This window comes from Glutamicibacter sp. NPDC090743 (genome assembly GCF_044769125.1).
Taxonomy (GTDB): Bacteria; Actinomycetota; Actinomycetes; order Actinomycetales; family Micrococcaceae; genus Glutamicibacter.
Window position 1 is genome coordinate 1 of sequence record NZ_JBIVXE010000003.1, and the last position, 56,475, is coordinate 56,475.

At 63.5% G+C, this 56,475-nt stretch carries 52 protein-coding genes (1 of these 52 only partly in view); 13 read left to right on the forward strand and 39 right to left on the reverse strand.

The window, feature by feature from the left end:
- Positions 1–428: 428 nt before the first annotated feature.
- The 5 genes from tyrS to argH all read right to left on the reverse strand — a co-directional run bounded on the left by tyrS (position 429) and on the right by argH (position 7,390).
- Entirely contained in the window at positions 429–1,748 is a 1,320-nt protein-coding gene (gene tyrS, locus ACIQTS_RS06455) for a tyrosine--tRNA ligase (RefSeq protein WP_402472729.1), read from the reverse strand.
- Between the two features lie 190 nt (positions 1,749–1,938).
- Entirely contained in the window at positions 1,939–4,221 is a 2,283-nt protein-coding gene (locus tag ACIQTS_RS06460) for a HelD family protein (protein ID WP_402472161.1), read from the reverse strand.
- 248 nt (positions 4,222–4,469) lie between these two features.
- Positions 4,470–5,009 (reverse strand): adenine phosphoribosyltransferase, encoded by a 540-nt coding sequence (locus tag ACIQTS_RS06465; RefSeq protein ID WP_105658124.1) that lies wholly within the window; start codon positions 5,007–5,009, stop codon positions 4,470–4,472.
- A gap of 105 nt (positions 5,010–5,114) precedes the next feature.
- A complete protein-coding gene (locus tag ACIQTS_RS06470) occupies positions 5,115–5,855 on the reverse strand; it encodes a maleylpyruvate isomerase family mycothiol-dependent enzyme (protein WP_402472164.1) in 741 nt (246 codons plus the stop codon).
- Between the two features lie 119 nt (positions 5,856–5,974).
- A complete protein-coding gene (gene argH / locus ACIQTS_RS06475) occupies positions 5,975–7,390 on the reverse strand; it encodes an argininosuccinate lyase (RefSeq protein ID WP_402472167.1) in 1,416 nt (471 codons plus the stop codon).
- A 252-nt stretch (positions 7,391–7,642) separates the two neighbouring features.
- Here argH and ACIQTS_RS06480 point away from each other — a divergent pair, with 252 nt between their 5' ends.
- Positions 7,643–8,194: a macro domain-containing protein gene (locus ACIQTS_RS06480; RefSeq protein WP_402472170.1), complete on the forward strand. Its 552-nt coding sequence runs from the start codon at positions 7,643–7,645 to the stop codon at positions 8,192–8,194.
- 80 nt (positions 8,195–8,274) lie between these two features.
- Here the strand turns inward: ACIQTS_RS06480 and ACIQTS_RS06485 are convergent, their stop codons facing one another.
- From ACIQTS_RS06485 to argC, 7 genes are all read right to left on the reverse strand, one after another.
- Positions 8,275–10,128: an HNH endonuclease signature motif containing protein gene (locus ACIQTS_RS06485; RefSeq protein WP_402472173.1), complete on the reverse strand. Its 1,854-nt coding sequence runs from the start codon at positions 10,126–10,128 to the stop codon at positions 8,275–8,277.
- A gap of 99 nt (positions 10,129–10,227) precedes the next feature.
- Positions 10,228–10,731 carry an arginine repressor gene (locus ACIQTS_RS06490; protein WP_105658129.1) on the reverse strand — a complete coding sequence of 168 codons (504 nt, stop codon included), beginning with the start codon at positions 10,729–10,731 and terminating at the stop codon, positions 10,228–10,230.
- Between the two features lies 1 nt (position 10,732).
- On the reverse strand, positions 10,733–11,692 hold the full coding sequence (gene argF, locus ACIQTS_RS06495; protein WP_402472177.1) for an ornithine carbamoyltransferase: 960 nt from the start codon (positions 11,690–11,692) through the stop codon (positions 10,733–10,735).
- Positions 11,693–11,744: 52 nt separating this feature from the next.
- A complete protein-coding gene (locus ACIQTS_RS06500) occupies positions 11,745–13,004 on the reverse strand; it encodes an acetylornithine transaminase (protein ID WP_105658131.1) in 1,260 nt (419 codons plus the stop codon).
- Positions 13,001–13,936, reverse strand: coding sequence for an acetylglutamate kinase (gene argB, locus ACIQTS_RS06505; RefSeq protein ID WP_400290545.1), 936 nt, complete (start codon positions 13,934–13,936; stop codon positions 13,001–13,003). Before argB ends, ACIQTS_RS06500 begins: the two co-directional genes overlap by 4 nt.
- A gap of 21 nt (positions 13,937–13,957) precedes the next feature.
- Positions 13,958–15,172, reverse strand: coding sequence for a bifunctional glutamate N-acetyltransferase/amino-acid acetyltransferase ArgJ (argJ, locus tag ACIQTS_RS06510; protein ID WP_402472180.1), 1,215 nt, complete (start codon positions 15,170–15,172; stop codon positions 13,958–13,960).
- Positions 15,169–16,200 carry an N-acetyl-gamma-glutamyl-phosphate reductase gene (gene argC / locus ACIQTS_RS06515; protein ID WP_402472183.1) on the reverse strand — a complete coding sequence of 344 codons (1,032 nt, stop codon included), beginning with the start codon at positions 16,198–16,200 and terminating at the stop codon, positions 15,169–15,171. Before argC ends, argJ begins: the two co-directional genes overlap by 4 nt.
- A 184-nt stretch (positions 16,201–16,384) precedes the next feature.
- Between argC and ACIQTS_RS06520 the strand changes: the two genes are divergently transcribed.
- The 5 genes from ACIQTS_RS06520 to ppk2 all read left to right on the forward strand — a co-directional run bounded on the left by ACIQTS_RS06520 (position 16,385) and on the right by ppk2 (position 24,738).
- Entirely contained in the window at positions 16,385–17,353 is a 969-nt protein-coding gene (locus ACIQTS_RS06520; RefSeq protein WP_400290537.1) for a quinone oxidoreductase family protein, read from the forward strand.
- Between the two features lie 73 nt (positions 17,354–17,426).
- On the forward strand, positions 17,427–18,293 hold the full coding sequence (locus tag ACIQTS_RS06525) for an amidohydrolase family protein (RefSeq protein WP_402472185.1): 867 nt from the start codon (positions 17,427–17,429) through the stop codon (positions 18,291–18,293).
- A gap of 166 nt (positions 18,294–18,459) precedes the next feature.
- The gene (locus tag ACIQTS_RS06530) at positions 18,460–22,395 is read left to right on the forward strand and encodes a Pls/PosA family non-ribosomal peptide synthetase (protein WP_402472188.1); all 3,936 of its coding nucleotides are present in this window, start codon (positions 18,460–18,462) and stop codon (positions 22,393–22,395) included.
- Positions 22,396–22,408: 13 nt separating this feature from the next.
- The gene (locus ACIQTS_RS06535) at positions 22,409–23,710 is read left to right on the forward strand and encodes a M1 family metallopeptidase (protein WP_400290528.1); all 1,302 of its coding nucleotides are present in this window, start codon (positions 22,409–22,411) and stop codon (positions 23,708–23,710) included.
- A 131-nt stretch (positions 23,711–23,841) separates the two neighbouring features.
- Positions 23,842–24,738 (forward strand): polyphosphate kinase 2, encoded by an 897-nt coding sequence (gene ppk2 / locus ACIQTS_RS06540; RefSeq protein WP_400290525.1) that lies wholly within the window; start codon positions 23,842–23,844, stop codon positions 24,736–24,738.
- A gap of 22 nt (positions 24,739–24,760) precedes the next feature.
- On the opposite strand, the gene ACIQTS_RS06545 is transcribed toward ppk2, so the two are convergent.
- Together ACIQTS_RS06545 and ACIQTS_RS06550 are read right to left on the reverse strand one after the other, a co-directional pair.
- Positions 24,761–25,393 (reverse strand): 4'-phosphopantetheinyl transferase, encoded by a 633-nt coding sequence (locus ACIQTS_RS06545; RefSeq protein ID WP_402472192.1) that lies wholly within the window; start codon positions 25,391–25,393, stop codon positions 24,761–24,763.
- Between the two features lie 47 nt (positions 25,394–25,440).
- Positions 25,441–26,955 (reverse strand): DUF5129 domain-containing protein, encoded by a 1,515-nt coding sequence (locus ACIQTS_RS06550; RefSeq protein WP_400290519.1) that lies wholly within the window; start codon positions 26,953–26,955, stop codon positions 25,441–25,443.
- 294 nt (positions 26,956–27,249) lie between these two features.
- Between ACIQTS_RS06550 and ACIQTS_RS06555 the strand changes: the two genes are divergently transcribed.
- Positions 27,250–27,771, forward strand: coding sequence for a phosphoribosyltransferase (locus ACIQTS_RS06555; protein WP_105658140.1), 522 nt, complete (start codon positions 27,250–27,252; stop codon positions 27,769–27,771).
- Positions 27,772–27,978: 207 nt separating this feature from the next.
- Positions 27,979–28,461 (forward strand): GNAT family N-acetyltransferase, encoded by a 483-nt coding sequence (locus tag ACIQTS_RS06560; RefSeq protein ID WP_402472195.1) that lies wholly within the window; start codon positions 27,979–27,981, stop codon positions 28,459–28,461.
- On the opposite strand, the gene ACIQTS_RS06565 is transcribed toward ACIQTS_RS06560, so the two are convergent.
- The 9 genes from ACIQTS_RS06565 to infC form a co-directional block, all read right to left on the reverse strand.
- A complete protein-coding gene (locus ACIQTS_RS06565; protein ID WP_400290513.1) occupies positions 28,458–28,667 on the reverse strand; it encodes a hypothetical protein in 210 nt (69 codons plus the stop codon). The two genes, ACIQTS_RS06560 and ACIQTS_RS06565, sit on opposite strands and share 4 nt — an antisense overlap.
- Positions 28,668–28,820: 153 nt before the next feature.
- Positions 28,821–31,364, reverse strand: coding sequence for a phenylalanine--tRNA ligase subunit beta (pheT, locus tag ACIQTS_RS06570; protein WP_400290511.1), 2,544 nt, complete (start codon positions 31,362–31,364; stop codon positions 28,821–28,823).
- A 3-nt stretch (positions 31,365–31,367) separates the two neighbouring features.
- Positions 31,368–32,447 (reverse strand): phenylalanine--tRNA ligase subunit alpha, encoded by a 1,080-nt coding sequence (gene pheS, locus ACIQTS_RS06575; protein WP_105661889.1) that lies wholly within the window; start codon positions 32,445–32,447, stop codon positions 31,368–31,370.
- A 142-nt stretch (positions 32,448–32,589) separates the two neighbouring features.
- On the reverse strand, positions 32,590–33,231 hold the full coding sequence (locus tag ACIQTS_RS06580) for an LppM family (lipo)protein (RefSeq protein WP_388023849.1): 642 nt from the start codon (positions 33,229–33,231) through the stop codon (positions 32,590–32,592).
- Positions 33,232–33,303: 72 nt separating this feature from the next.
- On the reverse strand, positions 33,304–33,744 hold the full coding sequence (locus ACIQTS_RS06585) for a (deoxy)nucleoside triphosphate pyrophosphohydrolase (protein ID WP_400290507.1): 441 nt from the start codon (positions 33,742–33,744) through the stop codon (positions 33,304–33,306).
- Positions 33,734–34,648, reverse strand: a complete 915-nt coding sequence (locus ACIQTS_RS06590; RefSeq protein WP_105658147.1) for an RNA methyltransferase — start codon at positions 34,646–34,648, stop codon at positions 33,734–33,736. Before ACIQTS_RS06590 ends, ACIQTS_RS06585 begins: the two co-directional genes overlap by 11 nt.
- A gap of 111 nt (positions 34,649–34,759) precedes the next feature.
- Entirely contained in the window at positions 34,760–35,410 is a 651-nt protein-coding gene (rplT, locus tag ACIQTS_RS06595; RefSeq protein WP_105658148.1) for a 50S ribosomal protein L20, read from the reverse strand.
- 104 nt (positions 35,411–35,514) lie between these two features.
- Positions 35,515–35,709 carry a 50S ribosomal protein L35 gene (gene rpmI / locus ACIQTS_RS06600; RefSeq protein WP_013348480.1) on the reverse strand — a complete coding sequence of 65 codons (195 nt, stop codon included), beginning with the start codon at positions 35,707–35,709 and terminating at the stop codon, positions 35,515–35,517.
- A gap of 165 nt (positions 35,710–35,874) precedes the next feature.
- Positions 35,875–36,525 carry a translation initiation factor IF-3 gene (gene infC / locus ACIQTS_RS06605; RefSeq protein ID WP_388023856.1) on the reverse strand — a complete coding sequence of 217 codons (651 nt, stop codon included), beginning with the start codon at positions 36,523–36,525 and terminating at the stop codon, positions 35,875–35,877.
- Between the two features lie 329 nt (positions 36,526–36,854).
- On the opposite strand from infC, the gene ACIQTS_RS06610 reads away from it, so the two are divergent.
- Together ACIQTS_RS06610 and ACIQTS_RS06615 are read left to right on the forward strand one after the other, a co-directional pair.
- Complete coding sequence (locus tag ACIQTS_RS06610) at positions 36,855–37,220, forward strand: DUF1844 domain-containing protein (RefSeq protein WP_013348478.1); 366 nt, start codon at positions 36,855–36,857, stop codon at positions 37,218–37,220.
- Positions 37,221–37,317: 97 nt separating this feature from the next.
- Positions 37,318–37,869 (forward strand): GNAT family N-acetyltransferase, encoded by a 552-nt coding sequence (locus ACIQTS_RS06615; RefSeq protein WP_402472203.1) that lies wholly within the window; start codon positions 37,318–37,320, stop codon positions 37,867–37,869.
- Here ACIQTS_RS06615 and ACIQTS_RS06620 read toward each other — a convergent pair.
- From ACIQTS_RS06620 to ACIQTS_RS06655, 8 genes are all read right to left on the reverse strand, one after another.
- A complete protein-coding gene (locus tag ACIQTS_RS06620) occupies positions 37,866–39,203 on the reverse strand; it encodes an MFS transporter (protein WP_105658151.1) in 1,338 nt (445 codons plus the stop codon). The genes ACIQTS_RS06615 and ACIQTS_RS06620 overlap by 4 nt on opposite strands.
- Positions 39,204–39,244: 41 nt before the next feature.
- Positions 39,245–40,126: an SseB family protein gene (locus ACIQTS_RS06625; protein ID WP_105658152.1), complete on the reverse strand. Its 882-nt coding sequence runs from the start codon at positions 40,124–40,126 to the stop codon at positions 39,245–39,247.
- 220 nt (positions 40,127–40,346) lie between these two features.
- Positions 40,347–41,084: a bifunctional 1-(5-phosphoribosyl)-5-((5-phosphoribosylamino)methylideneamino)imidazole-4-carboxamide isomerase/phosphoribosylanthranilate isomerase PriA gene (gene priA / locus ACIQTS_RS06630; protein WP_105658153.1), complete on the reverse strand. Its 738-nt coding sequence runs from the start codon at positions 41,082–41,084 to the stop codon at positions 40,347–40,349.
- Positions 41,085–41,111: 27 nt separating this feature from the next.
- On the reverse strand, positions 41,112–41,261 hold the full coding sequence (locus ACIQTS_RS06635) for a hypothetical protein (protein WP_166650645.1): 150 nt from the start codon (positions 41,259–41,261) through the stop codon (positions 41,112–41,114).
- A 2-nt stretch (positions 41,262–41,263) separates the two neighbouring features.
- Entirely contained in the window at positions 41,264–41,899 is a 636-nt protein-coding gene (gene hisH, locus ACIQTS_RS06640; protein ID WP_105658154.1) for an imidazole glycerol phosphate synthase subunit HisH, read from the reverse strand.
- On the reverse strand, positions 41,900–42,520 hold the full coding sequence (gene hisB / locus ACIQTS_RS06645) for an imidazoleglycerol-phosphate dehydratase HisB (RefSeq protein ID WP_402472208.1): 621 nt from the start codon (positions 42,518–42,520) through the stop codon (positions 41,900–41,902).
- A gap of 22 nt (positions 42,521–42,542) precedes the next feature.
- Entirely contained in the window at positions 42,543–43,649 is a 1,107-nt protein-coding gene (locus ACIQTS_RS06650) for a histidinol-phosphate transaminase (protein WP_105661883.1), read from the reverse strand.
- A gap of 81 nt (positions 43,650–43,730) precedes the next feature.
- A complete protein-coding gene (locus tag ACIQTS_RS06655; protein WP_402472210.1) occupies positions 43,731–44,084 on the reverse strand; it encodes a LysM peptidoglycan-binding domain-containing protein in 354 nt (117 codons plus the stop codon).
- A gap of 258 nt (positions 44,085–44,342) precedes the next feature.
- Here ACIQTS_RS06655 and lexA point away from each other — a divergent pair, with 258 nt between their 5' ends.
- Entirely contained in the window at positions 44,343–45,062 is a 720-nt protein-coding gene (gene lexA, locus ACIQTS_RS06660) for a transcriptional repressor LexA (RefSeq protein ID WP_105658157.1), read from the forward strand.
- Between the two features lie 56 nt (positions 45,063–45,118).
- Here lexA and ACIQTS_RS06665 read toward each other — a convergent pair whose 3' ends face one another.
- The 3 genes from ACIQTS_RS06665 to hflX all read right to left on the reverse strand — a co-directional run bounded on the left by ACIQTS_RS06665 (position 45,119) and on the right by hflX (position 49,955).
- Positions 45,119–46,198, reverse strand: a complete 1,080-nt coding sequence (locus ACIQTS_RS06665; RefSeq protein ID WP_402472213.1) for a glycoside hydrolase family 76 protein — start codon at positions 46,196–46,198, stop codon at positions 45,119–45,121.
- A 105-nt stretch (positions 46,199–46,303) separates the two neighbouring features.
- On the reverse strand, positions 46,304–48,301 hold the full coding sequence (locus ACIQTS_RS06670) for an ATP-dependent DNA helicase (RefSeq protein WP_105658159.1): 1,998 nt from the start codon (positions 48,299–48,301) through the stop codon (positions 46,304–46,306).
- Positions 48,294–49,955, reverse strand: coding sequence for a GTPase HflX (gene hflX, locus ACIQTS_RS06675; protein WP_388023879.1), 1,662 nt, complete (start codon positions 49,953–49,955; stop codon positions 48,294–48,296). Before hflX ends, ACIQTS_RS06670 begins: the two co-directional genes overlap by 8 nt.
- Positions 49,956–50,281: 326 nt before the next feature.
- Between hflX and ACIQTS_RS06680 the strand changes: the two genes are divergently transcribed.
- Entirely contained in the window at positions 50,282–50,887 is a 606-nt protein-coding gene (locus ACIQTS_RS06680) for a class I SAM-dependent methyltransferase (RefSeq protein ID WP_105658161.1), read from the forward strand.
- A 68-nt stretch (positions 50,888–50,955) separates the two neighbouring features.
- On the opposite strand, the gene dapF is transcribed toward ACIQTS_RS06680, so the two are convergent.
- Genes dapF through miaB form a run of 3 tightly spaced genes read right to left on the reverse strand, consistent with a single transcriptional unit; the run spans position 50,956 to position 54,360 of the window.
- Positions 50,956–51,891 carry a diaminopimelate epimerase gene (gene dapF, locus ACIQTS_RS06685; RefSeq protein ID WP_402472218.1) on the reverse strand — a complete coding sequence of 312 codons (936 nt, stop codon included), beginning with the start codon at positions 51,889–51,891 and terminating at the stop codon, positions 50,956–50,958.
- Between the two features lie 32 nt (positions 51,892–51,923).
- Complete coding sequence (miaA, locus tag ACIQTS_RS06690; RefSeq protein WP_402472220.1) at positions 51,924–52,826, reverse strand: tRNA (adenosine(37)-N6)-dimethylallyltransferase MiaA; 903 nt, start codon at positions 52,824–52,826, stop codon at positions 51,924–51,926.
- A 4-nt stretch (positions 52,827–52,830) separates the two neighbouring features.
- Entirely contained in the window at positions 52,831–54,360 is a 1,530-nt protein-coding gene (miaB, locus tag ACIQTS_RS06695; protein WP_402472222.1) for a tRNA (N6-isopentenyl adenosine(37)-C2)-methylthiotransferase MiaB, read from the reverse strand.
- A gap of 159 nt (positions 54,361–54,519) precedes the next feature.
- Here miaB and ACIQTS_RS06700 point away from each other — a divergent pair, with 159 nt between their 5' ends.
- Positions 54,520–54,843: a hypothetical protein gene (locus ACIQTS_RS06700; protein WP_402472225.1), complete on the forward strand. Its 324-nt coding sequence runs from the start codon at positions 54,520–54,522 to the stop codon at positions 54,841–54,843.
- Here the strand turns inward: ACIQTS_RS06700 and ACIQTS_RS06705 are convergent.
- Together ACIQTS_RS06705 and recA are read right to left on the reverse strand one after the other, a co-directional pair.
- Positions 54,837–55,625 carry a regulatory protein RecX gene (locus ACIQTS_RS06705; RefSeq protein ID WP_105658166.1) on the reverse strand — a complete coding sequence of 263 codons (789 nt, stop codon included), beginning with the start codon at positions 55,623–55,625 and terminating at the stop codon, positions 54,837–54,839. The two genes, ACIQTS_RS06700 and ACIQTS_RS06705, sit on opposite strands and share 7 nt — an antisense overlap.
- A gap of 98 nt (positions 55,626–55,723) precedes the next feature.
- Positions 55,724–56,475 carry the 3' portion of a recombinase RecA gene (gene recA, locus ACIQTS_RS06710; RefSeq protein ID WP_105658167.1) on the reverse strand. The gene runs 301 nt beyond the window's last position, so the window shows 752 of its 1,053 coding nt (coding positions 302–1,053); its start codon lies beyond the right edge, outside the window; its stop codon occupies positions 55,724–55,726.

The following is a 56,475-nucleotide window of genomic DNA, read 5'->3' on the forward strand; positions in this document are numbered from 1 at the left end:
TGCAATGCCTCAAGCAAATGTTATGTATTCACCAAATAAAAATATTCGGTATCAACAAACTTGGCACACTATTGAGTTCTCAAACAACAAACACTCTCGACACCACAACCACCAATCCTTCGATGACTGCTTCGCTCCGGAGCAACTTTACAAGCTTACCACCAAGTTGACCGTTGTCAACTCGACGTTTCAGTCTTGTTCACCCCGCCGTTTCCGTTTCGCCCTTTCAGGCTGTCCGGATCAGCGGCGCGAGATAAAACTCTACACGGGTTCAGCCACGACGCAAAATCGGCCTACGGGTCGAATTTCAGCCTCTAATCCGACCTTGACTAGGGATTATCATAATTAGGTACAACAAAACCGCCGGAAAAGTGTCTTGGTTCACAAGCTTTTCCGGCGGTTTAGTGTAGTGCGGTAGTTACTGGGCCCTACTTGGCCAGTTCAGCCACTGCCATGTTCTTCTTGCCGCGGCGCACGATCGCGTAGCGGCCATGCAGGAAGTCCGCCTCGGCCAGTTCAGTTTCGATGCCGCCAACCTTGCCGTTATTGACGTAGGCGCCACCTTCAGCGACCGTACGGCGTGCTTCGGACAATGACTTGCTCAGGCCCGAGGCAACCAGGACATTCAAAATGCCCAGATCGTCCGCAGCAACCTTCGCCGAAGGCAGCTCCGCGATAACCGATTCCAGGGTAGGAAGATCAATCGCGCCCAGATCGCCATTGCCGAAGACCGCAGCCGAAGCGGCGATCACCTGCTCGGTAGCCTGCACACCGTGAACCAGGGAAGTGACTTCCCAGGCCAAGGTGCGCTGGGCGACGCGCTTGAACGGGCGCTCTGCAACTTCGGTTGCCAGTTCCGCGATCTGCTCGCGGGTCAGGAAGGTGAATACCTTCAAGCGGTCGATCACATCCGCGTCGGAGGTGTTCAGCCAGAACTGGTAGAAGGTGTACGGGCTGCACATTTCGGCATCCAGCCAGATGGCGTTGCCCTCGGACTTGCCGAACTTGGTGCCGTCGGAGTTGGTGATCAGCGGGGTGCCGTAGGCGTGCACCGAGTTGCCCTGGACCTTGCGGATCAGGTCGGTGCCGCTGGTCAGGTTGCCCCACTGGTCCGAGCCGCCGGTCTGCAGGGTGCAGCCGTACTGGCGGTTCAGCTCCAGGAAGTCGTAGCCCTGCAGCACCTGGTAGGAGAACTCGGTGTAGCTGATGCCCTCGTCGGAGTTCAGTCGCGCGGCGACGATCTCCTTCTTGATCATCGTGCCCACACGGAAGTACTTGCCCACATCGCGCAAGAAGTCCAAGGCCGACAGCTGCTGCGTCCAGTCCAGGTTGTTGACCAGCTGCACCGCGTTCTCGCCCTCATCGGAGAGGAAGCGGGAAACCTGCGCCTGGAGCTTGGCGACCCACTCGGTCACCGTCTCCCTGGTGTTCAAGGTGCGCTCCGCAGTTTGGCGCGGGTCGCCGATCAGGCCGGTGGAACCGCCAACCAGGGCCAGCGGCTTGTGGCCGGCCAGCTGCAGGCGGCGCATATTCAGCAACTGCACCAGGTTGCCCAGATGCAGGGACGGCGCAGTGGGATCGAACCCGCAATAGTAGGTCACAGACTCTTCGGACAGGGCTCGTTCCAGCTCGGTTTCGTCGGTGGACACGTGCACCAGGCCGCGCCACTTGAGTTCCTGCCAGACGTTCTCGAAAGATGCGTCGTTGCTCTGTCCCGCAATCACGGGATTCTGCTTCGTATCAGACATGCTCACTGTGACCATTTTCTGTCTTCGTTCTGCCCCGAGTGCCCGCGTTGCTGCTTGCGTGCACCTGTGATCGCACCGGGAGTTGGGGTTGCCTTCCCGGCGCATGGGTTTAAGGTTATCGCTTGGTGGCAGGCTCGTGCCACTTCCCCGGCCCGCCCCTTGGTCACATAGCCGACCCCGCGGTGCGCTGCTAGCCTTCCAGGCCTTCAGGCAGTTCGCGGGTGTGGACCACGCGCAGGCGCTGGGTGGTACGGGTCATCGCCACATACAAATCGCCCACGCCGCCGTCCACCTCGTCGACCAGCTCGGCCGGTTCCAGGATCAGCACGCCGTCGAATTCCAGGCCCTTGGACTCGCGCGCGGTGATCACCACGATGTCCTGGCTCAATCCGCCCGAACCGGCGCCAACGCGGTCGCCATGCACGTCCTGGACCGCCGCGCGGATGCGGGCCAGATCCTGCTGCGGCACGATGATCGCCTGCAGTCCCCCGGCCGAGTACTCCAGCTCTTCGCCCAGCGCGGCCAGGACCGCATCCTGGACTTCGGCCTCGGTGGTTTTGGTCAGCACCGGTGGCCAGTCGCCTTCGCGGACCGCCTGCGGGGTGGTGATCCGCAGGCCGGCGGCCTGGGCCACGCGCACCGCCGCGTCGGCGATCTGCGCCGGGGTGCGGTAGTTGACGGTCAGCTCTTCGAGCTCGAAGCGCTCACCGAAGAACGGCTCCAGGGCCTGGGACCAGCTGCTGGCGCCCGAGGCGGCCGAGGTCTGGGCGATGTCGCCCACGATGGTGAAGGACTTCATCGGGCAGCGGCGAACCAGCAGGCGCCACTGCATCGGCGAAAGCTCCTGCGCCTCGTCGACCACGATGTGCCCGTAGGCCCAGGTGCGATCGGCGACGGCGCGTTCGGCGGCCGTGAGCCGGGCCGCAGTTTCCTGGTTCACCCCGGCCACCTGCTCCGCGGTGACCACACCGTCGATGCCGGCGTTTTCCAGCATGGTGTGCATATTGCGCAGCGCGGCCTTGGCATTTTCCACGTCGGCCTCGTACTGGGCGGTGTGCGTGCCGGCCAGCGGGTCGGCGAACTCGCCGAGCAGCCCGGATGCCTCATCGAGCAGCGGCACATCGGCCTCGGTGAACGGCGAGCCGGCCCGGCGGTACAGGGCGTCGCGGTCCGTTTCCTTCAGGTGCGGGGCCGCGGCGGCCAAAAGGTGCGGGGTGGCGAACAACTCGGCCACCAGCTGCTGCGGGGTCATCGGCATCCAGCACAGGTTCAGCGCCACGCGCACATCGTGCGATTCGCGCACTTCCTGGGGCAGGTAGGAACGGTCAGTGGTCGAGGACTGCCCGGCCGATTCCTCCAGCTTGCGGCGCAACTGCTCGGCCAGGTCCCCCACCAGCACCTTGACGAAGGTTTCGCGGGCCTCGTTGTAGGGCTTGTGGGTGTGGCGGGCGCGTTCTCGTGCGTTCTTGACCATCTTCGGGGTCAGGGTCAGGCGGGTTCCCTCCACGACCAGGGTGCGGGTTTCCGGAATCAGCCGCTGGCGATTGCGCACCGCAGTGGCGATCACCCTGGCCATGGACAGCTGGCCCTTGAGCCGGGCGACGGTGCGGCTGGTTTCCGGCACGGCGTGGATGCCGTGGTAGAGCTCGCCCACCGAGGACATGACCACGCCGGTCTCGCCCAGCGAGGGCAGTACGCGCTCGATGTAGCGCATGAAGGAAGTGGACGGGCCGACGATCAGCACCCCGGCGTTCTTCAGCCGTTCGCGGTACTCGTAGAGCAGGAACGCCGCGCGGTGCAGGGCGACGGCGGTCTTGCCGGTGCCCGGACCGCCCTGGACCACGACGGCGCCGGGCAGCTGCGCGCGGATGATCGCATCCTGCTCGGCCTGGATGGTGCCGACGATATCGCCCATGCGGCCGGTGCGCTTCTCGCGCAAAGCGGCCATCAGCGCGCCCTCGCCGTGGTGGGTGTGCCCCTCATCCAGCCAGGTCTCGTCGAGCACGTCGTCCTCGATGCCGGCCACGGTCCGGCCCTTGAGCATCAGGTGGCGGCGGCGGCGCACCCCGCGCGGATTCAGCGCGGTCGCCTGGTAGAAGGGGGCCGCTTCGCTGGCGCGCCAGTCGATCATCAGCCGGTTCAGGTCCTCGTCGGACAGGCCGATGCGGCCGATGTAGCGGGGGGCGCCGGAGGATGAGCCGTTGCCGGCTTCCTGCCCCTGGCCGTTGGCTGCCATATCCAGGCGGCCGAAGACCAGTCGGTCCTCGACGGCGTCGAGCTGGGCAATCCGGTCCTCGTAGAGGGTGGCGAAAGAGTCGCGTTCGGACATGTTCTGGAAGGTGCCCACCGCCCCCTGGGCCCGGGTGCGCTCAAGCTGCTCCACCTTTTCGGCGCGCAACTCGTCCAGCCGCGCGTACAGGCGGCCCACATAGTCGGATTCAGCTAATAGATCGGCCTCGATCGTATCGGTCAACCCAGTTTCCCCTCGCGCTCAAAATGTGCCCCTGCGCAAAGCACAGGGCCCTACGTAAAACGGTTCCCACGTAAAAACACAGGACAGATAATGATACGCGCCTTTGGCCCGGCGCAGGTAATCGCGCGCACCGGTGCCAAGCGCTGGCCGGGCCCGCTGCCGGGCTGTTCGCCAACGGCGTGGAAGCGTGGCGGTTTGTTACCTGCGCGCCGCTTCCCGGCTGCCGCTTCGGCACCGCGCTGCCCGGCTCAGGAGTGGACGACCTGCAAGGAGAGCACCTTGTGCCCCGGCAGCTTGGCCCGTCCTTCGAGGCCATCGAGTTCCAGCACGACGCCGACGCCGGCGATCCTGGCACCGGTCTGCTCCAGCAGGCGGACCGCTGAACCCACGGTGCCGCCGGTGGCCAGCACATCGTCGAGGATCAGCACGCGGGTGCCCGGGGCGATCTCGTCCTTGTGCACCTCCAGGCAGCTGGTGCCGTATTCCAAGGTGTACTCGTCGCGGTAGACCTCGCGCGGCAGCTTGCCGGCCTTGCGGATGGTCAGCATGCCCTTGCCCGAGGCGTAGGCGGCGGCCGCCGCCAGCACGAAACCGCGGGCTTCGAGGCCCGCGACGATGTCGAACTGCCCCTCAAAGGGGGCGATCAGCTCGTCGACCATGCGGCGCAGGCCGGTCGGGTCGGCGAAGACCGGGGTGAGGTCCTTGAAGGAGATCCCTGGCTGCGGGTAGTCGGGCACGATCTCGCACAGTCGATCCAGCAGGTCGCTAATGCTCTCAGAAGTAGTCACGCCTAGTAATTTTAGTCCCTTCGCGCGCCGCACGCCGCACGATCGTGCATAATCATGAGCACATTTTGGGCGGTGTCCATGCGGTACGGCGGTTAACCATCCAGGCTAGCGGTTCATCAAGCGATCGCTGGGCCAGGGCAGCAGCTGCGGGTCCGCGGCCCCGTCGGCGGCCGCGGTAACCTGCACCGGCCCGGCCGCCGGGCGGCCGGCCATCCATGCGGCCAAGTCGAAATCGGTGCCCGAGAGCACCCACGATTTCGCCCCGTCCCCGAGCACGATCCGGGGTTTGCCATGCGGCTGCAGCACCAGGCGGGTTCCTTCCGGAACGCGGGCTTCGAGCGCCCGGAACAGATGCGCGCTGAATGCCGGCGGCCAGCTGGCGGCCGGGCGCAGGAATTCGTCCAGGTCGGTGGCGTGGATCAGCATCTCTCGCCAGGTCGCGTACATCAGGTCCGCGGCCTTGGCCCCCGGGCGGTACCCCACCGGCTCCTCCCACGTGGCTTCGGCACCAGGCAGGGTGGCGCGCAACTGGGCCAACGCGTCGGCGGCCAAGGCGCGCAGGGACTCCGGGCGCATCAGCGCGGTCATGTTGATCGCCTCGATCCGGCCCTCGGCGCCCCCGTCGTACATCAGCGGCGGCCGCTGGGCTCCGGCGTACTCGAACTGGCACACGGCGGCCTTCGCGAAGGAGGCCAGATGCGCGATCAGCTGGGCGGTGCTCCAGCCCGGCAGCGAACTGGGCTTGCTGTACTGGGTGTCGGGAACCTCCCGCACCTGTACGGAAAGTTCATCCAATGCGGTGGTGACCTGCCCGATGAGTTCGGCAGGGGCCAGGAGTCGAGTCATGAATCACACTTTAGCGCGAATCGGGCGCAAATGCGCAAGGGCTCGAAGCCGTGGTTAAGGCGCAAGTGGCCGCCGGGCAGGATTCTTCCCGCGCGGCGGCCGCTTGGCCCTGCCTGGTGCTACTTGGCCCAGGCCTTGATCTGGTCGAGCTGACGCTCGAACTCGGCGAGCTGCGCTGCGACTGCGCTCGGGGCGGTGCCGCCCTGGCCGTTGCGGGCGTTCAGCGAACCCTCGGTGGAGAGCACCTCGCGCACCGCCGGGGTCAGGTGCTCGGAGATGCCGGCGTATTCCTCGTCGGTCAGGTCCCACAGTTCCACGCCGCGCGATTCGGCCAGCTGCACCGCAGCGCCGGAGAGTTCGTGGGCGTCGCGGAACGGCACGCCCTGGCGGACCAGCCATTCGGCGATGTCGGTCGCCAAGGCGAAGCCCTGCGGGGCCAGATCCGCCATGCGCTCGGTATTGAAGGTCAAGGTGCCCATCATTCCGGCGACCGCCGGCAGCAGGATTTCCAGGGTGTCCGCGGCGTCGAATACCGGTTCCTTGTCTTCCTGCAGGTCGCGGTTGTAGGCCAGGGGCAAGGCCTTGAGGGTAGCCAGCAGGCCGGTCAGGTCGCCGATCAGGCGCCCTGCCTTGCCGCGGGCCAGCTCGGCGATATCGGGGTTCTTCTTCTGCGGCATGATCGAGGAGCCGGTGGAGAAGGAATCGTGCAGCTTCACGAAGCTGAATTCCTTGGTGGCCCAGAGGATGACCTCCTCCGAGACGCGCGAGAGGTCAACGCCGATCATGGCCGCGATCCAGGAGAATTCGGCGAACACGTCGCGGGCGGCGGTGCCGTCGATCGAGTTATGCACGGCCGAGTCGAAGCCCAGCTCGGCGGCGACGAAGTTCGGATCCAGGCCCAGGGTCTGGCCGGCCAGCGCACCGGAACCATAGGGCGACACGGCGGCACGCTTGTCCCAGTCGACCAGGCGCTGCACATCACGCAGCAGCGGCCAGGAGTAGGCCAGCAGCAGGTGCGAGAGCAGGATCGGCTGGGCATGCTGCAGGTGGGTGCGCCCGGGCATCGGCGCATAGGGGTGCGCCTTGGCCTGCTCGACCATGGCGTCAAGGGTGTCGATCACGCCGCGGGCGATGATCCGCGCGTGGTCGCGCAGGAACATCCGGCCCAGGGTGGCGATCTGGTCATTGCGCGACCGGCCGGCGCGCAGCTTGCCGCCCAGGGCGGTGCCGGCGCGCTCCAGCAGGCCGCGTTCCAGCGAGCCGTGGACGTCTTCGTCGGTTGGCGCTGCGACATAGACCTCGGAGATGACGTCGGCTTCGAGCTGGTCCAGGGCGGCGATCATGTCTGCCAGCTCGGCATCGGTGAGCAGGCCCGCGCGGTTCAGCACCTTGGCATGGGCACGGGATCCGGCAATATCGTAGCTGGCCAGGCGCCAGTCGAAGTGGGTGGACTTGCTCAGCGCTGCCATTGCATCCGCTGGGCCGCCGGAGAAGCGACCGCCCCAGAGCGATCCTTCATTTGTTGACGAGGCCATGGCCCGTTCCTTTCTGCCGGAGAAAATTGACGTTGCACCCTACTCTAGCAAAGCTTTATGCAATGTAACTCATATTTATGCAACGGTGTGCCGATTCATGCATCACATGCTTATCGCTGCGGCCTGCTCTGCGGGGCCTGGCCAGGCTCCGGAACACGCAGGAAACCTTAGGTTTTGCCTCTTCCAGTACTCAGCGCCCGGGCGTATGGTGTGATCATAGAGCCGATACGGAACGTTCTTCGGAGGTACCCAATGGAAATCCAGCTGTACCGGGGTGATATCACCACCCTTCATGTTGATGCCATCGTCAATGCGGCCAATCCTTCGCTGCTCGGTGGAGGCGGCGTCGACGGCGCGATCCATGCAGCTGCTGGTCCCAGCCTGCTGGCCGCCTGCCGGGAAATTCGGGCCAATCGCTACCCCGACGGGATTCCTTCGGGCATTGCCGTCGTCACCAAGGCCGGCAACCTGCATGCCAAGTGGGTCGTCCACACCGCGGCCCCCAACTTGGCGCTGATCAAGCCGAACCCCAAGATCCTCGACGACTGCTTCGTGAACTCCCTGTATGTCGCGGCCCGCCACGAGGCCCACTCGGTCGCGTTCCCGGCGATTGGCGCAGGGGCGTTCGGGTGGGATCCTGATCAGGTTGCCAGCATCGCCCATGCAGCGATCAGCCGGTGGATCGAGACCAATAAGCATATTTCGCCGATCCACAAGATCATCCTGGTCGCGCATACCGATGAGGTCCAGGCCGCCTTCGAGCGGGCGTTCTCGCTGGATGCCGTGGAGGATATTGCCGCCTGACCGAATCCGAATGGCATTAACGCACGAACTCTGCCGCGCACTCCTAGTCGAGGGCGCGGCAGTTTTGCGAGGTCGGGCAGCTAGGTGCGGGCGAAATAGGTGTTGCGCCGCGGCAGCTGCTGCGGATCCAGATGCTTGGGCAGGATGACATGGGGCAGGCCCTTGATCTTGACCAGTTTCAGGTAGCCGCTGTGGACCATGGTGTGGTGCAGTGCGCAGAGCGGGCAGCAGTCCTGGAGTCGGGTATGGCCGCCCTTGGCCCACGGTTTGAAGTGGTGGAATTCGATCAGTGCCGGGTCTGCCGTGCAGCCTGGGACCAGGCAGCCGCCGTCCCGGTCGCGGGCGGCAAGTTTCATCCAGCGCGGGAAGAGCCGGGCGTCGCGTCCGATATCCATGATCACCCCGTCGGCGTTGTAGATCGGGCTGATCACCTTGGCTTCGCACAGCATGGTGCGCAACTGGGGCACGGAAATTTGCACGCCGTGCGCGCTGATGCCGGTGAGCGATGCGAGATCCTGGAGATCCTCAAAGCGCGCGTGCACCACGATTTCGGGGGTGATGCGCTTGCCCTGGCTGTCGGGGCCGATATTGCGCAGGATTGCGTTCAGCGCATTGAGCCGGCGTTCGGGCACCGAACAAGTTGCCGGCAAGCCCGGCAGTGGTGTGCCCGGCGGGTTCGGCGGGTCGGGATCTGGCGCGGCATCATCCGCAGGAGCTGGCAGGCCAACGCCCGCCCAGTCCGGAGCAGGTTGGTCGCTGTTCCAGAGGTGCTCCCCGGGTTCTTCCCACTCGGCCTTGCCACCAGGCGCTTGCTGGCCGCCGTCGGATTCCGGGTCGGGGTCGGGCTCCGGGCCGGGGTGTCCGCTGGAAGACGGCTCTGCGGTATCGCAGTGCTCATCGCCGGAAGGGCTGTCGCTGGCGGCGCCTGCGGCCTTGCGGGCGGCGGCGCCGGCCTTGGTGCGCTTGTTGTCGGCCTGCGTGATCAGCGATTCCCAGAGTTCCGCGTCGATCTCCCGGACACGGACGATGAATTCATGAACCCCATTGACCACCTTGCCGCGGAAGAGGCCCAGCTTCGGGGTCGTAGCCTGGTCGTGCGCGTCCTTGTACTCCTTGATCAAGCCATTGATGCGCTTCTGCCGGATGCGGATCTGGTCTTCCCTCAGGTGCGCGGCGGCATGCTCCTCGAGCAAGGTGCCGTCGGCGGCCTTGGCAGTGGCCGTGGTGGGCAGGCCGTCGAAGGTGGTGTCTTCGGGTTCGAACTTGTCCAGCGCGCGGGCGGTTTTCAGCACCTCGCGGGGATCCGGCGTGCTGTGCAGGCCAGGCAGGGCCCAGCCGGCAGGCGACAGCATGGCCTCCGTGGACGGATCTGCGACTGGCGTGCCTGGGGCGGGAGTGCCGGCAAAGTGTTCTGCGAGCAGGGTGAAACGCGGGGCGCAGGCAGCACCGGCGATATCCTTGCGGGCGTGGACCAGATGGGCGTCCCTGACGCGGCGGTCGGCCTCGAAATAATTCACATCCAGCATCTGGGACAGGACGGTGGCCGCATCGAGGTAGAGGGTGCGGCCGGGCGCGAATTGCGCAGGGGCGCTGAAATCGGTGGTGCCCGCGCGCAGGTGGTCGAATTCGGCGAGGTCCAGGGCGTGGGCAGCGCTGGTCTCCACCTGGCTTGCCGCCATCACGACGGTGCGGGCGGCTTGCCGGCTGAAGGCTTCGGCGAAGTGGGCGTGGGCTAGCGCGAGGCGCGGATCGGCGCAGCCCGAGGCCTGGGCGCAGAGGTTCTGGAACAGCAACAGGCACGCGGCTTCGGCGCGCAGCAAGCTGGCGGCGTCCAGCGGGGTGCCGCTGGCCAGCTGCTGCGCCACGGTCCCCAGGCTGGCGGCCAGTGCGGGTCCCGCGGTGCTCGTGGCGCTGGCGCTCTGAAGTGGTTCCATGCCCCGATCATCGGGCGCCATCTCGACCGGCATGGCAAAGCCGCCGCGGACTGTGGAGAAGTTCGCGGCGGCAAGCGCCCGATCACCTGGCGGCGCCGGTCAGCGCGGCTCGGCCAGCTGCAGGAAGCGGGCGGCCACTTCGGCGCCGCCGTCGGCCGCGCGGGTGGTGACCATGATGGTGTCATCCCCCGCGATGCAGCCCAGGATCGAGGGCATCTGCGAGTGGTCGATGGCCAGGGCCAGCAGGTTCGCCGCGCCCGGCGGGGTGCGCAGCACCACGATATTCCCGGAGGCCTCGGCGGTGACCAGCTGCTCGGCGCAGATCTTGGCCAGGCGCGCGTCGAGCACTTCCTGGGTGATCGCGGTCTTCGGGGAACGGTCCCCGCCTTCCTGGCGCACCGCGTAGATCAGCTGCCCGGAATTGTCGCGGATGCGCACCGCTCCGATTTCCACCAGGTCGCGCGAGAGCGTGGCCTGGGTGACTTCCAGCCCGTCGTCCTTGAGCAGGCCGAGCAGCTCGGCCTGGGACTTGACCGAGTTGTTGCCCAGGAACGCGCGGATGCGGGCCTGGCGGGCGGTTTTGGTGCTTGGCTGGGCGGACATCCTAGAGCTCCACTCGTGGATCTTCGGCCAGGCCGGAGGCGACCATCAGCCAGGCCATCACGGCCTTCTGCGCGTGCACGCGGTTCTCGGCCTCGTCGAACACGACCGACTGCGGGCCGTCGATGATCTCGGCGTCGATCTCGTAGCCGCGGTAGGCCGGCAGGCAATGCAGCACGATCGCGTCGTCCTTGGCCAGCTTCATGGCTTCGGCGGTCACCGAGTAGCCGGTGAACAGCTGCTGGCGTTCGGCCTTCTCGGCTTCCTGGCCCATGGACACCCAGGTGTCGGTGACGACCACGTCGGCGTCTTGCAGCGCGGCGGCGGCATCGGTGGTGATCGTGGCCGATCCCCCGGTCAGCGCGGCGCGCTGCTGCGCGGCCTCGATGATGCGGGCTTCGGGCAGGTAGCCCTCGGGGCCGGCGATGCGCACGTGCATGCCGGCGGTGACCCCGGCCAGCAGGTAGGAGTTGGCCATGTTGTTGGCCGCGTCGCCCAGGTAGGCCATGGTCAGCCCGGCGGTCTTGCCCTTGTGCTCGCGCACGGTGAGCAGGTCGGCGATCAGCTGGCAGGGGTGGTAGTCGTCCGATAGCGCGTTGATCACCGGAACCGAAGAGTTCGCGGCCATTTCCTCCAGGCCGGACTGGGCGAAGGTGCGCCACACGATGGTGGAAACCATGCGCTCGAGCACCTTGGCGGAGTCGGCGATGGACTCCTTGTGGCCCAGCTGCGAATCGGCGGAGTTGATGATCAGCGGCGAGCCGCCGAGTTCGGCGATGCCGGCGTGGAAGGACACGCGGGTGCGGGTGGAGGTCTTGTCGAAGAAGACCGCAACGCTCTGCGGGCCGGCGAACGGCTGGTAGCCGTACTTGTCGGCCTTCATCGCCGCGGCCAGGTCCAGCACCTTGGACTGCTCGTCGGGGGTGAAATCCAGGTCGGTCAGGAAGTGGCGGGTTGCGCTCATGGTGTTAGTCCTTTGCTGTCGCAGGGGGTGGTCGCGAAGTTGCTGCCGGCCGCTAGCTGGCGGCGCTGATCAGCTGCGGCAGGGCCGCGATCAGGGTGCCCAGCTGCTCGGTGGTGATTACCAGCGGCGGGGCCAGGCGGATGGTCTTCTCGTCGGTGGCGTTCACGATGAATCCGGCATCCAGCGCCGCGGCGACCAGCTTCGGCGCGTTGGCGGCGGCCAGTTCGAAGGCGGTGAGCAGCCCGGCGCCGCGCACGGCGGCAATGCCCTCGACGCCTGCCAGCTGCTCGCGCAGCCAATCGCCGGTGGCGCGCACATGGGCCAGCAGGTTCTGGGATTCGATGGTGTGGATGACGGCCAGGCCGGCGGCGCAGGCCACCGGGTTGCCGCCGAAGGTGGTGCCGTGGTCGCCCGGGGCCAGCCAGGCGGTGTTCTGCTCGCCGAACACGATCATCGCCCCGATCGGGAAGCCTCCGCCCAGGCCCTTGGCCAGGGTCATCACGTCCGGGATCACTGGGGCCGAGGCGAAGAACGCCCCGGTGCGGCCCATGCCGGTCTGCACCTCGTCGAAGACCAGCAGGGCGCCGGCTTCGCGGGTGATGTCGCGGGCGGCCTGCAGGTACTGCGCGGAGAGCATCTTCACGCCGGCTTCGCCCTGGATCGGCTCGATGAAGACCGCCGCGACGGTTTCGTCCACCGCGGCACGCAGCGCGTCGATGTCCCCGGCCGGGATCCAACTGACGTTTTCGGGCAGCGGGGCGAAGGGCGCGCGGTACTTTTCCTTGTAGGTCAGCGACAGCGCGCCCAAGGTGCGGCCGTGGAAGGAATGCTCCAGGGCGATCACCTTGGTGCGCGGGGCCTGCGGCGTGCCGGCGTTGCGCCGGGTCAGCTTCAGCGCGGCCTCATTGGCTTCGGTGCCGGAGTTGGCGAAGAAGACCTTGGAGCCGGCCGGGGCGGCGGAGATGTCCAGCAGCTTCTCGGCCAGCGCGATCTGGCTGGGGGAAGTGAAGAAGTTCGAGACATGGCCCAGGGTGGACAGCTGGCTGCTGATCACGGAAGCCAGCAGCGGGTGCCCGTGGCCCAGGGTGTTGACCGCGATGCCGCCGAGCAGATCCAGGTACTGGTGGCCATCGGCGTCCCAGACATGGCAGCCGGCCCCGCGCACCAGCACGCGCTGCGGGGTGCCGAAGACGCCGAGCAGGGAGCTGGAGTAGCGTTCGGCCAGGGCGGCCGAGGACAGCTGCGCCAGCCCGGCAGCTTCAGCGGTTCCGGCCAGGGCGGAGGAGGTGGTTTCAGCGGCGTGCTCGCTCACTTGGCGTCCTTCTTTTGTGCGGTGGCCGGGAGCACCTGGGTGCCCACGCCGGCGGTGGTGAAGATTTCCAGCAGCATCGAGTGCGGGGCGCGGCCATCGACGATGTGGGCCTGGCCCACGCCCCCGTCGACGGCTTTCAGGCAGGCGCCCATTTTCGGGATCATGCCCGATTCCAGCGACGGCAGCATGGAGCGCAGCTCGTCGTTGGTGATCGAGCTGATCAGCGAGGACTTGTCCGGCCAGGCGGCGTACAGGCCCTCCACGTCGGTGAGGATCACCAGCTTGGCGGCGCCGAGCGCGGTGGCCAGCGCGGCCGCGGCGGTATCCGCGTTGACGTTCAGCACCGCGCCGGTGGGCTCGCCGGATTCGTCGAACTCCGGGGCGACGGTGGAGATGACCGGGATCATCCCGGCATCCACCAGCGAGTCCACCTGGTCGGTGCGCACGGTGGTGACCTCGCCGACCAGCCCCAAGTCCACGGGCAGGCCGTCCACGACCGTGCCGGTGCGCACTGCCTGCAAGGTGGCGCCGTCCTCGCCGGACATGCCCACCGAGTAGGGTCCGTGCGAGTTGATCAGGCCGACCAGGTCGCGCTGTACCTGGCCGGTGAGCACCATCCGCACCACGTCCATGGCCTCTGGGGTGGTCACGCGCAGCCCGCCGCGGAATTCGGATTCGATCCCCAAGGTGTCGAGCATCTTGTTGATCTGCGGTCCCCCGCCGTGCACTACGACCGGGTTGACCCCGGCGTGGCGCAGGAACACGATGTCTTCGGCGAAGGCGCGGCGCAGATCGTCGTTGACCATCGCGTTGCCACCGTACTTGATGACCATCGTGGTCCCGGCGAAGCGCTGGATCCAGGGCAGCGCCTCGATGAGCGCTTCGGCCTTGGACTGGGCGATATCCAGGTTGGTGCGGGCGGTGTGGGCCATGGGAGTGTTCCTTGTTTCTGCCTAGCTGGAGTAGGCGGAGTTCTCGTGGACGTAGTCGTGGGTCAAATCGTTGGTCAGCACGGTGGCTTGCTCGGTGCCCGCGTTCAAATCGATCTCGATGGATACGTTGCGCTCATCGAGATTGACCAGGTTGCGGTCTTCGCCGACCCCGCCGTTCTTGCAGACCATGACGCCGTTGATCGACACGTTCAGCTCACCGGGTTCGAAAGCGGCTTTGGTGGTGCCGACCTCGGAGAGCACTCGGCCCCAGTTCGGGTCCTTGCCGAAGACCGCGGTCTTGACCAGGTTGGAGCGCGAGACGGCCTTGGAAACTTCCAGGGCGTCGGCTTCGGTGGCGGCGTTGTAGGTGCGGATCGCGATGGTGTGATCGGCGCCCTCGGCGTCCTCGATCAGCTTCGCGGCCAGCTCGCAGCAGGCATCGGTCAGCGCGGCGGTGAATTCTTCCATCACCGGGGCGGCTCCCGAAGCGCCGGAGACCAGCAGCAGCACGGTGTCGTTGGTGGACATGCAGCCATCGGAGTCCGCGCGGTCGAAGCTCATCGCGGTGGCCGCGCGCAGTGCGTCATCGGCCTGTTGACTGGTGAGCACCGCGTCGGTGGTGAGCACTACCAGCATGGTGGCCAGTGCCGGGGCGAGCATGCCCGCGCCCTTGGCCATGCCGCCGATGATGACCTGGCCGGAGCCCGGTGCCCCGACGATGCGGGAGACCAGCTTCGGCACGGTGTCGGTGGTCATGATGCCCGCGGCGGCCGCATCGGCCGCGTTCTGGTCGTCGGCCAGCGTATCGGCAGCGGCCTTCACGCCGGGAAGCAGCTTGTCCATGGGCAGCTGTTCGCCGATCAGGCCGGTGGAGGCCACGGCAACGTCACCTGCGGACACTTCGAGCAGCTGCGCGGCGTATTCGGCGGTCTTGTGGGTATTGGCGAAGCCTTCGACGCCGGTGCAGGCATTGGCTCCCCCGGAGTTGAGCACTACGGCGTCGATGCGGCCGTCGGCCAGCACCTGCTTGGACCAGTGCACCGGGGCGGCGGCCACGCGGTTGGAGGTGAAGACACCGGCGGCGGTGAATTCCGGTCCGTGGTTCTTGACCACGACGACGTCGTTCTTGCCGGTGGACTTCAGGCCCGCTGGCACGCCGGCGGCGCTGAAGCCTGCCGGGGCGGTGACGCCGGTGGCGGCGGCCGATGGGTGGGTGCTGGTGTGGGCAAGACTCACGGTGCAACTCCTTGCATGAGCAATCCGGTGTTTTCTTCCAGGCCCAGGGCGATGTTCATCGACTGGACGGCGGCACCTGCGGTGCCCTTGGTGAGGTTATCCAGTGCGGCGGTGACGATCACGCGGTTGGCGTGGGTGTCGAAGGCCAGCTGCAGCTGGACATGGTTGGAGGCCTGCACCGCTCCGGTGGTGGGCCACTGGCCTTCGGGCAGCAAGTGCACGAACAGCTCGCCGGCGTAGGCCTCGGTCCAGGCCTCGCGCAGCATCGCTTCGGTGACTCCCGCCTTGACCTTGGCGGTGGCGGTGGTCAGGATGCCGCGCGGCATCGGGGCCAGAGTCGGGGTGAAGGAGACGGTGACCGGCTCGCCGGCCAGCTTGGAGAAGCCCTGCTCCATTTCCGGGATGTGGCGGTGGGAGCCGCCCACGCCGTAGGTGCTCATCGAGCCCATGACTTCACTGCCCAGCAGGTTGGGCTTCAGCGACTTGCCCGCACCCGAGGTGCCCGAGGCCGAGACGATCACTACGTCGTCGGGCTCCAACAGTCCTGCTCCAAAGCCCGGGGCCAGGGCCAGCTGCGCGCCGGTCGGGTAGCAGCCGGGAACCGCAACGCGCTTGGTGCCGACCAGCTTTTCGCGCTGCCCGGGAAGTTCAGGCAAGCCATAGGGCCAGAAGCCGGCATGCTCGGAACCATAGAATTTCTTCCACGCAACGGCTGATTCCAGGCGGTGGTCCGCACCGGCGTCGATGACCAGGGTGGATTCGGGAAGGGCTGCGGCCACGGCGGCCGAGGCTCCGTGCGGCAGGGCCAGGAACACGACGTCGTGCCCGGCGAGGTTTTCCACGGTGGTGTCCACCAGTACGCGATCGGCGAGCGCATGCAGGTGCGGTGCGATCGAGCCGAGTCGCTGCCCGGCCTGTGAATGGGCGGTGATCGCGCCAATCTCTACGTCGGGGTGGGCCGCGAGGATGCGCAGCACCTCGCCACCGGCGTATCCGCTGGCGCCGGAAACAGCTACTGAAATCGTCATGACCAGATTCTACCGCGAAATATTCACCCGCGCTAATAAATATTCATAAAATTATTTGTCACGTAACCCGACATCCAACCCAGGCGGGCCCGCGCAACGACGCAAAGTCCTACACTTGCCGTAGAGACCAACCCGGGAACCGTTCCCCCGGATCCCCCCGCACGCACGCCAGGAGTACCGCGCCATGCAGCAGCAAGCCATTGTGGTTAATGAACCAGCAGATGCCAACGGATTGGAACTGGGCCAGGTGCCCGTTCCCGCCCCGGGACCCGGCCAGTTGCTGGTGAAGGTCGCCGCCACCGGAGTGAACTTCATCGAGACCTACCAGCGCAGCGGCGTCTACAAGGTGGATTACCCTTTCACCCCGGGCAGCGAATTCTCCGGCGTAGTGGAGCAGATCGGCGACGGGGTGCAGAACTACAAGATCGGCGACCGGGTGGCCACTGCCTCGGGCACCGCCGGCTACGCACAGTATGCGCTGGTTGAGGCCAAGCGTGCGGGCAAGGTCCCGAATGCGGTGGAGCTGCGCATTGCCGCTGCCCTGCCGCTGCAGGGCATGACCGCGCACTACCTGGTGCATTCGAGCTACATGGTGCACTCCGGAGATGTCGTGCTGACCTACGCCGGCGCCGGCGGGGTGGGGCTGATCCTCACCCAGCTGCTCAAGCTCAAGGGCGCCACGGTAATCACCACCGCCTCGACCCAGGAGAAAAAGGACCTGGCCAAGGCTGCCGGCGCCGACTACGTGGTGGACTACGACCAGGTCGCCGCCACCGTCGAGCAGGTCACCGGCGGGGCCGGCGTGCATGCGGTGTACGACGGCATCGGCAAGGACACCTTCGAAACCTCGCTGGCCGCCCTGCGCCGCCGCGGCACCCTGGTGCTCTTTGGCGGAGCCAGCGGCCAGGTCCCGGATTTCAACCTGCAGCGGCTGAACGCCGGCGGGTCGCTGAGCGTGACCCGTCCGAAGCTCGATGACTTCCTGGCGACCGAAGAAGAGATGCACTGGCGCTTCGGCGATATCTTCGGCTGGGTGGCCGCCGGGGACATCGATGTGCGCATCGGCGCCGAATTCCCGCTGGCCGAAGCCGCCGCGGCCCATGCCGCGCTGGAATCGCGCGCCACCACCGGCAAGGTCATCCTGGTTCCCTAGCGATGGCTCACCAGCAATGATCGAGCAGCAACTGAGCCAGCACGCCGGCATCCGCCCCGCCACCGACTAGGCGGTGCCGGCATACCTGCAGGCCCTAGGCATCCCGGGCCTGATCGACGTGCACGTGCACTTCATGCCGGAGAAAGTGCTGGCCAAGGTCTGGTCCTACTTCGATGGCGAAGCCCAGCGCGCCGGATACCCTTGGCCGATCGGCTACCGGCTGCCCGAGGCCCAGCGCGTTGCCGCGCTGAGGGAACTGGGCGTGATCGCCTACGGCACCTTGAACTATGCCCACCGCCCGGACATGGCCGCTTGGCTCAACGAATACTCGCGGCAGTTCGCCGACCGCCATCCCGAGGCGATCCGCTCGGGGACCTTCTACCCGGAGCCCGGGGCCACCGAATTGGTGCGCGCCGCGCTGGCCGAGGGGGTGCAGCTGTTCAAGGTGCATGTGCAGGTGGGCGGCTTCACCCCGCTCGATCCGCTGCTCGAAGGCGCCTGGGCGCTGCTGGCCGAGGCCCGGACGCCGGTGGTGATCCACTGCGGCCATGGGCCGCATGCCGGGCGGTTCACCGGGATCGGGCCGATCCGCGAACTTCTCGCCCGCCATCCGCAGCTGGTGCTGGTCATCGCCCATGCCGGCTTGCCCGACTATGCGCAGTTCGCGCAGCTGGCCGTGCAGCATCCGGGCGTCTACCTGGATACCACCATGGTGGGCACCGGATTCATGAACCGCATCGCCCCACTGCCGGCGGAGTATCCGCAGCTCGTGGCCGGGCTATCGCACAAGATCGTGTTCGGCTCCGACTTCCCGAACATCCCCTACTCCTACAGCCACCAGATCCAGGCGCTGGAATCCTGGGGGCTGGGCGCGGACTGGATGCGCGACGTGCTGCACCACACCCCGCGCAAATTGCTGCAGGCGGTGCGCAATAGTTGAGAGATGCATGACAGTTCAACCATATTCTTGGTGCGGGCCGCCCGCGGCACGCTTTAATGGTGACTGGAACCCTTGCGTTCCACCCCTCCAGGATCCACTTCACTTCCGGGACGCTCTCCCCCAGCGACCCATCTTGCACTCTTAGTGAAGGGCGGATCCGATCAGCATGGACAACGAACGAACTCCAGCGCCGGATGCACCAATCCATCCACCCCAGTTCCCCTCCGGAACCCTGGCGCCGGCTGCGCGCACCCTCATGGACATCCTGCAGGCCACCGCCCAGGCTCATCCCGATGCGCCGGCCATTGACGACGGCGAACGCGTAGAGAGCTACGCGGAGCTGCTCGAAGAGGTCAAGAACAAGGCCCGGCGGCTGCATGCCCAGGGCCTAGGCGCCGGCGACCGCATCGGCGTGCGCGTTGAATCGGGCACCCGGCACCTGTATGAATGGATCCTCGCGATCATGTGGGTTGGGGCCGCCTATGTCCCGGTCGATGCCGATGACCCCGACGAGCGCGCCAAGACCGTGTTCACCGAGGCCGAAGTCGCGGGCATCATCAAGGGACGCGATACCGTCGTGGCCGATAGCCAGCGCCCCAAGCCCTTTGCGAACCCGCGAATGCCTGGACTGGAAGATGACGCATGGATCATCTTCACTTCCGGTTCCACCGGCAAGCCCAAGGGCGTCGCGGTCACCCACCGTTCGGCAGCGGCCTTCGTGGATGCCGAAGCGAAGATGTTCCTGCCCGGCGATCCGCTGAACACCACCGACCGGGTACTCGCCGGACTGTCGGTCGCCTTCGATGCCTCCTGCGAGGAAATGTGGATCGCCTGGCGCAACGGCTCCTGCCTGGTCCCGGCCCCGCGCGCCCTGGTGCGCAGCGGCATGGACCTGGGCCCGTGGCTGATTTCCCGTTCCATTACCGCCGTTTCCACCGTGCCCACCTTGGCGGCGCTGTGGCCGGCGCAGGCCCTGGACTCGGTGCGCCTGCTGATTTTCGGCGGCGAGGCCTGCCCGCCGGAACTGGCCGGGCGGCTAGCCACCGAAGGCCGCGAAGTCTGGAACACCTACGGACCGACCGAAGCGACCGTGGTAGCCTGCGGCGCCACCATGGACGGCAGCGTGCCGGTACGCATCGGCCTGCCGCTGGACGGTTGGGATCTGGCGGTGGTTGATACCGAGGGGATCCCGGTCGCCGAAGGGGAATCCGGGGAGCTGATCATCGGCGGCGTGGGACTGGCCCGCTACCTGGATCCGGAAAAAGATGCCGAGAAGTACGCGCCGATGCCCACCTTGGGCTGGGAGCGCGCCTACCGCTCGGGCGATATGGTCATCAATGACCCGCTGGGGCTGATCTTCATCGGCCGCGTGGATGACCAGGTGAAGATCGGCGGACGGCGTATCGAGCTGGGCGAAATCGACGCCGCGCTCAACTCCCTTCCCGAAGTTTCTTCCGCGGCGGTAGCGGTACGCGAGACCGCCACCGGCAACAAGGTCCTGGTCGGCTACTTGCAGGCAGCGGAAAACTATGATCTGGGTGCAGCGCGCACCCGCTTGCTTGCCGACCTGCCGGCGCCGATGGTGCCGATCCTGGCGGTGATGGGCAGCCTGCCGATGAAGACCAGCGGCAAGGTGGACCGCAATGCGCTGCCGTGGCCGTTGCCGGGCGCCGAACTGGCTGCCGAGGGCTCCGGCCTGCCCGAACTCGATGAGACCGGGCAGTTTATTGCCGGAGCTTGGCGCGGCGCGCTGGGCGCTTCGGCCGCCGGCCTGGACGCCGATTTCTTCGCTTCCGGTGGCGGGTCGCTGGCCGCGGCCCAGCTGGTTTCGGCACTGCGTGCCCGCTACCCGGACCTGACCGTCGCGCAGCTCTACGACTACCCGCGTTTTGGTGCACTGCTCGAATACCTCGGCAGCCAGCAGCCATCCGCGACGCCGGCGCAGCCTCGCATGGTCAAGCGCACCCAGCGGGAAACCCAATGGGCGCAGTCCCTGGCCGCCGCGCCGCTGTTCATCCTCTCGGGCCTGCGCTGGTTCACCTACCTCATGCTCGGACACCTGTTGCTGGTGTTCCTCGGTGTTTTCGAGGCGCACCTGCCGACCCCGTGGTACGTGCTTGCCGGCCTCTGGCTGGTCTTCGTGACCCCGGTAGGGCGCATGGGCCTGTCCATCGCGGCCACGAAGCTCTTGCTCCGCGGCTTGAAGCCGGGGACCTACCCCCGCTCGGGTTCGGTGCACCTGCGCCTCTGGGTGGCCCAGCACATCGCCGACGTGGTCGATCCGGTGTCCTTGGCGTCCGCTCCGCTGCTGCCTTGGTATGCGCGGATGCTCGGTGCGCAGATCGACCGCACCGCGACCATGCACACCCTGCCACCGGTCACCGGCATGCTGCGAGTCGGCCCCGGAGCCTCCATCGAGCCCGAGGTGGATATCTCGGGCTACTGGATCGACGGGGACAAGCTGCACGTGGGCACCATTGAGATCGGCGCCCACGCCTCCATCGGCGCCCGCAGCACCCTGGCCCCCGGGGCAGCCATCGGTGCGCACACCATCGTTGAAGCCGGATCCGCGGTCTACGGCCAGGCCCGCAGCCATTCCCGCTATGCCGGTTCGCCGGCGCAGCGCGAAGGCAAGGCCAAGCCGAAGTGGCCAACGCAGGAACCGGAGCACAAGGCGCTGCCCCGTATTCTGGGCGGCATCGGTTCCATGGCGTTGAACCTCGCACAGTGGCTCCCGGTGATCGCCGCGTTGCTGGCCATAGCCCCGGTACTTGGCAGCGCGCAATCGCTGGCCGGGATCGGCTGGCGGTTCATTCCGGCCGTGCTGCTAGGCGCCACCGTGTGGTTCCTGGCCACCATGGTGCTGACCATCGTTATTGTCCGCCTGCTTTCCATCGGCCTGGCAGAGGGGTGGCATCCGGTCACTTCCCGCGTTGGCTGGCAGGCCTGGGCTACCGAACGCGTCTTGGATACCGCCCGCGACCTGCTCTTCCCGCTCTACGCCTCGCTCTTCACCCCGATCTGGCTGCGCCTGCTCGGTGCCAAGGTGGGCCGCGATGTGGAGATCTCCACGGTGCTGCTGATTCCGAAAATGACCACCATTTCCTCGGGTGCGTTCCTGGCCGATGACACCATGGTTGCTTCCTACGAGCTCGGCGGCGGCTGGATGCACATTGCCCCGGTTCGCGTGGGCAAGAAGGCCTTCCTGGGCAACTCCGGCATCCTGCATGCCGGGCGCCGGGTGCCCAAGCGCTCGCTGATCGCGGTGCTGTCGGCCACGCCGAAGAAGATGAAGGCCGGCACCTCGTGGATCGGCTCGCCCCCGCACAAGCTGCGCCGCACCACCGTGGAAGGCGAATCGGATCTGACCTACCGCCCAACCCTGAAGCTCAAGGCGATGCGGGCGGGGTGGGAGCTGACCCGTGGCCTCGCGGTGTTCACCACGGTCGGAATTGCCGGCGGCGTGCTTTGGGCGCTGTCCGCCTTGACCGCCTACTTCAACCCGCTGGTCGCGATCCTGCTTTCCGGCGCGGTGCTGGTCCTGGCCGGAGCAGTCGCCGCCCTGGTGGCGGTCGCCGCCAAGTGGCTGGTGGTTGGCGTGATTCGCCCGGGCGAGCACGCATTGTGGAGTTCCTTCATATGGCGCACCGAAATGGTGGATTCCTTCACCGAGCTGGTCTGCGCCCAATGGTTCGCCCGCTTGGCTTCGGGCACCCCGGCCTTGGTCTGGTTCCTGCGCGCGCAGGGGGCAAAGATCGGCCATGGCGTGTGGTGCGAGAGCTACTGGTTCCCGGAAGCGGACCTGGTGACATTGGAAGACCACGCCACGGTGAACCGCGGCAGTGTCCTGCAAACCCACCTGTTCCACGACCGGATCATGTCCATCGACGCGGTGTCCCTGGGCGCCGGGGCAACGCTCGGCCCGCACAGCGTCATCCTGCCCGCCGCGCGGATCTCCGAAGGCACCACCACCGGGCCAGCCAGCCTGGTGCTGCGCGGCGAGGTGCTTCCGGCAAATACCTACTGGCGCGGCAATCCGGCGGTACGCTGGAACATCGAACCCGAGACCAAAGCCGAGCAACCGGCTGACCAACAAGCCTGAGGATTCCCCGCCGATGCCCCACCGCATACTCGATGAGTACACCAAGCACCATGGGTCCCCGACGTACACGGTGGAGCACTATGACCTGTCGTTGGTCATCAAGCTCGCCAGCAACCTGCTCGATGGCCGGGCCATGCTGCGCATCCGCGCCTTGGAGGATATCAATGAGGTCGCGTTGAACCTCAGCGGATTGAAGATCATCAAGGCCACCTGCCAGGGGCGCAAGGTGCCGGTGGCCAAGAAGCACCACCGGATGGTTGTTTCCCTGCCAGCAGTGGTGAAAGCCGGCGAGCGCGTGGAGCTGAACCTGCGCTATGCCGGCAGCCCGCAGGCAGAAAACGGGCTGTGGGGCGAGCTTGGCTGGGAAGAGCTCACCGATGGCATCCTGGTCTCCGGCCAGCCAGTAGGCGCCTCGACCTGGTACCCGTGCAACGACCACCCCAGCCACAAGTCCAGCTACCGCTTCGAGATCTCAGCGGATGCCGGCTACCGCGTCGTGGCCAATGGCCAGCTGGTAGACCATCGCCGTTCGGCCAGCCGCGAGACGTGGGTCTACGAGCAGCGTGAGCCGATGGCCAGCTACCTCGCCACCGTGCAGATCGGCCGTTATAGCCAGATTCCTTTCGATGAAGGCGGCCACCTGGTGGCCTACTCGGTTCCGGGAACCGAGGTGCCGGTGCGCGGCGCGTTCGCGAAGCAGACGGCGATGGCCGAGCTGTTCGAGCGGAAATTCGGCCCGTACCCGTTCGAGAGCTACAAGATCGTCGTGGTCGATGACGAGCTGGAGATCCCGCTCGAAGCCCAGGGCCTGAGCATCTTCGGCAAGAACCACTTGTCGTTGCAGTGGGAAGCCCAGCGCCTGATCGCCCACGAGTTCGCGCACCAGTGGTTCGGCAACTCCCTGACTCCGGGGCGCTGGAAGGATATCTGGCTCAACGAGGGTTTCGCTTGCTTCAGCGAATGGGTGTACTCCGAAGAAGCCCAGGTGATGGCGTTGGACGAGCGTGCCCGCCACGCGTGGGCCCTGCTCGAAGGCTTGCCGCAGGACATCATGGTCGGGGACCCCGGGCCCCAGGACATGTTCGATGACCGGGTGTACAAGCGCGGAGCGCTGGCCCTGTATGCGCTGATGCGGCGGTTGGGCGAAACGGACTTCTACACGATGCTTCGCCAATGGACCGCCACGCATCAGCATTCGACGGTGAGCACGCAGAAGTTCGCTGACCTATTGGGCCACTACGCACCGGCGGAAGAGATCCAGGCCATCCTGGACGCATGGCTGTTTTCCGAGGCGCTTCCGCCCTTCCCTGCCTGATCGGCGCACGGCGCCATGATGTTCCGGCCAGGTCCGCAGGGCTGTTGTCCTTCATCACAAACAACCCTCTGGCTTGGTCTTGTTCAGCATTTGTTCACAAGCTGTTCACCGGATAGCTCTACGGTCATTGCATGACTGTAGAGATCCCCCTGCTCGATGAAGCCTTCCAGGGCTATTCCGTCCTCGATAACGACGATGACGATCCGGTGCTGGTCCGCGCCGATGGAAGCATCGTCGATACCTGGCGGGAGAACTACCCGTATTTCCAGAAACTGGATCGCGCCACCTACGAGGCTGAAAAGCGGGCACTGCAGATCGAACTGCTGAAACTGCAGAAATGGGCGAAAGCCCATGGCCGCCGGATTATGATCGTTTTCGAAGGCCGCGATGCGGCCGGCAAAGGCGGCACGATCAAGCGTTTCACCGAACACCTGAACCCGCGTGGCGCCCGCGTGGTGGCCTTGGAAAAGCCGAGCGAGCGCGAGTCCACCCAGTGGTACTACCAGCGCTATGTGCAGCACTTCCCGTCGGCTGGCGAGATCGTGCTCTTCGACCGCTCCTGGTATAACCGTGCCGGCGTCGAACGCGTGATGGGATTTTGCACCGAAACCCAGGTGGACCACTTCCTGGAGCAGACTCCCGCCTTCGAGAAGATGGTCGTCGACGAGGGCATCGACCTGGTGAAGTTCTGGTTCTCGGTGTCCGCCAGCGAGCAGCTGACCCGATTCACCATCCGCCGCATCGATCCGGTGCGCCAGTGGAAGCTCTCGCCCATGGATCTCGAGTCCTTGGATAAGTGGGAAAAGTACACCCAAGCCAAAAAGGAAATGTTCCTCAAGACCGATACGGAGCATGCCCCGTGGACCGTTGTGAAGTCCAACGACAAGAAGCGCGCCCGGTTGCAGGCGATGCGCCACGTGCTGAACCTTTTCGAGTACAAGGGCAAGGACCACCACTTGGTGGGCTCCCCCGATCCGAAAATCGTGGGCCGCGCGGCCAATGTGATTACCCACGGCGAAGAATTCTAGATCCGTTCCCGGTGCACCGCTGCTAGGGAACGATGACGCAGGTCCCCAGCAGCCCTTGGCCGCGCGGTCCTTCGGCGTTCCAGCGACCGCTCATCGATGCGAGAGCATGCCGCGCGGCAACCGGTCCCGTAGCCCGGATTCCTGCGTAGAAACGGCGGGACTGCGCATCGACGCGAATCTCGCATTCCAGGAAATCCAGCCACTGCCTGGTCAGCGGGAACCACGCCTTGAAGACGCTTTCCTTGGCGCTGAAAATCAGCCGGTCCCAGGCGATGCCCGGATGGTGCGCCGATAGCTCGGCGGCCATCACCTGCTCTTCGGGAAGCAAGATGATGTCGAGGATTTCTGCCGGCAGCGGAGCATGCAGTTCGGCGTCGATGCCAAGGCCGCGAATATCGTTGGCGGAGGCTACTGCCGCTGCACGGAAGCCAGCGCAATGGGTCATGCTCCCCACCACGCCAGCTGGCCAGATCGGTGCCCGTTTTTGATCTGGAACCAAGGCAACGCCCGCATGGCCCAGTTGTGCCAGCGCTCGGCGAGCGCAGACACGGACAGTACGGAATTCCTGCTGCCGCTCAGGCACCGCCTCGGCGATGTACCGTTCTTCTTCCCCATAGGATCGGCCGTCTTCCAGCTCGGTACGCGACTGGACCACATGTACCGAAGACGGCAGCAGCTCTGCGAAGATATCGTTGCCTTCTATCAGAAGCGCGAAGATCCGCCAGCGCCGGAGAAGCTTCCGCCCCCAGAGTATCCGCCGGAGACTCCGCCCGACGAGCTCGCTGCTTCACGCGACTCGGCCACTGCGCTGACGCCCGCGGAATATCCGTGGTGGTAGCCACCCACCCGCCAATACATCGATGCGGGATTCAAAACGTCCAGGATGGTGCCGGAACGGCCGTCATATGCCCCGGATTCGTAGCGGGATTTCTTCAATGCCGATTGCATGTCGGCCTTCTCTTCGGCACTTTCCGCATACACTTCGATTTGAGCTTGGCCGAAGACATCCAGCTTTTCGGTCAATTCGGCACGCAACTCCGATAATCCATCGAGCGCTTGATCCACCGTGATCGATTCTTCCTTCAGCTGCGCTGACAGTTCGCCGAGCTGCGTGGTTGCCATTTCCCGGTAGGAAGCCAAGGCGGCCGCGCTGCCCATCAATTCCGGCTCTACGTCGTTGAGCAACTCCCTGATCTCGTCCAGGTCCTCTTCTAGCGGCTCGGTCTGTGCATGCCACGCCTCTTCCCAGGATGCTGAACGGGTATAAAGCGCCGCCGCGGCGATGATGGCGTCATCGGTCAGGTCCAGGGACTGCGCTGTTTCGCGGAACTCCTTGGCGAAGCGAACGCCTTCGGAGCCGGAGCGCTCCTTCTTGCCCGAGTCTTCCAGTGCCTGCTGCGCTTCAAAACAAGCACGGTATTTGGCCATGAACTTGGTGAAGCGCTGCTCCAGCTCGGCTGCATGCCCTGAAGCCGACGGCAGCGTACGAGCCGCCAATTCGGTTTCTTCCAGATCCATCGTGACGTTGGTCAGGTGCAAGGTCCCCTGATGCAGTTCTTCCGCGAAGGTTTTCCGCCGCGTTGACCGAGTGTGCAGTGCGACGCCGCCGATAATGGCAGCCACGAGGCCTCCGACGCCCGTGGATATCCACAAGGCCGGGTGCTGGTACCAGGGCCGATTCATGATCACGGCCGCCTGATCGGCTACCGCAATGACGCCGTCGGTCCACCGGGATAGATTGAAGTCGTCGTAGCCGGCTTCGTGGATGCTCTCCATGGAGCTCTCTGAGACCTTGCGGTCTTCGCCGAAGTACGTGCCGATCTGTCCATCTCCTTCTCCTTCGATGGACAAGGTGATGATGAACAGGCCGTCGGCCCAGTAGTCGCCATAGTCTTCGGGCTTCCCTGATATCCATTCCGGATGGGATGACTTGGCGTATTCCAGCGTCTTGGTGTTGATGTCATCGGAGTATTCTCCGTTGCGGGCGTAGATTGCCACGTCCGTGGGCTCGTTGAAATCGAGCTCGTCCAGTGCATCACGCAGCCGCTGCTCATTGAGCTTGCCGGTGGAATCCTCGATGGTGACTGATTCCAGGTTCTGCCCGGCCACGACCTGCACACCGGTGGCAGCTTGCGCGGCAGGCAGGGCGCCAGCCAGGCCCAAGGAAAGTGCCGCTGCGGTAACGGCTATTCGAATGCTTCGGGTTCGTGGGCCCACGATGCGTCTCCTTCTTTCGAGTTCCGGGTTATCTCCGGCTGATGGCCTTTCTCCTATCCTAGCGAGCCGGGGTGTGGCATCGATCATCCTTAAGACGGCTTTCGGCGCATTGGGGCCGCAACGCGCTTGTTCCAACCGGGATTCGCCGAAAAGTGATGGATTCCTCAAGCAGGTGCATTGCATGCCTATTCATGCCTGATCAACGGATGGGAATCCTCCGGGCATGGGAGGAAAAAATGATCGATTGGTTTGAACTGGACAGCACCGCACCAAATTCGGGGCTAAAATTGCAGAATGACTAGCATTGACGATTCCGGGGCATCCGTCCTTTCAGAACCAGAGCGCGAGATCCTCACTTGGGACACCTTCGGTGAAGCTTCCCGCGAACTGGCACAGACCATTGTCGACGACGGCTTCGAGCCGGACATCGTTCTGGCAGTAGCACGAGGCGGCCTGCTGCTGGCCGGCTCGATTTCCTACGCTCTGGGCGTCAAGGCCTGCGGTGCGCTGAACGTGGAGTTCTACACCGGCATCGGCACCGTCCTGCCGGAGCCAGTGGTTCTTCCTCCAATGCTGGACGATGGCCACCTGCGCGACAAGAAGATCCTGATCGTTGACGATGTCTCCGACTCCGGCCGCACCCTTGAAAAGGTTGTCGATCTGGTGTCTGCCTGGGGCGCCGAGGTCAAGACCGTCTGCCTGTACACCAAGCCGCGCACCATCATGGTCCCGGATTACGAATGGCGCCGCACCGACAAGTGGATTACCTTCCCATGGTCGGATCTGCCACCAGTTACCGCTGGCGCAGCCAAGTAAAGTATTTGAATTTCAGCAGGGAACGGCGAACTTTCGCCGTTCCCTGCTTTTGTTTCGAAGCTACTGCCGCGGGCGCAAGTCCAGGCTGAATCCGGGGCATTGCGGAAAGTCCCCGGTGAAATCGGCTTCCATCCCGAAGGACTCGTAGAAGAACTACGGCCAATGAAACAAGTTTGCGCGCGCTTCGTTCCCGCATAGGCTGAACCCATGGGTCCTTCACTGCTGCTAATGCCAATGACCGAGGCGGATGCAGATTTCGTTGCGCGCCTGGCTGCAGACGAACGCGTCATGGCCCATATCGGCGACGGAAGCACATGGAGCCTGGAGTACACCGCGCAACGCGTGGATCATGCCCTGAGCAGTCCGGAGATCTCCTGGTTTATCGCGCGCCGCCAGAATTCTCCGGTTGGACTTTTCACCGCTACCGAACGCAGGCATGCCACCGAAATCGGCTATTGGATCGCCCCGGAATGCTGGGGCCAAGGCTTGGCGAAGGAAATAGTCAGCGAGGGGCTCGCGCAATTGCAGGAAACCGGTCGAAGCGCATTTATCGCTCGTGCCGATGCCTCGAATATCGCCTCGCTGAAAGTGCTTGCCCGTTACGGGTTCATCGCGCAGGCGAAGGAAGGCCCTGGGCTCATAACGTTGACACGGGTTCTTCCCACTGTACCGGTGCCACCTGCCAGCTAGGGCGTGTAGGTTTCCGATGGGCGGAGCCTATCGGGTGCTTCTTCCTCTACCGTAGCGCTCGGGGTCGCCGGTTCTTCGAGGTGGGTTCCGGCGCCACGCTGGATAAACAGCACCGCTGCCCAGCCTGCCGCGATGAGGACGGCAACGGCCAGGATCCCGAGGAAGAACACCAGCAGCACAGTACCGCATGAACGCAATCCCTTCACTTCAAGCCTCTTCCCTCATCTAGTCGCATTGTCGGGATATCCCAGATCAAGTGTAGTCCTCAACCTGGCCAACCCGGGCATGGCGACAAAGCAAAATGCCCTGCCGCTTCCCGATCATCGGGAGAGCAGCAGGGCATCTGGCAGGCCGAAAGCCTAGCGCTGGGAAGCGCCGAACTTCTCGGTAGCCGCAGCCACCGCGGCGGCACGAGCCTCGGAGGCCTCGTCGGCGGTCAGGGTGCGGTCGGCGGCACGGAACCTCAGGCCGAAGGCCAACGACTTCTTGCCGTCTTCGATGCCCTGGCCCTGGTACACGTCGAACAGCGCGATGTCTTCGAGCAGTTCACCAGCGCCTTCGCGAAGGGCGGCAAGCACATCTCCAGCCACGACGTCCTGGTCGACAACCAAGGCCACGTCCTGGGTAGCCAGCGGCTGGGCGGACAGGTGCTGCTGGGCAACAACCACTGCAGGTGCAGCAGCCATCAGTGCGGCAGCATTCAGTTCCATGGCCACGGTACGTGCTGGCAGGTCCTGGTCCTTGAGCAGCTGCGGGTGCAGTTCACCGGCGTAGCCAACGACCTGCCCGGAAACCTTCAGTACTGCAACACGGCCCGGGTGGAAGGCCTGGTGGCTGCCCTGGGCAACCTCAAGCTCAACGCCGAGGACATCTGCTGCGCAGTGCGCCGCATCCAGCGCGTCGGCCCAGTCCCAGGCACGCGGTGCGAAGCCGGCCGCAGCCGATGCTTCGCGGCCGGTGAGAACCGCGGCCAGGTGCCATGGCTGGTCAGGGACGCCGTTGAACAGTTCGGCCAGGACCTCATCGCTTGGCTTTTCACCTAGCGGAGGCAGAACCGAGGAACCCAGCTGCGTACCTGGCAGGAAGACGAGGCCGCCTTCATACAGTGCCAGGTCGCGGAAGCCACGGCCGATGTTGCGGCGAGCGGTTTCCAGCAAGCCCGGCAGCAGCGAGGTGCGCAGGAAGCGGAATTCCTTGGAAATCGGGTTGGCCAGCGAAATGGCCTTGACCTCGGTACCGGCTTGCGCAGCACCAAAGGTGCTGTTCTGCGCTTCGGAAACGAATGGGTAGTTCAAGACCTCGGTCAGCCCTGCATCTGCCAAGCCCTGCAGCAGGCGGCGGCGCTGGGACTGGGCGCGGGTCAGGCCACGGCCCGGAGGGGCCACAGGCAAGGTCGCCGGGATCTTGTCATAGCCGACTACACGGGCTACTTCCTCGACCAGGTCTTCCTTGATGTCCAAATCCGGGCGCCAGCTTGGTGCGGTGACCAGGAAGCCCTCGGCGTTCTGCTCAACGCTCGCGCCGATGCCTTCCAGCGCGGTGATGGTCTGCTCATCGGTGTAGTCCACGCCGATCAGGGCTCCAGCGAAACCTGCCGGCAGCTGGATCTGGGTGTCGGAAGGAATCTGGCCCGCGTCGGTGGCCTTGGTGGTTTCGGTGCCGCCGGCCAGCTGCACCAGCAGGTCCACGGCACGCTGGGCCGCGATTTGCATGATGCGTGGGTCCACGCCACGCTCGAAGCGCTTGGAGGCTTCGGAAGGCAGCTTGTGGCGACGGCGCGAACGGCCGATGGACACGGTGTCGAAGTGCGCGGCTTCGACCAGCACGCGGCTGGTCGAATCCGAGACCTCGGTGGCCGCGCCGCCCATGACGCCGGCAATGCCAATGGCGCCGGACTCATCGGTGATCAGCAGGTCCTCGACCGACAGCTCGCGTTCCTTGGCATCCAAGGTCACCAGCTTTTCGCCGGCGTTGGCGCGGCGCACGGTAATCGCACCGGCCAGCTTGTCAGCATCGTAGAAGTGCAGTGGCGCGCCGAGTTCCAGCATGACGTAGTTGGAGATATCGACTACCAGCGAGATCGAGCGCATGCCGGCCAGCTGCAGGCGCGAAGCCATCCAGCGCGGGGTCGGGAGGCTCGGGTTGATGCCGGTGACCTCGCGGGTCACGAAGCGGGTGCAGCCCGGTACGCCGTAGATCGGCGCTTCGTCGCGGAGAACTACTTCATGGCCGGCTTCGGTGGTTTCCGAAACGGTCACGATCGATGCGGGATCGGTGAAGGAGGTGCCGGTGGCCAGCGCGTATTCGCGCGCTACGCCGCGGATCGAGAAGCAGTAGCCGCGGTCCGGGGTCACGTTGATCTCCGCCGCCTGGTCATCCAGGCCGAAGAGCTCGAAGACGTCGGTGCCCAGTTCCGGGTCCAGGCCCAGCTTGGACAGGACCATGATGCCGTCGTGGTCTTCGCCGATGCCCAGCTCGCGGGAGGAAGCGATCATGCCCGCCGAAGTGTGGCCGTAGGTCTTGCGCGGCGAGATCTTGAAGTCCCCTGGCAGCACGGCGCCGGGCAGGGTGACAACGACCTTGTCGCCTTCCACGAAGTTGTGCGCACCGCACACGATCCCCTGCACGCCCGAGGGGTCGATGCCCTTGCCGGTCAGGGTCTGCTCGGCGCCTTCTGGAACCACGCGAACCTGGCACCAGTTGATGGTCTTGCCATTGGAGGCAACTTCCTTTTCCAGGGAAATCACCTGGCCGACCACGATGGGGCCCGAGAGCTCATCGCTTGGACGGTGGACGTCTTCTTCTTCGAGGCCGACCTTGACCAGGTCTGCCATGACGTCTTCAGCCGATGCGTCGGCTGGTACCTGCGCGTACTCGCGCAGCCAAGATAGTGGAATACGCATTGCTTAGATCTCCATCCCGAAGTGCTGGCTGAAACGGATGTCGCCCTCGATCATGTCGTGCATGTCTGGGACATCGTTGCGGAACATGAGCGTGCGCTCGATGCCCATGCCGAAGGCGAAGCCGGAGTACTCTTCGGGATCAATGCCAGCTGCGCGCAGCACGTTCGGGTTGATCATGCCGCAGCCGCCCCACTCGATCCAGCGCGGTCCGCCCTTGGCACCTGGGTGCCAGATGTCCAGCTCTGCCGATGGCTCGGTGAACGGGAAGTAGGCAGGGCGCAGGCGGATCTGCGCTTCGGCACCGAACATCTGCCGGGCGAAGTGCTCCAGGGTGCCGCGCAGGTCGGCCATGGTCAGGCCCTTGTCCACGGCCAGGCCTTCGAACTGGTGGAAAACCGGGGTGTGGGTGGCATCGAGCTCATCGGTGCGGAAGGTGCGCCCAGGGCACAGCACGTAGACCGGCACATCGCGCTCGAGCATCGAGCGGACCTGCACCGGGGAGGTGTGGGTACGCAGCACCAGGTGCGCGTCGGCAGGCTCCACGAAGAAGGTGTCCTGCATTTCGCGGGCAGGATGGTCCGGCTTGAAGTTCAGCGCGTCGAAGTTGAACCATTCGGATTCGACTTCCGGGCCCTCGGCGATTTCCCAGCCCATGCCGACGAAGATGTCGGATACACGGTCCTGCAGGACCGAGAGCGGGTGGCGGGCGCCAACGCTGCGGCGGCGGGCGGCCGCGGTGACATCCACGGTTTCTTCGACCAGGATGCGGGCGGCTTCGGCTTCTTCGAGCACGGTGGTGCGGGCAGCCAGGGCCTTGTTGACCCGTCCGCGGGCACCGCCGACCAGCTTGCCGGCAACAGCCTTCTGGGTCTTGTCCAGCTTGCCGATCTGGCGGTTGGCCAGGGACAGCGCGGACTTCTCGCCGGTGTGGGCCAGGCGCGCTTCCTTCAGCTCGTTCAGGTCGCCAGCGGCCTGGATGGCTGCCAGGGCGGCGTCGACCGCGCCCTGGATGCCGGCTTCATCGGTTGGGTGCGGAACATTGGACTCCCCGACAGGAGCTTGTTCAGTTGTCTGATCAGACATGGGATCGATCGATCCTTACTCTTATCTTGTACTTACGCGTAGAACACTTTGCTTCCATTCTATGGCTAAGGGCCCGTGATCGTTTCACCGATGACGGGCCCTTGGCGTGAAGCTTCTTACCTTGAAGCAGGATTGCTGCTCATTAATGCGATTCCTTGGCACCCTTTGGCGCGAAAGCGGCAACGAAGACGAAGGTCAAAACCAGCAGCGCCCCGCCGAATACTGCGGAGTAGAACATGGTGTGGTCGACCTTGGCGGTGGCCTGGTAGGCGGCGGCGCCCTTGATCATGTCGAAGGTGACGGTGTGGTGCTCGACGGTACCCGGGGTGTGCGAGGTGACTGCGCCGGGGAAGGTGACGTGCAGGTTCGCTTCGGTGAAGGAAGAATCCACGGTGGCTTTGTCGCCCGGCATCGAGAAGGAGTATTCCTTCCCGTCATCGCCCAGGTTGATTTCGAAGCCGAAGACGCGGAATGCGTCAGCCAGCTGGACGTAGGTCATCGGGCTGGTGGTTTCAAAGCGCAGGCCGACGTTTTCGCCATCATCGATGTTGCTGTAGCTCCACTGGTCCCCCAGCTGCTGTTCCATCATTTCGATGTCGATCTGGCTCTCGAGGACTTCTTCAAAGCTGACGCCATTGAGCGTCGACTTGTGCAGGGTCAGCTGCATGGCCCCGGCGACCTTGTCTTTGCCCAAGACGTCGACTTCTGCGTTCATGTTGACGCAACCAGAAAGGGCTAGGACGGCGGCGAAGGCCAGAGCGATAACGCTCATAAATCGCTTCACGAAAAGTGCTCCTCAAAATATCGGCTATAGGCACAGTGCCAGAAGTTGGCGCGGTAACAAGCTTACGGGTGTTTAGTGCTGCGCCCCGGCACGTGCCTGGGCCAGGCATGCCGCCACGATCGGCGCATCGGCTGGAATCCACGGGACGACGGCGGACAGCGAGTCATCGAGTTCCAGCCAGGCCAGCTGGTCATGCCCGTCCAGGGTCGCTGGCTCGCCCTCGGTGATCTGGGCGAACCACATGCGCATGGCGGCCTTCTCGTTCAGCTGCCACCCTTGGGGATGCGGGCCTGGGATGGGCGCGCCAAGACGCATCTGCACCCCGAGTTCCTCGCGCAGCTCGCGGTGCACGGCCTGGACTTCGCTCTCGCCGGGTTCGACTTTTCCACCGGGGAATTCCCAGAGCCCGGCAAGGGCTTGAGGGCGGTTGCGGCGCGCGGCCAGGAGCTTGGTGGGCCGGGCCAGGTCATCGACGATGGCCACGGCAACAATTTGCTTGAGTTCAGCTGCCATGGGAGTCCAGTGCGCTCCGATTCGCTGAGCGCTGGGCGCGGGCCGAAGCGTACAGGCAGACGGTGGATGCGGTACCCACGTTCAGGGATTCGGCAACACCGTAGAGCGGCACGGCCACGCGGTAGTCGGCGGCGTCCTTCTCGTGCTCCTCCAGCCCCTGGCCTTCATTGCCGAACAGCCACAGGGTTGGCGCTTCCAGCACCGGCTGTGCTTCTGGCGCTTCGGTGCCTGGCTGGCTTGCACGCAGCACGGCGGCATCCTGCAGGGTGTCCAGGTTGTGCGCCGCATAGCCGTCGGCGGCCAGGATCTGGCTTCCGGTGGTCTTCGCGGCGGCGACCAGGTGGTCGAATTCGATGTTGTTCAGCACCGGTACGTGGAACAGCGAGCCGGCGGTGGAGCGCACGGCCTTCGGGTTGTAGATATCCACGCTGCCCTTGGTCAGGATCACCGCATCGGCTCCGGCGGCATCGGCGGCACGCAGGATGGTGCCGGCATTGCCCGGGTCCTGGATGCGGCAGAGCACGGCGATCAGCTTCGGCTTGGTGTCCAGCACCTCGCTCAGCTGCGGCTGGGACATGGCGACCACGGCAAGAATGCCCTGCGGGGTCTGGGTGTCAGCCATGGCGTGCAGCACTTCGCCGGTGACGATGCGGGTTGGAACCTTGGCGCTATCGAGCAGCTGCACGAATTCTTCGTGGCTCTCCAGAAAGCCGCCGACAACGTAGACGCCCTGGACCAGGTTGTCGTCCTCCAGATGGGCCTTGAGTGCTTCGCGTACCGCCTGCGGGCCCTCAACGAGGTATTCGCCGGTGGCTTCGCGCCCCTTGCTCTTGGCCAGACGCGCGATGGCCTTGACTCGTTCGGCGCGTGGATTGGACATCACTTCTGGAGGAAAACTGCTCATGTCTCGAGAATACCGGTAGAAACATGCAAAGGGCGGGTCCGCGCTGTGCGCGGGACCCACCCTTCGGTGTGATCTGTCCTACCTGAGCCTCAGCTCAAAGGGAGAAGAGATTTACTTCATCTGCTGACGGGATTCGCCGCCAGCTGGTTCGAAGCCTGCAGCCTTGGCAGCTTCGATGGAGTTGAACCAGAACTCGGCTTCGGTCTGGTCGTACCAGGTCGAGCCTGGAACGTGGTACTTGTTCGAGCCAGCGTTGCCCTTGATGATGAAGCCCTCAGGTGCGTCTTCGCCTTCAACGGCCTTGACTACGCCTTCGCCCTCGACGGACTTGGCAGCAGCCTTTGGAGCCTTGGCAGCCTTAGGTGCAGCAACCTCAGCAGCGGCAGCCTTTGGGGCGTTGACGTCAGCTGGAAGTGCATCCTTGGCAAGCTTTACCAGGGTAGCGAAAGCGTTCGAGTCCGAAACAGCCAGCTCTGCGAGCATACGACGGTCAACCTCGATCTGAGCAGCCTTCAGGCCCTGGATCAGACGGTTGTAGGTCATGCCGTTGGCGCGGGATGCAGCGTTGATGCGCTGGATCCACAGGCGGCGGAAGTCGCCCTTGCGCTTACGGCGGTCGTTGAAGCTGTAAACGAACGAGTGGAGCAGCTGCTCCTTGGCCTTACGGTACAGGCGCGAACGCTGACCGCGGTAACCCTTTGCGCGTTCCAGAACGACGCGACGCTTCTTGTGGGCGTTTACTGCCCGCTTCACACGTGCCACGTGTGTACTCCTTCAAGTCAGTTCCCCAGTGCCCGCGATTTTGCGGGATGGGTGAAATCTATGGGTGGTGGGGTATTGCTTCCCCGTATTGCGAAAGGGAGAGCTTAGAGGCCCAGCATCCGCTTGATGGTCTTTACATCGGCCTTAGCGACGATCTGGTCAGAAGCCAGGCGACGGGTAACGCGCGAGGACTTGTGCTCCAGGTAGTGGCGACGGTTGGCCTGCTGGCGAGCGAGCTTACCGCTACCGGTGAGCTTGAAGCGCTTCTTGGCGCCACTGTGAGTCTTGAACTTCGGCATAGCTGCCGTTCTCCTTACGTGCTCCACCCGGTAAAGCACCGGGTGGGGATCATCCGAAGCGGGCCCCGATAAAGGTGACCGCTGTTGTTCTCTTGTAGTTGGACCTTCCCGGAAGAAGATCCTTCACCGTGAACGGTGACGGGCTCGAAAGCCCAACAGGCTTGGCTAGGCGTCGCCTTCAGCTGCCTGACGTGCCTGCTCCAACTTGGCGCGGGCTTCATCATCCATGGAAGCTGCGACATTCTGGCCCTCGGTCTCAGCCGGCGCGTCGGTGCGGATCTTGCGCTTGGCCGCGCTGCGGCCACCCGACTTCTGCTGCTGTTCGCGGCGAGCCTCTGCCTTGTTCTTCAGCGGACCAACAACCATGACCATGTTTCGGCCATCGATGCGCGGGCTGGATTCAATGATTCCAACTTCGGCGACGTCTGCTGCAAACTTTTCAAGCAAGCGAATGCCCATCTCTGGACGCTGCTGCTCACGACCACGGAACTGGATCATGGCCTTGACCTTGTCGCCGGCGCCCAGGAAGCGCAGTGCGTGGCCAACCTTGGTCTCGTAGTCGTGGGTGTCGATCTTCAGGCGGAAGCGGACTTCCTTCAAGACCGTGTTGGTCTGGTTCTTACGAGCTTCGCGAGCCTTGACAGCGGCTTCGTACTTGTACTTGCCGAAATCCATCAATTTGCACACTGGAGGCTTGGCGCTGGGTGCCACCTCGACCAAGTCCAGATCGGACTCGAGAGCAAGACGAAGCGCGTCCTCGATACGGACGATGCCTACCTGCTCGCCATTAGGGCCGACGAGACGTACCTCTGGCACGCGAATGCGCTCATTAATGCGTGGATCGCTGATGTGTCACTCCTGAAATTCGTAATCCATGACCGCAAACAAAGAAGGCCCCCGTCTGCGATTGCAGGCGAAGGCCAAAAGAACGACAAAGCCGAACACGGGATTGCTCCTGCGTAAGCGCTTGGGGAATGCATTGCTGCAATCCTGCCGAAATACCCGGAAGCCTGGAAACGGCGACAGCGGGTGGGAGTTGGCCTCCACTTGCATGGCTCAATACTAGTACGAATCCCTCATCCAGTGCTAGCTGGAGAACTGCGAGAAGTACCGGCATCGAGTCGGTCTGTGACAAGCTTAGCAGTATGACTAACGAAGACACCAACTCGCACCAGCACGCTGTCGACCAGCAGGTGCGCGATATCGCAGAAGTTGCAGCCGTTGAAATCATCACCACGGCCGCCGTCCACTTGATGAGTGCAGCAGCAGTCAAGTGCGGACTTGCAGAGGGCGAAGATGCCAATGAGCTGAAGGATCTCGATGAGGCCCGCAAGCTGATCACCGCACTGGCAGGCCTAGTCACCGCCGGTGCGCCTGAGATCGGCTCGCAGCACGCAGCGCCTTTGCGTGACGGCCTGCGCAGCCTGCAGCTGGCCTTCCGCGAAGCTTCGATCATCCCGGATGCACCAGGCAAGGGCCCGGGCGAGAAGTTCACCGGACCGGTCAACTAGGTAATATTGGCTGAATTTTAAGAGATTAACATCATGGACTCGTTTCCCCAGGGAAACGGGTCCATTGTTGTCTGGATCACCACGCTAAGTTGGAATCATGCAGATGCTCGAACAGCCAGTGATCGTCGCCGGCGCTTTCCGGCTCCGCCCCTTCCAGCCCAGCGACATTCCTGCCGTGAGGCAGGCCTCCACGGACCCCTACATTACGCAAATCACCACGGTCCCGGCGCAAGGAACTGAAGCCGGCTATACGGCATTCATCGAGCGCCAGCACCGCCGGGTGGCCGAGGGCAGCGGGTATTCATTTGCCATAGCCGAAACGGCCACGGATCGTGCCGTCGGGCAAATCGGCTTGTGGCTGCGCAATGCCGACCACGGCAGGGCCAGCATCGGGTACTGGATCGCACCGGAGCACCGCAGGCGCGGCATTGCCAAGCACGCGTTGGCAGCGCTCGGCGCCTGGGCATTGGAGCATCCGGGAATCGACCGGATCGAGCTCTACGTGGAGCCGTGGAACGAGGGGTCGTGGCGGGCCGCTGAAGCGTGCGGCTTCCAGCGTGAAGGCTTGCTGCGCAGCTGGGAACAGGTGGGCACCGCACGCAGGGACATGTACATGTACTCGCGGCTCAGGGCAGCTCCACGAGCCTAGGCGATCGTTTCCAGGCGACGGCGGCGGGCGCGGCGAACGCGGCGGCGGATCTGCTGCGCAATCAAGGCAATCACCACGACCACTGCAGCCATGGCGCCGATGCCAAGGAAGGCCGGGGCGGGTCCGAGGTTGTCGACGAATATGCCGGTGATCGGCGATCCCAACGCGGTGCCAGCGGTCATCGCAGAGCCATACCAGCCCATGGCTTCGCCGCGACGCTTTTCGGCCACCAAGTCGGTGAGCCACTCAGAGGCCGCCGACAGCGTCGGCGCGCACAGGAAGCCGGGAAGTGCGGAGAACAGCGCCAATGACCAGGTATCCCACGCGAAGTACATGGGGATCGTCAGCACGGCCATGCTCAGCAGCAGCACCAGTGGAGAAATAACCCGCTTCATCGACCCGTAGATCAGGCCGCCGACCAGCGAGGCTCCGCACCAGAAGAAGAACACCAGACCCAGCTGGTGGCTCTGCGCCGACGCGTCCAATTCGGCCACGATGGCCACTTCTGTGCCGGTGAGCAGCATGCCTGCTCCGGCCGCGGCAATGAATACTGCCAGGACCGAAGCACTGACCCAGTTGAAACGGTTCTTGAAGTTGCGGCCACGCTGCTTGATGCGGGCGCGGGCAGACTTCATGCCGGCTGCGATCAGCTCGCCCTCGACTTCGGGTACACCCATCGGCGCGGCCGCAATGAAGCTGGCCTCCGCCCCCAAGCGTTCCTCGTGCACGTTGGCCCGCGAGGCGATCGCCTTGGGATCATCGCTGCGCGTTGGCGGATTCAGGATCATCAGCGCCAACCCGGCAACCGTCGAGGTCACGCCGATGACGCTCAATCCAATGACGCTGCTGATCTGGGTGGCGACAATGCCGGCGCTTGCAGGTCCGACGATGAACACCAGTTCGGTGGCGGTGGCATCCAAGGCGAAGGCGGTACGGCGTTGTTCGCCGGTGGTCATGATGCCCAGCGCGGTACGCACCACTGAGAAGACCGGTAGCGCGAAGAGTCCGCCGATGAAGGCCAGCGGGTACACCCAGACCAGTGGAACATGCGGCACCGTGCACCAGACGAGTGTTTCGACGATCACCGATGGGATCATCGCGCGGCGCAGTCCCCAGACATCTACGCGGGCACCGCGCCACGGGGCGCCAATGGCGATGCCCAAGGTCATGACGGCCGTGACCAGACCGGCCGAAACCCAGGATTGGCCGAGGTTGTTCACCAGGTGCAGGAGCAGCAGCATGCTCAATGCGGAGTGCGGAAGTCGGGCAATCATGCCAATCAGCAACAGAAGTGAGATCTGCGGTTGACGCAAAATCTGCCAATAGCTTTTCATGCCCGGAAAGTTCCTTGTCTGGTCGAAAGGAGCCCGCCGGTTTAGTTCGGCGCGCTGTGCAAACTGAGTTCGAGGGAATCCACTGCTTCAGCGAATTCGGTGTTTTGGGACAAACGTCCGTGGATTGCGCGAGTCGTCTCGCGAGCGTCGTTCTCGCTCGTTCCGGGAGCAAAAACAAACTGCAAGTTCAGTTCCGGTCCGGGACCTCCGCCAAGGACCACTTGCCCGTCCTTGCTGCGTGAGCCGACTCCCCTGCCCGGGGCAACCTTGACGGTCTGCAACTGGCCAAAGCCTTCGGTTGCATCCTGCACCAGGTTGGCGATCTGCTGGTTCTGATAACTCGGAATCCAGTCGATCTGCTTCGCCAGGTTCCAGACCCCCGGTCGTCGAAGTACGAAGGTGAATTCGCTTCCGGGATCGAGTACCAGCAGCTGGCATTCCTCGCTGACTGCCGAGAGGGCCGCCCGCGGGGCGTAAACCGCCACTGGTCGAGCTTCCTTGTGCCAAGCTTGCAATCGTTCGACGGTCGTGAAGATCGGCAGGGCCATGCGGCCATCTGGAGCCTTGATTTTCACCAGCGCCATATCGGCTTCCTTGTCGGATGCGAAGCCGTGTTCCGTCATGGCTTCTTCGCCGAGCTGGGCTACCACCGCAACGAAAACGCGTGCCTCGGACAAGGATTTATGCACCTCGCCCTCCCCTGCGCTGCCATCGCGCAAGGCCGCCAGTGCGGCAACGACGTTGGCGTCGGCCTTGCCGTCGTCCTTGTCGAAATTATGCAGGGGGTTGCCTTCACCGCTCAGGTCCCGGCCTTCCCAGTCCTGACCGGCAGAGTCGGTGCTAGAGCCTGCCTGCGCCAGTGCAGCGACAATATGTCCCGGCAGGTGGCGTTTGGGTGCAGATTCAGGTTGCTCGGTACTCATAGCTCCATGCTATCGGTGGTTTCGGGGTTGTTGGAGGGAAGTTTCAAAACTGCAGTCATGAGCTTGGACACCCCTATCCGATGATTTCAGATTTCTTTCCCAGCACCTGCGCGCAGTCGCGGGCCCGAGGAGGGAAAGACCGGGATCCGCTTTCATGAATAAAAAAGACGATTCAAAAGCGCGAGCTTCTGAATCGTCTTTCCCTGCTGCAGCATGGGGCCTAGCGGCGACCTGCTACATCGAGCGCTTCTTGCAAGGTGAATTGGCCCGAGTACAGCGCCTTGCCCATGATGGCTCCTTCGATGCCTTCTGGAACCAGCTCGCGCAAGACCCGGAGGTCTTCGAGCGAGGAGATGCCGCCCGAGGCGACAATCGGCTTGCTGGTCTTGGCAGCGATTTCGCGCAATAGTTCAACATTCGGTCCGCGCAGGGTGCCGTCCTTGGTCACGTCGGTGACGACGTAACGGGCGCATCCGGCATCTTCGAGGCGGGCCAGAACATCCCACAGGTCGCCTCCGTCCTTGGTCCAGCCGTGGCCGGACAAGGTGGTTCCGCGCACGTCCATGCCCACGGCGATCTTGTCGCCGTGGCGGGCAATGGCCTGCTTGGTCCATTCCGGGTTCTCCAGCGCGGCGGTTCCGAGGTTGACGCGGGTAGCGCCGAATTCCAGGGCACGGTCCAGTGAAGCGTCATCGCGGATACCGCCGGAGAGCTCGACCTTGATATCCAGTTCCTTGGCAATGCGCTGGACAATCTCAACATTGCTGCCACGGTCAAAGGCTGCGTCCAGGTCGACCAGGTGCAGCCATTCAGCGCCGGCGTTCTGCCAGGAGAGCGCAGCTTCCAGCGGGTCGCCGTATCCGGTCTCGGAACCGGCTTCGCCCTGGACCAGGCGCACTGCCTGTCCGCCAGCGATATCTACTGCAGGCAAAAGTTCGAGGATTGGTTGCTCGCTCATGATGTCCTTAGTGAAGAAGTAATGTGATTAGTAGGTCAAGGACCAGGCTGCGATCAGGCTCAGGCCTGCTAGTACCCACAGCGCGATGATCCATGAGATATGGGCCTTCTGGCTCTTCAGCGAAATTGCTCCGCCAATCAGGAAGGCCCCGACAACGCCCAGAATCAGGGTCCACATGCCTAGAGCGTCCCCAACCAGTTGCGAAGCAGCTGCGCGCCAGCGTCCCCGGACTTCTCCGGGTGGAACTGCACTGCCGATAGCGGGCCGTTCTCGACGGCGGCCACGAAGGGTGTTCCGTGCGTGGACCAGGTCACCTGTGGCGGGGTCATCGCTGGCTGGGTTACGTCGAATTCCCACTTCTGAACAGCGTAGGAGTGCACGAAGTAGAATCGTTCACCCTCGATGCCGGCGAACAGCTTGGATCCCTCCGGCGGGCGTACCGTGTTCCAACCCATGTGCGGGATGACATCTGACTGCAGGCGTTCAACCTTGCCCGGCCATTCACCAATGCCTTCGGTTTTGACACCGTGTTCCACGCCTTCTTCAAAGAAGACTTGGTGTCCCACGCAGATACCCAAAACCGGCAGGCCCCCGGCAATGCGGCGACCGATCCAGCGCAGGGAACCGGTTTTGGCCAGCTGCTCCATGACCGAGGCGTAGGCGCCAACACCGGGGACTACCAGGCCGTCGGCGGCCACGATCTTCTTCGGATCTGCGGTCAGTTCCACTTCGGCGCCGGCGGCTTCCAAAGCGCGCACAGCGGAGCGGACGTTGCCGGAACCATAATCCAGGACAACTACTGTTTTCTTTTCCACTTACAGTGCACCCTTCGTGGATGGGATCTTGTCGCCCATGCGCTCATCGCGCTCTACCGCTTCGCGCAATGCGCGCGCGAAGGACTTGAACTGCGCTTCAACGATGTGGTGCGGGTCGCGACCCGAGAGCACCTCGATGTGAGCGCAGATCTGTGCGTGGAAAGTGATGGCTTCGAAGACGTGACGGGTCATCGAACCGGTGAAGTGACCACCGATCAGGTGGTATTCCTGGCCCGCAGGCTCGCCGGAGTGCACGAGGTATGGCCGGCCCGACACATCGACTACCGAACGGGACAGGGCTTCGTCCAGTGGAGCGTAGGAGATGCCGAAGCGGCGGATGCCGGCCTTGTTGCCCAGTGCCACGCGCAGTACTTCGCCAATGGTGATCGCGGTGTCCTCGACGGTGTGGTGAACGTCGATGTGGGTATCGCCGGTTGCACGCACGGTGAGATCGATGAGCGAATGCTTGGATAGCGCAGTCAGCATGTGGTCGTAGAACGGCACCGAGGTGCTGATCTCAGAGACACCGGTGCCATCGAGGTCCAGTTCAACGAATACGGACGATTCGCTGGTCACGCGTTCCATGCGGGCGCGACGTGCGCCAATCAATTCGGCAGACATGTCTTCCTTCGCTTGTCTTTGATTACTTCTGCGAGCCGAGCAGTTCGGCAAGTCGTTCCAAGAAGGCTGTGGTTTCCGATTCGGTTCCTGCCGTAACACGCAAGGTTCCCGGGATTCCATTGTCGCGGATGATGATGCCGGCTTCCAACAGGCCTTCCCAAATCTTGTGGGGGTCTTCGACGCCACCGAAGAAGACGAAGTTGGAGTCGGAGACCGATGGCTTGAGGCCAAGTTCCTTCAGGCGCGCGACGATGCGGTCCCGCTGGGACTTGATGTCCTCGACCTGGGCCAACAGCAACTCGATGTTCTTCAAGGCCGCGATGGCGGTTGCCTGGGTCACTGCCGACAGGTGGTACGGCAGTCGCACCAAGCGGATGGCATCGGTGACTTCTGGCGCAGCGGCCAGGTAGCCTACGCGCGCACCGGCCAGGCCGAAAGCCTTGGACATGGTGCGCGAGACAATCAGCCGCTGGCGGCCTTCGAGCAGGCTCAGCGCCGAGGTGGTGCTGGCCAAGGAGAACTCGGCGTACGCCTCATCCACGATCACCATGCCGTTATGCTCGCTCATGGCTTCATATACCGCGGTGATGACGTCCAGGCCAAGGGCCGTGCCGGTGGGGTTATTCGGAGAGCAGAGGAAAACGATGTTCGGCTTGTGCTCGCGAACCTGTGCGGCTGCGGAATCGGCGGACAACGTGAAATCTGCGGCGCGTTCACCGGCGATATATTTCGTGTCAGTACCACTGGCAAGCAGCGGGTACATGGAGTAGGTTGGGCCGAAGCTCATCACGGCACGGCCGGGGCCGCCAAAGGCTTGCAGGATTTGCTGCAGGATTTCATTGGAACCGTTAGCGGCCCAGATATTGTCCTTGGTGAGCGAGTGGCCGAGGTAATCGGCTAGGAGTTCGCGAAGCTCGGTGAACTCGCGGTCCGGATACCGGTTCAACGTTGCCGCCGCCTTGGCCACCTCTTGGGCAATGGCGTCGACGACTGTCGGTGGCAACGGATGGGTGTTCTCGTTGACATTCAGCTGAATGGGCACGTCGATTTGTGGTGCGCCATAAGGGGATAGCCCGCGGAGATTCTCACGCAAGGGCAGCTGACTCAAAAGTTCACTGCGGTCATTCACGCATCAAGTCTACGTGCGCAGCGCGCCTGCCGGTGAATCCGCTACGGCAGCAGGTAACAAACTCGAAGCAGGCTGGAGAAGCTAGCCGGCAAGGACCGGAATCGAGAGGGTTTCGCCAACCTGGATTTCGCTGCTGGTCAGGGCATTGAGTTCGGCGATGTGGCCCACTGCCGAGGTCACGTCGTAACCGGTGGCGTAATCCCTGGCCAGGCTCCACAGCGTATCTCCTGGAATAACGGTGACATCAACGGTTCCGACTCCAACAGGAGTATCGGCTGCGGCATGCGCGTCAGAGGCAAACATGGAGATGAAGAAAGCTGCGGCGATGGTGAGTGCGAAAATGGGCATACCTACAAGCACGGCCCATCCGCGACGGTTGATGCGGATCTTCAGTGGTGCCTGGGTCTGATTTGAGTCAAGTGCGACGGTTGCCATGACTTTGTCTCCTCAAGAAATTCAAGTGATGCGAATTTGTATTCGAAAGCGTAGATTCGAAAACTTGTTCGAACCTCGTATATCTGTTCTAACAGAGGTTTGCGGAACTTGTCCAGAAGTTTTCGAACAAATCTTTGAAAGAAGCTCGCTTATCTACTAAGATTTCGAAGTAGACGAGCAATGAAAACATCTCACCATCTAGCGCCGACAGTTTGGGCTTACGAACTTTCGAATGATTGCTAGGGAAGGCAAAATCTCATGTCAGCTTCACAACGCACTCCCCGATCGAATGCACGTTCGCTGACGATTCGCCAAAAGAAGATCCTGGAGACGATCCAGCGGTCAATCGGCAAGAACGGTTATCCACCATCGATGCGTGAGATTGGTGACGCAGTGGGGCTCAAGAGCCTTTCGAGCGTCACCCACCAGCTGAGCCAGCTGGAAAAGCTCGGCTATATCCGTCGAGATCCACGCCGTCCGCGCGCAATGGAAATCCTGCTGCCTCTGCAGCTGGCCGAAGACGCCGAGAAGGCCGAAGTTTCGAAGCCGGTCGAGCCAGATGCCAGCGAAGACGCCAAGATCATTGAATTGAGCACTTCCGCTGACACCACCATGGTTCCCCTGGTTGGCCGTATCGCTGCCGGCGGTCCGATCCTTGCCGAACAGTCCGTCGAAGATGTTTTCTCGTTGCCTCGTCAGCTCGTAGGCCACGGCGAACTGTTCATGCTCAAGGTTTCCGGCGATTCAATGGTTGACGCTGCGATTTGCGATGGCGACTGGGTAGTTGTCCGCCGCCAGCAGACGGCGGACAACGGCGACATCGTAGCTGCCCTGCTCGATGAAGAAGCCACGGTAAAGACTTTCCGGCAGCGTGACGGGCATACCTGGCTGCTTCCGCAGAACTCGCGCTACGAACCAATTTTGGGTGATGCCGCAACGATCATGGGACGCGTCGTCTCGGTGATGCGCTCGCTCTAGAATACGTACGGTCATTGCGCTGGTGCTTGGCACCAGCGCAATTCTCGTTTAACCCGCTATTGGCCGGCGTTCAACTCGAATTGAGCGGCCGCCGAGAAGATCATCCAGCGTTGGATTGCCGCCGAAAGCCGGCGTGGTTCCTGGTCAGCCAGATGGCGCGCCGTTGCCATGACCAGCCTCCTGGCCTGCTCCCGGCTCCGGGCTTCCAAGCGGACATCATTACCGGCGAGGGCCAGATATCGGCAGAGTATCCCCGCGAACAGGTTGCCGTCTCCCCCGCTGTTGAACGAGAGGACCCCGGCAGCAGTTGACAGCGATTTCGTGGTGGCATCGATCAGTACTTTAGCGTGAGCCAGATCAGCAGGCTCGCCAAGCTCAAGCAATGCCCCGAGCACCAGGCCCTGGTTATAGGTGTAGACCGCTGGTTCCACGGCGTGTCCCTGCGTGGTCAACCGAAGTCCGTCCAGATACAGTCCTCGCTCCACGCTGAACAGACTCTTTTCCAGCCACTGGAGAAGCTCTCGCGCGGTCTCTTTCTCCCCGGTACGGGCAAAGAACAGTGCCGCCGGCGCGTTGGCTGGCGTGTTCTTGAAATCCCGCTTTCTGGACCAGTACAGGCCGCCGTCCAGCACCCCATCCATGCCGGCATGGAGCTGCCGTCCCAGCGTCCGAACTGCCGCCTCGGCAGGACGGCTCCTGTGTCCCGTCACCAGCTGCGTGAACTTTGACAGGCGGCCGCTGGCCAGGGCAAGCCAAGCCATGTCGTCGAAGAAGTAGTTGGGCAAGATCCCGAAGTTTCGAATTCGAATGCCGCGCAATAGGCCGTTGGCCCGGGCAAGCGCTTCGCGCGCCCGGTGTTCGTTGCCTTCGTCCCAGTTCGATCGGCCCTCATCGATGATGGCATCCAGATAGTGCGCCTGCCACCAATAGTTCCACTCCGCAAGCGGGTGCGCGAAACCATTGAGATTGCTGAGCATGCTTCCGTCGCGCAACCGATGCGCTTTGCTGTAGCTCTGTCCAATCCACGTTCCGGGCAACCCCATGAGGCGATGCCCGAACCGCTGGTGGGTGTCGATCGCGGCTTGGTGCGCCAATTCCTGCATGGACTCCATGGTGCCTTCCGATTCGAGCTTCATCAGTTCTTGTCACAGACCTTAGTGCATCTGGAAGCATCATGCTGGTACCGGTTAAAGAACTTGAGCTGTCCCGAAGGACAGCTCAAGTTCATATTCTGGCTGCGGCTATTTCCCGCCCGGGTTCAATCGCTTGAGAACACCAGTGATGACCTTCTTATCGACAGTCGGCCACATCGGCGGCAGGGTAGCTTTCAAGAAGCTGCCATACCGCGCCGTGGCCATGCGCGAATCAAGGATCGCCACAACGCCCTTATCCCCGACCGAACGAATCAAGCGCCCAGCACCCTGGGCCAGGCGAATCGCCGCATGGGTGGCGGCAACCTGCATGAAGCCATTGCCGCCATGCTTGGCCACGTCCTCGGAACGGGCCTTGGAGATAGGATCATCCGGGCGCGGGAAAGGAATCTTGTCGATGATGACCAGCCGGCAAGAATCGCCTGGCACGTCCACGCCCTGCCACAAGGTCATGGTTCCAAACAGGCAGGTGTCGCGTTCGCTGCTGAACTGTTCGACCAGCGACTTCATACTGGCTTCACCCTGGCACAAGATTTCCACGTCCAGGCGCTCGCGCAAGATGCTTGCCGCTTCCTCGGCGGAACGCTTGGAAGTGAACAGCGCCAAGGCGCCGCCACCGGAGGCCTTGATGAGATCTTCGATCTCATCCAGCGTCTCCGCCGCCAGTTGGCGTCCTGGCTTGGGCAGGTGCTTGGCCACGTAGAGGATGCCCTGCTTGGGGTAATCGAAAGGGCTGCCAACATCTACGCCGGTCCATGATGGAGCGCCGGCGCCCATCAGGCCCAAGGAGCCTGCTACCGAGTCGAACTGCGAGCCAATGGCCAAGGTGGCGCTGGTCAATACGACCGTGCGCCCGTCGAAGAGGCCCTCGCGCAACTTGCCGGCCACCGACAACGGTGCCACGTTCAAGGTTGCAGGCTGGCTCTCATCGGCCTCGACGTAGCCCCGGCCTTCGACAAACTCCCGCGGACGGGTGGTGTACAGGACCTCGCGGCGTTCTTCGGATTCGAGCATGCGAATCGCATCATCCATCACGGCCTGCAGCTGGGAGCGGGCAGTCTGGCGGCCGCCATCGGCCGGTGCATTGGCTTCGGGCTTGGACAGCGCCAGAGCCAGCCGGGCCTGCTCCACGATGTCGTTCAGGGCGATGCCCATGTCTTCGCGCAGACCATGTTCCAGCAAGCCTGTCGGCAACCCGGTCAACGACTTTTCCAGGCGGTTTGCGGCCTTGACCATCTCATCCGCATTGATACCGCAATGGCGCTTGGCACCGCCAGCGGCGGTAAGCACCATGCGCGAGGAGAGCGCGCCCGAAACCGAGCTGGTCACGCGATCTTGCAGTTCGTGGGCCTCATCGATGATCGCGACTTCGAAGTCCGGGAGAACCGAAAGCCCCTCGAAGGCCGAAACCGCCAGCAACGCATGGTTCGTAATGACCACGTCGGACTCGGCGGCACGGGCACGCGCCATTTCCGAGAAGCATTCGTCCGCCATCGGGCACTTCTGCGAGCCGAGGCACTCCATGGCCGAAACCGAGACCTGCTTCCAAGCCTTGTCACTAACCCCGGGCACCAGTTCATCGCGGTCACCCGTGTCGGTCTCTTCGGCCCATTCACGCAGTTTCATTACTTCGCTAGCCAGCGGCGAGTAAGTGGTGCCGGCAGGTATCGCCGGCTCGTCCATGGAAAAAAGAGTGCCTTCGTCATCCGGGTATCCGCCGCCGAGCTTGTACTGGCACAGGTAGTTCGAGCGCCCCTTGAGCAGCGCGACATCCATCGGGCGCGAGAGCTTGCCCTTGAGCGAGTCGAGTAATCGCGGTACGTCACGGCCGACAATCTGCGATTGCAGCGCCAATGTCGCGGTGGAGACGATCACTGGCTTGGCGCTGGTTTGCGCGTGGGCCAGTGCCGGAATCAGGTAGCCCATGGACTTGCCCGTTCCGGTACCGGCCTGCACCAGCAAATGCTTTTCGTCTTCCAACGCGCTGACCACGTGCTTGACCATTTCCTGCTGGCCGGTGCGCATGGCGCCGCCCATGGAAGTGACCGCGGCCTCCAGGAGCCCCAGGGCCTGCTCTTGCTTATCCATGAAGGTTGAAGGTCTCCAACTCTGCGGCAAAGGAATCGCGCACCTTGACGATCAGCCGGGTGCCCTCCTCCAGGTGTTCGCTTTCCAGGATCTCGGATTCGCTCTGGTGCAGCTTGGCGATCAAGTCCCCCCGGTTATAGGGAATGAGTACCTCAAGCTGGACTCCGGGGCGTGGAATCGAGGAACTGATCTTTTCCAGCAGCTCCTGGATGCCTTCACCGGTATGCGCAGAGACAACCACAGTGTTGGATTCCTTGTTGCGGATGCGTTCGATAACGAACGGATCAGCCACATCAGCCTTATTCACCACGATGATCTCTGGGATGTTCAACGCGTCGACTTCGCCGAGCACGGTGCGCACGGCCTGGATCTGCCCTTCGGGATCCGGATGGGACCCGTCAACGACGTGCAGGATGAGATCCGAATCGGCGATTTCCTCCAAAGTGGAACGGAAGGCTTCCACCAGCTGGGTCGGAAGGTTGGAAACGAATCCCACGGTATCGGCCAGGGTGTAGGTCAGCCCGTCTTCGGTCGCCGACTGGCGAACGGTCGGGTCCAGGGTAGCGAACAGCGCGTTCTCCACCAGCACACCGGCGTTGGTCAGTCGGTTAAGCAGCGATGACTTGCCAGCGTTGGTGTAGCCGGCAATGGCTACGGCCGGAACCTCATTGCGCTTGCGGTTGGCACGCTTGGCTTCGCGCGCAGGCTTCATGGCCTTGATCTCGCGGCGCAGCTTCGCCATGCGGTCGCGAATGCGGCGGCGGTCCATTTCAATCTTGGTTTCACCCGGTCCACGCGAACCGATACCGCCACCGGCGGCACCCACGCGGCCACCGGCCTGGCGGGACATCGATTCTCCCCAACCGCGAAGGCGCGGCAGCAGGTATTCGAGCTGGGCCAGTTCAACCTGCGCCTTGCCCTCTCGCGACTGGGCATGCTGCGCAAAGATATCCAGGATCAGGCTGGTGCGGTCGATCACCTTGACCTTGACGATATCCTCCAGGGCGCGACGCTGCGAAGGAGCCAGCTCTGCATCGACAACCACGGTATCGGCGCCAGTGGAAGCAACAATTCCGCGCAGCTCTTCAGCCTTGCCCGAGCCGAGGAAAGTCGATGGGTCCGGCTTGCTGCGACGCTGCACCAGCCCGTCCAGGACCTCCGAGCCGGCGGTCTCTGCCAAAGCGGCGAGCTCACGCAGGGAATTCTCGGCGTCGGTGACGGTGCCGTCGCTCCAGATGCCAGCCAGCACGACGCGTTCCAGGCGCAGCTGGCGGTACTCGACTTCGGTGACGTCTTCCAGTTCCGTGGACAGGCCTGCGACGCGGCGCAGCGCACGGCGGTCGTCCAAATCTTCCTGGTCCCCGTCGAAATGGGTGAGGCCGGAGGAAAAACGGTTCAGTGCAGAGGCTTGCCCGGCGAAGATGGAACTCTCTTCTTCGCCGAAGTGCTGGACCTGCGGGCTCTGCGCATCGTCGGCTGCGAGGATTCGATCGATGGCGGCCTGGATCTGGGCATCATCCATAGATGCCGAATCGTGCTCGTGTGACTCGGAGTTAGTCATGGTCTCCTTAGAAGTACTTCGCTTTCCAGAATAGTGCGGGTGGGCCCCACTTTGCGACGTGGCGCGTTCAGTTTCGGTTGGTTCATCAAACATTCGTGGTCCTTTGCAAGGAGTAAAGGTCTATGAGCAGACAGGTGAATGCATGGTTACCGGTGAGCAAAGGCGAATGCGGGGTTCCAAAAAGAAGAACTGCCAAGAAGGGGAAATGACTTTGCTGTCTGCTGATTCATGCAGGTGGGCGCGCAAGAAGTGCACGGCCAGCTCGTGGAATCGCGGGTAACCAAGAGGATTACGTATTAGACGAAAATGAAAGTCATAGGGAAAACTCTATCAGTGATATCGTGTCGTGCCTATATCGCTTTGCTCACGTTGGCGACCCTGTTCTTTGGGGTAACCGTACTGGGCGATAAACTTTGCCTATGACCTCGGATCACTACTTCACCGCCAGCCCGGCCTCGGCAGACGAACGTCGCACCATCGAAGTCGAGCTCAATGGCTCGCTGCGCAAAGTGCAGACGGCCTCCGGCATTTTCTCCCCTGCCGGGCTGGATAAGGGCACAGCGGTATTGCTGCAGTACGTGCCGGCCCCTCGCGGACGCATCCTGGATATCGGGTGCGGCTGGGGGCCCATCACCTTGGCCGCTGCCGAGCAGTCCCCGCAGTCCGAGGTCTACGGCGTCGACGTCAATGAGCGTTCCATCGATCTGGCCCGCTTGAACGCCACGGCGTTGGGCTTGTCCAACGTTGTTGTCGGCACTCCTGAATCCGTGGATCCGAACCTGGAATTCGACACCATCTGGTCCAACCCGCCCATTCGCATCGGCAAGGATGCCCTGCATGAGCTGCTGATGCTGTGGTTGCCGCGTTTGGCCCCGGGCGGCGAGGCCTGGATGGTGGTGCAGAAGAACCTTGGCAGTGACTCGTTGCAGAAGTGGCTGGTTGAGCAGCTTCCCTCGGAGTGGAAGATCACCCGCGAAGCGACCGCCAAGGCCTTCCGCGTGCTGAAGGTAGCGCGCCCGGCCTAGAGGACCGAAGGCAAACCGCAGATCGGCTGCCGAGCCAATCTGCGGTTCTGCGAAGAACCGGATCAGTTCTACTGCGCACCGAGGATCCCGCGCGCCACCAGATCCGCTGGGCCGCTGAGGATCGTATCTTCTCCGCCGCTTGCGTTGCCGCGGAATTCAACGCCGACCACGCCGCCTGGCACCGCAACAGCCCACTGGTTGATCAGCGCGGTGCTGCGCGCCCAGTAGCGTACGGCAGCTGCAGCCGCGCAGGCACCGGTACCGCAAGAGAGGGTCTCTCCTACCCCGCGTTCATGGACGCGCATCTGGACCTGGGCAACTCCGTCTTCTTCAATCAGCGGTTCGGATGGAACCACGAATTCCACGTTGGTGCCGTTGGCAGGAACGGGAGATACCTCTGGTGCCTGGGCCAGGTCCAATTCTTCGAGCATTCGGGCATCGGGCAACGCCACAACGGTGTGCGGATTGCCCATGGTGATGCTCAAGGCCGGCAGGGCCTGTTCCCAGCCACGCGGCTTGACCATGGAGTCCACGGATTTTTCGGCCGCGTCCTGCTCGAAGATCAGGCCCCAAGGACCCAGGTTCACTGCGTAGCCATCGACCAGGCGGGTAATTTCCTTGACCCCTGCACGGCTGCCGATCTGGAAGCTTTGCCCCACCTGGAGGCTCACCAGCCCCTCGGCAATCAGGTAGTGCGCGAAGGCACGCACGCCATTGCCGCACATTTCGGCGATGGAACCGTCGTTGTTCCGGTAATCCATGAACCAGTAGGCCTTGGGGTTCTCCAGGAACTGCTCTTCGTATCCCGGAACCTTGGAGGTTGGCACGGCACGGATGAGCCCGTCGCCGCCAATGCCGAATCGGCGATGGCACAGGGCCGCTACCTGTTCGGGGGTGATGTCGAGCTTTGCTTCAGGGTCTGCAACCAGTACGAAGTCGTTGCCGGTAGCGTGGCCCTTGGCAAAATGTTGTCCAGCCAGCTGTCCTAGTTCGGTGCGGTACATCTATGCTCCTAGAGTTTTCCTGCGTATGTTGGCTAGCCAATGATCTTCAGCGTTTTTTGCAGCAGTCCCGGTTCGATCGGGTTCAGCCAGTTGACCCGCTGGTCTGCATTGAACCAGGTGATCTGCCGTCGCGCGAACTTGCGCGTGGCGATGATCGTCTGGTCAATGGCTTCGGCTCGGGTGATCTGCCCATCCAAGTAGTCAATGTACTGCTGGTACCCGATGGCACGCGAAGCGGTCTTGCCTTCGCGTAATCCTTGTTCAAGAAGTCCTGCGACTTCTTCGGCTAATCCCATGGCATCCATCTTGTGCACGCGGGCTTCCAGGGCTTCGTGCAATGCATGCCGGTCATAGTTCAAACCGATCTGGATTGCCGGTGCGGCATACTCGCGTTGCGGCATGAAGGAGCTGAAGGCCCGCCCGGAAATCTCGTAGACTTCAAGGGCCCGGATCGCGCGGCGCAAATCCAGGTTGCGCCCAGCGGACACCGGGTCCACCTCGGCCAATCGGCGGCGCAGGGGTCCGTCGCCTTCGGCCTCGACCTCAGCCTCCAGCCGTTTCCTGACCCCGGGATCTGTCGGCGGGAAATCGATGACGTCAAGTGCTGCGCGCACATACAGTCCAGAGCCGCCGACCATCACCGGAATCTTGCCGCGGGCCCGGATTCGGGCGAAGTGGTCGCGGGCTTGGGCTTGGAAGGCCGCGACGGACGCTTCCTCGGTGATGGCCATGGTGTCGAGCAAATGATGCTCGATGCCGCCACGTTCATCCACCGGCAGCTTCGCGGTGCCGATATCCATGCCGCGGTAGAACTGCAGGGCATCTGAATTGACGATTTCCCCGCCCAGTTCCCGGGCCAGGGCAATAGCCAAATCTGACTTGCCGGTGCCGGTGGGGCCGACGATGGCGATGACCGGCAGGTTCGAATTGGTCATGTACTTAGCTACGCACTTTCAAGGTTGGCATGCCCAAGCTCGTGCGGCCGATGGAACCGTTCGCAGCTGGGGAAGGTACCCCGCAGCTTTCGGCTTGGGCACGGCCCCAGGCATCCCCGGCACGCGAACGGCGCAGGGAGTACTGGTCAGCGGTGGGATCGGAAATCAGGTGGAATGATGCCACTTCGGTAATAGGCAGGGTGACCAGATCGCCTGGGCGCGGGGCTTGGGCTCCGTCAGGCACAGAGAAGTGCACCAGGCGCTGGTCCTGCGAGCGTCCGGACAGGCGCCGGGTTTCCCCGGACTTGCGTCCGGACTGCCCGGTGGCCATCACTTCTACGGTACGGCCCAGCTGCTTCGCATTCTCTTCCTTGGCAATGCGGTCCTGGAGCGCGGTCAGGCGCTCGTAGCGTTCCTGGACCACCGCCTTGGGCAGCTGGTCTTCCAGGTCGGCTGCCGGTGTTCCCGGCCGCTTGGAATACTGGAAGGTGAATGCCGAGGAGAATCGCGACGCTTCAACCACGTCGAGGGTGGCTTGGAAGTCCTCTTCGGTTTCGCCCGGGAAGCCAACGATGATGTCGGTGGTGATTGCGGCATGCGGGATGCGTTCGCGAACCTTTTCCAGGATGCCCAGGAATTTCTTGGACCGGTAGGAGCGGCGCATTTCCTTGAGCACCCTGTCCGAGCCGGACTGCAGCGGCATATGCAGCTGCGGCATCACGTTCGGGGTCTCGGCCATGGCATCGATGACGTCATCGGTGAAGGCCGCTGGGTGCGGGCTGGTGAAGCGCACGCGTTCGAGTCCTTCTATTTCGCCGCAAGCGCGCAGCAACTTGCCGAAGGCCAAGCGGTCTCCGAATTCCACGCCGTAGGAATTCACGTTCTGGCCCAGCAGGGTCACTTCGATGGCCCCATCATCGACCAGGGCCTGGATTTCGGCGAGGATCTCGCCCGGGCGGCGATCGCGCTCCTTGCCGCGCAAGGATGGGACGATGCAGAAGGTGCAGGTATTGTTGCAACCCACGGAAATGGAGACCCAGCCTGCGTACACGGATTCGCGTCGAGTCGGCAAGGTGGATGGGAAGACATCCAGTGATTCCAGGATCTCCAGTTGCGCCTCCTGGTTGTGGCGCGAGCGGGCCAGCAGCGTAGGCAACGAACCGATATTGTGCGTGCCGAACACCACGTCTACCCATGGGGCTTTCTTGACGATGGTGTCCCGGTCCTTCTGGGCAAGGCACCCGCCGACGGCAATTTGCATATTGGGGCGTTCGGCCTTCAGGTTCTTCAGCAGGCCCAGATGCCCGTAGAGCTTGTTGTCTGCGTTTTCACGCACTGCGCAGGTATTGAAGACGACGACGTCGGCTGCTTCTTCGGCCAGCTCTTCGGATTTGCGGCTTAGGCCCGCATCTTCCAGGAGACCGGAGAGCCGCTCGGAATCGTGCACGTTCATTTGGCAGCCGAAGGTACGTACTTCATAGGTACGGGGTAGTTCTCCACTGCCGATGTTGCTCAAGGTATGTTGCTCAGTCACTCTTCAAGATTACCGAAGATTGGGTACTGCTGAAATACAGGTGACCTTGGGACGCGCTCCTGCGTGCTGTTCGCAGCGCGTGCCCGCTAATCGCCGGATTCACCGCTTCCCTCGGAAGGGTTAGGATTGAATTAGACTATCAACTAGCCAATTCGGCCTATGAGAGAGATTTCCGTGGAAAACCATTCGCCTCGCCCTCAGCCGGAACCCGAGAAATCCCGCCCATTGCGCTTGTCACGCGGCATGAAGGTCTTCCATATCTGGATGGCCGGATTATCCGCGCTTTTCCTCTTCGCCATCCCGATCGCCATCGGCCTCCTCCCGCCGATGGACCACGAGACCGATGACTTGCTGTTCAATATCGGTGTTGGCTCCGTGCTTGCCGGGATCGCCGCCTTGATCCTGTGGGCATACCAGGGCATTGATGATTGGCTTGGACGCCGCAGCAAAGCACCTGCCCAGGGTCCGAAGCGCAATCAGTAGCGGCTACCGAAGCGCTCTTCCCATTCTTCGCGCGCGACCTTGAAGGCCAAGCCGCCGTTGTAGCCTTTACGCCCCAGCATCCCTACTAGTCGGCGTAATGCCCTATCCCTATCTGCGCCCATGGATTCCGGGCGCAGTTTCGCGCGAACCAGTTCACGGGCCCGCTGCTCCTCGGCCTCATCATCAATTTGCTCAAGCGCTTCAGCGGCCAGTTCATCGTCCACGCCCTTGGTGCGCAGCTCGCGCTTGATCGCCCCACGGGCCAATCCGCGCGAGCGCGCGCGGGCAACTACCCACGACTTCGCAAAGCGTTCGTCATCAACGAGATTGATCTCGGCATACCGGTCGATGACTTCATCAGCGATATCCTCAGGGCATTGGTTGTCAAGAAGCTTGTCCTTGAGCTGTTTCGCGGTCTTGTCGCTGGCTGTGAGCTGGCGCAGCAAAATGCCACGCGCCTTTTCCCGCCACTGGTCATCGCTGAGCTCTTCGGGCTCCCCGGCTTCGCGCGCCGCTTTTCTCGCTTCGCGTGCTTCGCGGCGTTCCTGCTTCGAGGGTTTGGCCGGTGCGGGCGCGGCAACAATCTGTTCCATCGCCGCACGCAGCTCTTCAACACTGCCCGGTTTCCTGGATTCCTCCGGGAAGCTGGCAATGGTGCGGGAGGTGCTGCCCGCTGGCATGGCTGGGGTTGCGGCGCGCCGGGCGGCGCGTTCCCGCCTAGCTGATTCCTCAGCCGCTTGTGCTTCCACTTCTTCCGGGCTGGGTTTTGCCCAGTCCGGCATGTCCTCGGGATCCCCCTGGAACTCTTTCGAAACGGACGTAGCGTCCGACCCGGAATTCTTTCCGGGTCGGACGCTACGTCGCTGGAAGCCTGGGGCCACTACTTATCGCCCTCGACGACTCGCAGTTCGGTCTCGTCTTCTTCAACTTCTTCCTGTGGCAGAACGCCGAGCTTCTGCAAGATCTGGCGCTCGAGTTCGTCGGCCAGATCCGGGTTGTCGCGCAGGAAGCGGCGGGCGTTTTCCTTGCCTTGGCCCAGCTGGTCCCCGTCGTAGGTGAACCAGGCACCGGACTTCTTGACCAGGTTATGCTCGACACCCATATCGATGAGCGAACCTTCGCGGGAGATGCCGTGGCCGTACAGGATGTCGAATTCAGCCTGCTTGAAAGGAGGAGCCATCTTGTTCTTGACGACCTTGCAGCGGGTGCGGTTGCCGACCGCGTTGGTGCCCTCTTTCAGGGTCTCAATGCGGCGGATGTCGATGCGGACCGAAGCGTAGAACTTCAGCGCCTTGCCGCCTGTGGTGGTTTCCGGGCTGCCGAAGAAGACGCCAATCTTTTCACGCAGCTGGTTGATGAAGATTGCGGTAGTCTTCGAGGCCGAGAGGCGGCCGGTGATCTTGCGCAGAGCCTGGGACATCAAGCGGGCCTGCAGGCCGACATGGCTGTCACCCATTTCGCCTTCGATTTCGGCGCGTGGAACCAGTGCTGCCACGGAGTCGATGACGATGATATCCAGCGCGCCGGAGCCCACGAGCATATCCATGATTTCCAGGGCCTGCTCGCCGGTATCCGGCTGGGAGACCAGCAGTGCGTCGGTGTCGACGCCCAGCTTCTTGGCGTATTCCGGAT

Excerpts from the sequence above, each read along its gene's own strand:
- tyrS (WP_402472729.1), bottom strand. The coding sequence starts at position 1,748 with ATGTCTGATACGAAGCAGAATCCCGTGATTGCGGGACAGAGCAACGAC.
- ACIQTS_RS06470 (WP_402472164.1), bottom strand. The coding sequence starts at position 5,855 with ATGACTCGACTCCTGGCCCCTGCCGAACTCATCGGGCAGGTCACCACC.
- argH (WP_402472167.1), bottom strand. The coding sequence starts at position 7,390 with ATGGCCTCGTCAACAAATGAAGGATCGCTCTGGGGCGGTCGCTTCTCC.
- ACIQTS_RS06480 (WP_402472170.1), top strand. The coding sequence starts at position 7,643 with ATGGAAATCCAGCTGTACCGGGGTGATATCACCACCCTTCATGTTGAT.
- ACIQTS_RS06485 (WP_402472173.1), bottom strand. The coding sequence starts at position 10,128 with ATGGAACCACTTCAGAGCGCCAGCGCCACGAGCACCGCGGGACCCGCA.
- ACIQTS_RS06490 (WP_105658129.1), bottom strand. The coding sequence starts at position 10,731 with ATGTCCGCCCAGCCAAGCACCAAAACCGCCCGCCAGGCCCGCATCCGC.
- argF (WP_402472177.1), bottom strand. The coding sequence starts at position 11,692 with ATGAGCGCAACCCGCCACTTCCTGACCGACCTGGATTTCACCCCCGAC.
- argB (WP_400290545.1), bottom strand. The coding sequence starts at position 13,936 with ATGGCCCACACCGCCCGCACCAACCTGGATATCGCCCAGTCCAAGGCC.
- argC (WP_402472183.1), bottom strand. The coding sequence starts at position 16,200 with ATGACGATTTCAGTAGCTGTTTCCGGCGCCAGCGGATACGCCGGTGGC.
- ACIQTS_RS06520 (WP_400290537.1), top strand. The coding sequence starts at position 16,385 with ATGCAGCAGCAAGCCATTGTGGTTAATGAACCAGCAGATGCCAACGGA.
- ACIQTS_RS06530 (WP_402472188.1), top strand. The coding sequence starts at position 18,460 with ATGGACAACGAACGAACTCCAGCGCCGGATGCACCAATCCATCCACCC.
- ACIQTS_RS06535 (WP_400290528.1), top strand. The coding sequence starts at position 22,409 with ATGCCCCACCGCATACTCGATGAGTACACCAAGCACCATGGGTCCCCG.
- ppk2 (WP_400290525.1), top strand. The coding sequence starts at position 23,842 with ATGACTGTAGAGATCCCCCTGCTCGATGAAGCCTTCCAGGGCTATTCC.
- ACIQTS_RS06555 (WP_105658140.1), top strand. The coding sequence starts at position 27,250 with ATGACTAGCATTGACGATTCCGGGGCATCCGTCCTTTCAGAACCAGAG.
- ACIQTS_RS06560 (WP_402472195.1), top strand. The coding sequence starts at position 27,979 with ATGGGTCCTTCACTGCTGCTAATGCCAATGACCGAGGCGGATGCAGAT.
- pheT (WP_400290511.1), bottom strand. The coding sequence starts at position 31,364 with ATGCGTATTCCACTATCTTGGCTGCGCGAGTACGCGCAGGTACCAGCC.
- pheS (WP_105661889.1), bottom strand. The coding sequence starts at position 32,447 with ATGTCTGATCAGACAACTGAACAAGCTCCTGTCGGGGAGTCCAATGTT.
- ACIQTS_RS06585 (WP_400290507.1), bottom strand. The coding sequence starts at position 33,744 with ATGGCAGCTGAACTCAAGCAAATTGTTGCCGTGGCCATCGTCGATGAC.
- ACIQTS_RS06590 (WP_105658147.1), bottom strand. The coding sequence starts at position 34,648 with ATGAGCAGTTTTCCTCCAGAAGTGATGTCCAATCCACGCGCCGAACGA.
- rpmI (WP_013348480.1), bottom strand. The coding sequence starts at position 35,709 with ATGCCGAAGTTCAAGACTCACAGTGGCGCCAAGAAGCGCTTCAAGCTC.
- ACIQTS_RS06610 (WP_013348478.1), top strand. The coding sequence starts at position 36,855 with ATGACTAACGAAGACACCAACTCGCACCAGCACGCTGTCGACCAGCAG.
- ACIQTS_RS06615 (WP_402472203.1), top strand. The coding sequence starts at position 37,318 with ATGCAGATGCTCGAACAGCCAGTGATCGTCGCCGGCGCTTTCCGGCTC.
- ACIQTS_RS06620 (WP_105658151.1), bottom strand. The coding sequence starts at position 39,203 with ATGAAAAGCTATTGGCAGATTTTGCGTCAACCGCAGATCTCACTTCTG.
- ACIQTS_RS06625 (WP_105658152.1), bottom strand. The coding sequence starts at position 40,126 with ATGAGTACCGAGCAACCTGAATCTGCACCCAAACGCCACCTGCCGGGA.
- priA (WP_105658153.1), bottom strand. The coding sequence starts at position 41,084 with ATGAGCGAGCAACCAATCCTCGAACTTTTGCCTGCAGTAGATATCGCT.
- ACIQTS_RS06635 (WP_166650645.1), bottom strand. The coding sequence starts at position 41,261 with ATGTGGACCCTGATTCTGGGCGTTGTCGGGGCCTTCCTGATTGGCGGA.
- hisB (WP_402472208.1), bottom strand. The coding sequence starts at position 42,520 with ATGTCTGCCGAATTGATTGGCGCACGTCGCGCCCGCATGGAACGCGTG.
- ACIQTS_RS06655 (WP_402472210.1), bottom strand. The coding sequence starts at position 44,084 with ATGGCAACCGTCGCACTTGACTCAAATCAGACCCAGGCACCACTGAAG.
- lexA (WP_105658157.1), top strand. The coding sequence starts at position 44,343 with ATGTCAGCTTCACAACGCACTCCCCGATCGAATGCACGTTCGCTGACG.
- ACIQTS_RS06665 (WP_402472213.1), bottom strand. The coding sequence starts at position 46,198 with ATGAAGCTCGAATCGGAAGGCACCATGGAGTCCATGCAGGAATTGGCG.
- ACIQTS_RS06670 (WP_105658159.1), bottom strand. The coding sequence starts at position 48,301 with ATGGATAAGCAAGAGCAGGCCCTGGGGCTCCTGGAGGCCGCGGTCACT.
- hflX (WP_388023879.1), bottom strand. The coding sequence starts at position 49,955 with ATGTTTGATGAACCAACCGAAACTGAACGCGCCACGTCGCAAAGTGGG.
- ACIQTS_RS06680 (WP_105658161.1), top strand. The coding sequence starts at position 50,282 with ATGACCTCGGATCACTACTTCACCGCCAGCCCGGCCTCGGCAGACGAA.
- dapF (WP_402472218.1), bottom strand. The coding sequence starts at position 51,891 with ATGTACCGCACCGAACTAGGACAGCTGGCTGGACAACATTTTGCCAAG.
- miaA (WP_402472220.1), bottom strand. The coding sequence starts at position 52,826 with ATGACCAATTCGAACCTGCCGGTCATCGCCATCGTCGGCCCCACCGGC.
- ACIQTS_RS06700 (WP_402472225.1), top strand. The coding sequence starts at position 54,520 with ATGAGAGAGATTTCCGTGGAAAACCATTCGCCTCGCCCTCAGCCGGAA.
- ACIQTS_RS06705 (WP_105658166.1), bottom strand. The coding sequence starts at position 55,625 with ATGCCGGACTGGGCAAAACCCAGCCCGGAAGAAGTGGAAGCACAAGCG.